Consider the following 50,379-nt stretch of genomic DNA (forward strand, 5'->3'; position numbering starts at 1 on the left):
AAACAGATCGGGCGTTTTTACTGAGAAAAGAGATAGCCGAAAGAGTACAATTGATAAAATATGTGGCGAGAAAACCCAATAAGCAGCGTCTTCATCACGGCCATCAAGCACCGCTAGAGGTATTATCGAGGCGTAAAAAAGCCAGATAACATTCTGCGAAGAAGCTTATCTGGCCGTTTAAATAGACAACTTAGTACAAAGTAATCATCGATAGATTTACTTCATTCCTAAGCCTTTAATAACGAGATGTGTCAAAAATTCAGTAGCACGATCGAAATCATTATCCTCTAGCTTCTCTTTACCAAGAGAGAGGCTTACCTGGGAGGAGAAATCCGCATAGGTCTGGGTCGATGACCAGATCATGAAAAACAGGTGGTAGGGGTCGACTCTATCCATAACGCCCTCCGCAATCCATTTTTCAACCAGCTTCACATCATCATCTAAGGCCGGTGTCAGGTGGGTCTGAAGATATTTTTTCAGATAGGGTGCGCCATTGATAATTTCAATAGCAAATACTTTAGATGCGTTCGGATAGTGCCGCGAAATCTCAATTTTACTCTTGATATAGTTAGTGAGTATTTCTCTGGGAGAGTCGCCTAACTGATCCATCAAAGTCATCTTCTCGATCAAAATATCGAGGATATTTCGCAACACGCGTTGGTATAGTAGCTCTTTAGAAGAGAAGTAATAGATCAAATTTTGCTTCGACATTCCTGCTTTTTCTGCAATCGTTTCGAGCGCAGTGCCATGATAGCCATTTTGCGAGAACAGCTGTTCCGCTGCACGCAAAATTGTATTCTCGTGGGCTTCGCGAATGCGAGAACGACGACGAGGTTTGTTAATAACGATTTCTTCCGATGAATTCGGCATGGTAGCTGGATATCCGGGAATAGAATAAAGTACTGAACGCTTATTTTACCATGTGGTCATGGATGAGAAAAACAAAGTCTAAGATGCATCTCAGCCTAACACTGAAACACATCCTTTTAGGCCGTGATAGCACGCCATAGCAATCCTGTTTTCGGCCTACGGCCGTTAGCCTTAATCAGCGGTTCGCTCAAACATAAGATCCCACACGCCATGTCCTAGCCGTTCTCCGCGCTTCTGGAATTTGGTCACCGGACGCCACTCGGGCTGCGGCGAATAAGCCTGATCACCCGCCACATTCCGATAACCAGGTGCCGCACTCATGATTTCCATCATATGTTCAGCGTAGTTTTCCCAGTCAGTGGCCATGTGCAATTGACCGCCCACTTTAAGTTTCTTGCGAATAGTTTCGGCAAATGAAAGCTGTACGATACGGCGCTTGTGATGCTTTTTCTTATGCCATGGATCAGGAAAGAACAGCTGTAATGTACTCAGGCTTTCATCCGGAATACATTGGGCCAACACTTCAATTGCATCATCACAAAACACCCGGATATTAGTCAGGCCTTCTTTCTCAACATTGCTCAGCAAGCGCCCCACGCCGGGACGGTGCACCTCAATGCCGATATAGTTCTTTTCGGGCTGATCCTTGGCCATCTCGATCAACGAATCACCCATACCAAAGCCGATCTCTAGCACCACAGGAGCCTCGCGACCAAACACTTGATTCAGATCCAGCATCCCCTGACTCAGTTCTAGGCCCATCTGCGGCCATACCGTTTCCATCGCCTTCTGCTGGCCTTCGGTCATGCGACCAGCACGCAGCACAAAGCTCTTAACGGTACGCATATACTTCTCCCCGACGGAATCTTCCGGGGTCTGCTGTTCAGTTTTGTTATCTTCTGACATCGATCTGGACTCTTATTAAAACAAAACAGCCTGATCTGTGGATCAGGCTGCTACAATCGTTGGTTTAATCCGGCGACCCAAAAGGCCACCTTTGCATATAAATCAATACGTTAATAACGCAGGTTAGACTTTATTACTTAGCGACTATGGTACCTTCCATTGGCGAAGATGCGCTGGCGTATTTCTTCCGCGGCATCCGTCCGGCTAGGAATGCCTCACGACCCGCTTCAATCGCTTTACGCATTGCAGACGCCATAAGCATAGGATTACGAGCACCGGCAATCGCCGAGTTCATCAATACGGCTTCACAGCCCATTTCCATGGCAAAGGCCGCTTCAGAAGCGGTACCGACACCAGCATCCACCAACACCGGCACTTTACAGTCTTCCATAATCACATTGATGTTATGGGGGTTAAGAATGCCCAAACCAGAGCCAATCATCGACCCCAACGGCATAATGGATACACAACCCAGCGATTCGAGTTCTTTAGCGACAATTGGGTCATCACTGGTATAAACCATGACCTTAAAACCATCCCGCACTAACACGTCAGCAGCTTTGATCGTTTCGACCACATTAGGGTAGAGGGTTTTCTGATCGCCTAACACTTCCAGCTTCACCAGATCATGGCCATCCATCAACTCGCGGGCCAGCATACAGGTGCGCACGGCGTCTTCAGCATTAAAGCAACCAGCAGTATTCGGCAAAATGGTATATTTATCCGGTGAGATAACATCCAGTAAGTTTGGCTCATCTGGGTTCTGGCCAATATTGGTACGGCGTACCGCTACGGTCACGATTTCAGCACCACTGGCTTCAATCGCCAGACGGGTTTCCTCCAGATCACGATACTTACCCGTGCCAATCAAAAGACGCGACTGGAAGCTACGGCCGGCGATAATCAGTGGATCGTTATGTTGTTCAGACATTGTGTTCTATCCCGTTAAATTCTGTCATGTTATCTCAAGCATACGTCAGAGCAGCGATGACTCAGCCGCCACCAATCGCATGAACCACTTCGACCCGGTCGCCTTGATGCAGCACTGTTTCAGCGTGTCGGCTGCGAGGAACGATCTCCAGATTCAGCTCGACGGCCACCCGGCGCTCTCCCAGTTCTAGCTGCATAATCAGATCAGCCACACTGGCGCCTTCTTGAACGTCTAGATTGTCACCATTTACCTGTATCAACATTGAGCTTGATCCACTTCTATTAACTTAACTGCCGAAATGCAACCCGGCCAAGATTCAACCAGCCGGCCAGAAACAACATCCCACCCACCGGGGTTATTGCGCCTAACCAAGACTGTCCACTCAACGCCAGCGCATAGAGGCTGCCGCTAAAAAACACAATGCCCGCGATAAAGAGTACCGCCGTTTGATTCCAACCTTTATCAGGCTGACGCAGCATCAATAGACCGATACCAAACAGCGCTAGGGTATGGAACATCTGATATTGGATACCGGTGTGCAACACCTCATACAACCGCTCGCTCAATTGCGTGCGCAGCATATGTGAAGCAAAGGCACCGAGACCCACAGTAATAAAACCACTCAGCGCGGTGAAAAAAATAACAAAACGAGCAGACATAAACGGTACCGGGCAATAAGAGTGGCTATTCTAACAAAGCTAAGCGGTCTCGATAAGCAATAAAAAAAGCCGCACTCATTCGAGGGCGGCTTTTTTTATCCGAGCAACAAAAACCTAAAGGGTCAGGCTTCCAGCATCGCAGTTTTAATCTTCTTCATCGCGTTCTTTTCAAGCTGACGAATTCGCTCGGCAGACACTTCATAACGTGCCGCCAGTTCGTGTAGGGTCGCTTTCTCTTCACCCAACCAACGCTGTACCAGAATATCGCGGCTTCGCTCATCCAGCTGTTCCATCGCTTGACTCAGACGCTGATTAGAATCAGCTTCCCAGTTAGAATCTTCCACCTGACTAGCAGGGTCTTGGCTGTGGTCTTCAAGGAAATAAGCCGGTGATTGATAAGCCCGCTCATCGTCATCGCCCACGGGAGCATCAAAAGCCATATCGGCGCTGCTCATCCGGCCTTCCATCTCCCGGACAACATGTTCATCAACACCCAGATCACCCGCCATTGCGGTGACTTCAGCGTTAGTTAACCAACCCAGGTTTTTCTTTTTACTGCGCAGGTTAAAGAACAACTTACGCTGAGCTTTAGTGGTCGCGACTTTCACGATACGCCAGTTACGCAAAATAAATTCATGCATCTCCGCCTTGATCCAATGCACCGCAAAAGATACCAGACGAACCCCCATGGTAGGGTCGAAGCGTTTAACCGCTTTCATCAGGCCCACATTGCCTTCTTGAATCAGGTCGGCCTGAGAAAGGCCATAACCGGAGTAAGACTTAGCAACATGCACCACAAATCGCATATGAGATAATACTAACTGACGCGCCGCTTCGAGATCATTCTCAAAATACAGTCGCTGTGCCAGTCCGCGTTCCTCTTCTACTGTGAGAACAGGAATCGCAGTCACCTGACGTATATATGCCTCCAGATTCTGACCTGGAGATAATACTTCAATGACCCGTAGGCTCTTGCCCATTTCTCAACCTCATTACTTATTCATTTCAAAGAGTATCAATATAAGTTAACGCTATGACACTCTTCAGCCAGATTAGTTCCAGCTATTTACAACCCGCTATCCGGTACCGTTTATAGTCACGTCGATCAACCGGTACCCAGCAGACCCACAAAGATAACCACAACACTAGCAGATGGCAAGTGTAACGCCTTAGTCACTTTACCTATATTTACACTTAATGCAGCACTCGGGTTTGATGCAGCGCAACATTTAACCGCTATCAGCGGAATAGACCATCGAAAATTACTGCGGTTGGATCTCTCGAAGGTGCCGGCCCACTGCCAGCCAAGCACCGGATAAGCCCAGTAGAATACTGATCAATAGTAACAGCAGTGTTTCGACGAAACCTAAACCCGCTAATTCAAATTGACTATTATAGAGCGTTACCAGATGTTCAACCGGGTTACTGAGCAGCAATAGACTCAACTGAATCAGAATCCAAGCACAGACGCCGCCGGCAATACCGAACCAAATGCCATCATAAAGAAATGGCCGGCGAACATAGGCATCCGTCGCCCCTACTAGCTTAGCAATGATGATTTCATCCCGGCGACTCTCGATCGATAGCCGAATAGTATTGCCCACCACCAGTAAGACCGCCATAACAAACAGCGCCGTCAGCACCCAGACTGCCCGCTCAGCCAAGCTTACAAAGCCGGCCAACCGTTGCACCCACTCCATATCCACCACCGCTTCATCAACCTGCGACAGCGCTTGTAATTTAGCCTGTAATAATGGCACCGACGCCACCGATAGGTCACGCGGCATCACCATCACCACGGCCGGTAACGGATTGCTCTCCAGAAAGTCGAATACATCACCAAAACCGGACATCGCCTGAAACTCTAACATCCCCTGCTGGGCGGTGATCAATTCGGTGCCTGCCACATCATCCCGCAGCAATAGCTCGCGGCTTAGGCGCTCGGCATCGTCGTCCGAGACACTCAATTGCAGATAAAGGGCAACCCGTGGATCGCCCTGCCAGCCATCACCTAGCTGTTGTAAGTTTTTTAGCCCTGCATACAGGGCACCAGGCAAGGCTAAAGCAATCGCAAGTACCGCAAGGGTCATGAAGGTGGTTAGCGGTTGTGCCAACAAGGAATAATAGGATTGCCGAGCCACTTCAACGTTATGCCGCACATAACTACGCCCTTTATCACTGATATTGAGCTGATGGTGTTCGGCACCACGGTGTATCTTGGCATCCCGTTTAGGGTTCGGTTCAACCCGAACGGCACCTTTACGACGTTGATTATTTTCCATCACTGACCAACCTACCCCGATTGAGAGTAATCACCCGATGCGGCATCCGCGCAATCAAGCCTAGATCGTGGCTGGCAATCAGCACGGTAGTCCCCACCTGATTAAACTGCTGAAACAGGCGCATCACCTCTTCAGACAGTTTGGGATCAAGGTTGCCGGTCGGCTCATCCGCCAACAGCACCTGAGGTTTATGTACAATCGCTCGAGCAATACCCACTCGCTGTTGCTCACCACCGGACAGCACCACCGGATTAAGTTTCTCTTTTTCCAGCAAGCCAACTTTATCCAGCGCTGCACGCGCCCGACGAGCAGCATCAGCAGGATCGAAGCCACAGATCCGTAGCGGCAAGACAATATTTTCAAATACCGATCGGTCGAATAATAATTGATGATTCTGAAACACCACCCCGACACGACGACGGTGATAGGGAATCTGCCGGTTACTCAAGGTCGCCAGATCCTGATTGCCCACTAACACCCGACCATTCGAGGGTCGTTCCATCAGCATCAGCAGTTTTAGCAGGGTACTCTTGCCCGCGCCAGAATGGCCGGTCAAAAAGGCCATTTCGCCACTGGCAAGGCTAAAGTTAACCTGACTCAGGGCATCATAACCATTGGGGTAACGCTTGGTGACGTTGTCGAAACTGATCATTGATATATTCGATACATGCCGTTAAACCGTTGCTGAAAGTCGACTAGTCAAACAGTGCCGAGACAAATTCCTTTGCCTTGAAGGGGCGTAGATCATCAACCTGTTCACCGACACCAATATAGCGAATCGGCAGATCCAGTTGTTTCGCAATAGCAAAGATAATTCCGCCTTTAGCCGTGCCATCTAGCTTGGTTAAGCTGATACCACTCACGCCCACCGCCTCTTTAAACAGCTTCGCTTGGCTCATTGCATTCTGACCGGTGCCGGCATCCAGCACCAACATCACTTCATGGGGCGCATCCGGGTCGAGTTTCTTCATCACCCGCACGACTTTTTCCAACTCTTGCATCAGATGATCTTTATTCTGAAGACGGCCCGCGGTATCGGCGATCAACACATCCACATTTTTAGCTTGAGCGGATTGCAACGCATCGTAGATCACGGATGCCGAGTCGGCCCCGGTATGCTGCGCGACCACTGGCACATTATTGCGATCGCCCCAAACCTGCAGTTGCTCAACGGCCGCCGCCCGAAACGTATCACCCGCCGCCAGCATCACAGATTTACCTTCCGCCTGATATTTTTTCGCCAACTTGCCAATAGTGGTAGTTTTACCCACCCCATTAACCCCAACCATCAGTAAGACAAAGGGGCCTTTACTCTGGTTGAAGTCGATCGGTTGCTCTACCTGATCCAACAATCCCGCCAGCTCTTCTTTTAACGCGGTATAAAGCGCATCAGCATTAGCTAACTGCTTGCGGCTCACTCGGGCTGTCAGTTTGTCGATGATCTCCGTCGTTGCCTCAACGCCAACATCGGCCAGTAACAGTTGGGTTTCAATCTCTTCAAAGAGATCATCATCGATCTCTTTGGCACCGAGAAATAGATTACCCAAACCTTCGGTCAAGTTACCTTTAGTGCGACTCAAACCCGCTTTAATGCGGCCGAAAAAACCGGTTTTCTGTTTTGGCTCTGGGGTCGGCGCGATGTCTGCAATGGGCTCAGGCTCGGCAATCACTTCCGCTGCAGCCACTTCTGCGACGATAACGGGCTCAACCGTTTCAGCCAGCTCGGCAGGTGCCGGCGCTACAACGTCGGCTTCTGCTGCAGGGCTAAGTAGGGGTTCAGGCTCTACCACGGTTGCTTGTTCAGCGACCGGTGTTTCAGCAGCGTCGGTAGGCGCGTCCGGCGTTACCGGCTGCGTCGGTGCGGCGGCAACCGTCTCCGTTTCAGCCACGTCCGCTGCAACAACCGCTTGATCGGCACTTTCAGCTGGCAGATCGACCGCCTCAACTGAACCTTTCTGAGTATCATCTTTCTCAGACTTGAAAATTGATTTAAGCTTCTTAAACATGCTTGATTACTGTCCGATGTCAGGCGCTAAAGGTGCAAAAAAACAGGGTAATCCCTGTTCCATCCGCGAGTCGTCCTGTATGTTTCATTTAGGCCGGATATCTTACCATAGTAAAGCCCAGCTAGGGCACTGCAAACAGGCCACAAAATGACCAGGAATAACTGATGTCGGATGCTAAATCGCCGCTATTTAACCGCACGTATCTGAAGATTATTGTCTGGATCGTCGCCGTCGCCATCGTCTTACTCACCGCCGGGCAGAACAGCAGCTCAGACTTTATCCGCATCAACAAACACCCAGATCTTCCGCTGTACTATGTCGATCACGACGACACAACGGTGCAACTCAGCTTGCTGTTTCGCACCGGGGCCGCCATTAATAGTGAACAACAACTATTGCAACAACTCCTGCTGCAGCAGGCCGAACAGCAACTAGCCGAGTTAACCAAGCAGCCGCCCTTTAACACACTCAACGCGGCTCTCAGTGCCGGAATTTCCGCCGACAAACTGCAAATATCGATCACCTTACCGGCCAAGCAAGCCAAAGCCGACGCGATAAAAACGATGGCGGAACAACTGCTACAACGATTAAGAGCTTATCACCCCGGCACGGATCTAGAACAGCGATGGACACACTTGGAAGCCGCGCAGTATTTAAACCTAAAAGATCCAGAAAACCGCCTGCTGAGCACCTTTGGCAATCTCATCAGCAGTCCAGCGTCGATACACCCCTTACAACGTTTTGCTGAGTTTTTTCATCACAGCGTTCGCCCGGACGCCGTCACCCTCACCCTGAAAGGGCCTGATACCGCATCACTGGCAGAGCGCCTCAGTTCACTCTTAAGAGCGCCCTCTAGCGACAATCACAGTATCAACCAGCCCCTGAGCCTCAGCCGTCAGCGACTGTCACCGCAGGACAATCAAACCTATCGCCTATTGGGCTTGGCACTTCCTGGACGACAACAGCCTCAATTTGCCACTGAACTGTTAGCGGTTAGCACCCTACAACAGCTGCTGCAACAGCAGTCTCAGATGAACGCTCGATTGGTCTGGAAATCACTGGACAAGCAGGGTTTTGTCGCTATGATTCTGCAGGGCTCGAAAATCAACGCCAATGATGACCTAGGCCCTCTTATGCAAACACTGCTCGCAAAACTCGATGACCGATTGATCAACGACACCCGAGACATGCTGCAGAATAACTACCAGATTCAGATGGAAGCGATCGAACCTCAGCTGAGCCTGCTCAACACCATTGCATTCTATCAATTGCCGCTAGACTACCTGAATAACTTCGAGGAGAAGCTAAATCAGGTTGATAATGCCGAGGTCAAAAAGCAGATCACGCTGTTTCTAACCAGCCCAGGCCGTTATCAGCTCACGCTACCCGCCTATTGATTTAATGCAGCGTTCAACTTTTAAGGAATTAACATGGCCAGACGTCGCCCACAGCGCACCTCTCAAAAAATCAGTTCTGGAAACCAGCAACTGCGAATTATTGGCGGAGACTGGCGCGGCCGCAAGCTAAGCTTTCCTGAAGTTGAAGGGCTAAGACCCACCCCTGACCGGGTAAGAGAGACGCTGTTCAACTGGTTATCGGTTTATATCCCCGGCGGGCGCTGTCTCGACCTATTCAGCGGCAGCGGCGCATTAGGTTTTGAAGCCCTATCCCGGGGTGCGGCCCATGTCACCATGATCGACAACTCATCCGTGGTGATTCGTCAGCTACGGCAAAATATTCAAGATCTAAAAACCCAACATGCGGAACTGATCACCGGCTCCGCTACCGAATGGCTGGAAACCCGCAGTGGCGATTTAGAAGTACAGTTCGATGTGGTCTTTCTCGATCCCCCATTCCACCAAGACCTATCAGCCATCTGCTGCCAATTGCTAGAACAGAACAACCTACTCACAAGCAATGCCATGATCTATCTAGAAACCGAAAAAGAACTCACCAACCCGCTAGTGCCCGACAACTGGCAACTCCATCGCGAAAAAACCGCCGGCCAAGTCACCTATCGGCTTTATAAAAGAACTTGAAAGAGCCTAGGTCAGCTGTGCATCAAAAGTAGTATTCATTATCGAGGGACATACCTTGTCAGACATCGCCAAAACACCGAAGCCACCCTACTATGCCGTTATTTTCACATCGACACGTACTGATGGCGATCATGGATATGCCGAAACCGCCGAGAGAATGGTCGAACTAGCGGAACAACAACCGGGCTTTCTCGGCATAGAATCCGCAAGGGAAGGGGTGGGTATCAGCGTATCCTATTGGGCAGATTTAGACTCAATCAAGCGCTGGAAAGCACATACCGAACATCTAGCAGCGCAACAAAAGGGCCATCAGCACTGGTATTCCTCTTTCAAGGTACGCATTGCAAAAGTTGAACGCGACTACGGCATCTAACCGTATAGCCTGCGTTCTTGCTCAACTACGCTCTTTTCATCGATACGTCGATTGAGCATCGCCCCTAAAAAGGGGCCTCTCTGGGTGCTGACTAATACGGCAACGCATCATCGACGTAATACCGCGCCTTCATCTGCTCGATCTGTTGCAACGATACCCCGTCATTGGTTTTAAAGGTCAGGCTAAAACGCTGACCGGGGCGCACAATGCCCGGCTGGTGAGCCACATAGCGATGTAACTTGCCTGCACTGTCTTGTGCCATAAAGCCCATCACTACGCCTTTCAAGGCCCTATTGCCGCTATAATACCATTGAGTTGTCCAACTCGTATTACTGGCACGGCGCTGCTGCTCCAGTTTCATATAACTTTCCACCGCCTGCACAAATTGTGCATATTGCGCCTGCCGCACCGCCTCCTGCTTAGCTTGTTGATGATCTACATAAGCGCCAAGGGCTGTGGATAAAATGGCCGATACGCCACCGCCTTCTCCGGCGGTTTCTTGATCATTATTATCGCGCTTCTGCCAGAGACTATTATCGTCACGCAACGTCGCTGCATTAGGGTTGATGCGTCCAGCTTGGTAATACTGTTTTACCTTATCCGCCAGCGCTTTAGTTTCGGCGGCGCGTTCGGCATTAACCGGGTGATCATGGGCAAATAAGCTACGCGCATTACCCTGCTGCTGATATTGTCGCTGCCAAATCTGAGTAGCGGCATAAGGGTCATAGCCAGCTAGCGCACTGTAAAGTACACCGATACGGTCGGCTTCCCGTTCTAACTCATGGGTGTACGCCGCTTGATAGCCCTCTTGCCGGGCTGTTTTCGATGCCAGCAAGCTAATTTGCTGGGATGTTTGCCGCTCACCCACATGATTAGCCACGGTGTGGGCAATTTCATGACCGATCACGGCCGCTACCTCGTTATCGTTTAACTGCTGCATTAACCCCTGATGCACCACGATATAGGTGCCGCCGGTGGTAAAGGCATTAAACGAATCCCGATCGATCAATATCGGCTGCCAGCGCTCTTGACTCAGATGACTGACCTGATGAACCCGATCAAAGATACGCACCAAGCGCTGATATTGCTGTCGATCCAACGCCGCATCAACCTTGCGACCGGCTTTTTTCTCGTCCGCCAATAGCTGTTCTACCGCGGCATTACCCTGCTGTATCTGGGCACTACGGTCGGCAGCACTCAGAGTACGCTCGCCTGTGACCCTATCGGTTTCCGTTATCGATTCCGCAACGTTATACAGACCTTTATCGATGCTCTGTAACGTCGAGCAACCACTGAGCAGCGCAACACTAAATATCATAAAAAATGGAGCTAAACGTTGTCTTATCTTCATCCGATCACCTTTTAATCATCCTGGCTAACCTATATATTCTTTATTGTAATAAAAATATTTTTTCTTATAACCACTAAAGATCTATACATTCCATTATTGTATTTGTGATAGCCTAGCAATTCAGCTAATATCGCGCCCTTGCGGATTTGCTAATATTCATTCAAGCAGAGTAGACGTGAACTCATAATGAACATTGCAGTATACCCGGGTACATTTGACCCTATAACAAATGGACACGCCGACCTGGTTGAACGGGCATCTAAGCTGTTTGATAAGGTTGTTGTAGCCATTGCATCTAGCCCTAATAAAGAACCACTGTTGCGGCTGGAAGAGCGGGTTCGCTTGGTGGAAACAGTAACATCGCACCTCGATAATATTGAAGTGGTTGGCTTTGATTGTTTGTTGGCTGATCTGGTTAGCCAGCAAAATGCTAATATTATCCTGCGCGGCCTACGTGCTGTTTCTGACTTTGAGTATGAGTTTCAGCTCGCCAATATGAACCGCAAGCTAGCGCCGAAGACGGAAAGTATTTTTCTGACGCCGGCAGAGCACTTATCTTTTATTTCATCGACCCTGATACGTGAAATTGCGAGTCTTGGTGGTGATGTAGAACAATTTGTGCACCCATCAGTCCATAAAGTGCTGAAAGATCATTTCGGCCACTAATATTTAAGTCAATACGAGTCAGTGAGGTAGCCACCATGGCATTAATTATCACAGATGAATGCATTAACTGTGACGTATGTGAGCCGGAATGTCCTAATGAGGCGATTGCTCCCGGTGATGAAATATACGAGATCGATCCGAACAAATGTACTGAATGTGTCGGTCACTATGACACACCACAGTGTGTCGAAGTATGTCCCGTAGACTGTATTCCTAAGGATCCAGATCACGTTGAAAACGAAGAGCAGCTGATGGAGAAATACCACAAGCTGACCGGTTAATAAGCGCTTACAAGCCGCGCTTATCGACGCTCCAGCGGTTAAGACTCCGTCATAACCAATAAAAGCAGGCACTCGCCTGCTTTTTTTATGCCTGCAATTTACGGCACCTTTTACTTAACTACGCTCACAACGCTAATGGCGTTTGGTCCACCCCATAACGCTGATCCAACAAGCTGCCGATCGCAGTACCTCCTACCGCAAGATGATAGGCATACTGCATATGTAGACAACGCACTTTATCCCAGTGACGAATACCACCGATACCATAGCTATCAAACAGTTCAGTAAAACCCAATTCGGCAATACGCTGTCGATCACTATCCGCCATCATCTGCCAACGTAGATCAACATAACGCTGCTGATCCGCCAAATGCGCAGCCCGCAAGTCATCATCGGTTTCCAGCTGTTGCTCAATACGCTTCACTTCGCCCGAGGTTTCAATCTCAGCGATCGCCTGATAGAGATCTTTCGAGCTAAGCCAATAGAGCGTCGGGAAGGGCTGATCATCCACCAGCGAACGCATTTGTAATACCCCAGGCACGCCCTGAGGGCTCTGCCAAGCGATATCAACCAGTCCACGGGGCTCACGCCCTAGCTGCCGTTCAATGAGTTCAAGCTGCTGTTCAGAGGCGGCCATAGTTGTTCCTGTTCTGCATATTATACTTGTGTGGATTCTAAACGTTCTGCCAGTGTCACCACTTCTTCACCGGCAACTGGCACTCGGGCGGGCATAATCAAGGCACAATTATCAAAGGGGGCGGCAATAAGCTCTTGATCATCGGTGGCGATCAGCTCGCCTTTGCAATACTGCTCAAAGCCTTTAACCGGGATCGCGAAACGAAACTGTTCCGTTTGCGCATTAAGCACCCGGTCAATACGATAATGCCCTGCCGTATCATCCGCAGCATACCCCCATGCGGGTATCTCGACGCAACTATCCAACATGCCATGCTGAGCGATAAATCGCAGGGTCACCGCTAATGCCTGCTGACTGGTCGAGGCAGCAAAATGCTGTCCACACTCCGCCACTAAGGAAACACCTTTGTCGGCGTGACGCTGATGCTCGGAAATCAAAATGCCTTGATGATAACTGCCGGGATCATACAGCAGATGAGGGAAAGGAAACTGCAAGCGGTCGGCAAAGGCGGTATTCCCCGAAGTCTGTGGATAAATCAACATCGGTGCGACCGCAAAGGTGGTGGAGTGCAGATCCAACACACTATCGGCGTTCTCAATATAGGGTAGTAACTCAACGGCGCGGCGGGTTTCGTGACTATCGGGGCAGCTCAACCGATCCGGTAGCCAGATGCGGTTCATATCTTCATCAAGACAGCGGCTGGCAAACGGCCGTTGTAGATCAAATGTCTGATAAGCATCGACATTGGCAAAAATCAGTGTCATCGCGCCACACATTGGGCGGATATTATTTTCCAACAACCACAGTAAGGCATTCGCACCGCAGATTTCGTTACCATGGGTGAGCGCTTGGATCACCAGCTCTGGCCCTTCGCGGCCCGAATCAAAACGATGAACATAATCAACACCACAATTACCCTGCCGCCAGCCGCTCAGGTCGCGGGGTAACAGCTCAATGGGCGCATCAGATGCGGCGATCGAAAATCGGCACGGTGGTACAGTCATAGAGTCATCATAACCTTTTACTAATAGACGATGGCTAACGCCTATGCTGCGCCCGAAACAGCGGGTGATCGGGTCGATAAAAACCGAGATTTAAAGCCGTTTAAACACTGGCATATTGCTCATCACGTCCGAGCCATCGCTGAATAATCGCATCACTCAACTGCGGATCAGCCATAATCTGTCCAGCCACTTGTTTCACTCGAGTCAACAGATCCGCATCCCGTTGTAGATCGGCCACTTTGAAGGACATCATACCGGTCTGACGGGTACCGAGTACTTCTCCCGGCCCACGCAGTTCAAGATCTTTCTCAGCAATCCTAAAACCATCGGTGGTTTCACGCATGACCGCTAGTCGCTCGCGGCCCTGCTGTGACAGGGGCGCATGATACATCAGCAAACAGAAACTCTCGACCGAACCACGGCCCACGCGGCCGCGTAACTGATGTAACTGCGCCAACCCTAACCGCTCGGGATTTTCAATAATCATCACCGAGGCGTTCGGAACATCCACACCCACCTCAATCACGGTGGTAGCCACCAGCAGATCGAGTTCAGCGGCTTTGTAACTGGCCATAATGGCGGCTTTTTCAGCCGGTTTCATGCGGCCGTGAATCAAACCGATGCGCAGCTCCGGCAATGCCTCGCGCAGCGCTTCGGCGGTCACTTCGGCGGCCTGACACTGCAACGCCTCAGATTCTTCAATCAGAGTGCAGACCCAGTAGACTTGCCGCCCCTGACCACAGGCATCACGCACCCGTTCGACAACCTCTGGACGACGCTGATCCGAAATTACCACCGTATTCACCGGTGTGCGTCCCGGCGGCAGCTCATCGATCACAGAGCAATCCAGATCGGCATAGGCGCTCATGGTCAAGGTACGGGGAATCGGTGTAGCCGTCATAATCAATTGATGAGGTGCCCGATGATCAGTTCGACCTTTCTCACGCAAGGCTAGGCGCTGATGCACACCGAAGCGGTGCTGCTCATCAACCACGACCAACCCAAGATTAGCAAAGTGAACCTCATCCTGAAATAGTGCATGGGTGCCCACCACCACCTGTGCCGAACCATCACTGATCACTTCTAGCTGGGCCTGACGTTTTTTACCTTTTAATTTACCCGCCAACCAAGCTACTTTCAGCCCCAACGGCTCGAGCCAATGGGTAAAACTAATAAAGTGCTGCTCGGCCAGAATCTCAGTGGGCGCCATGATCGCCGCCTGAAAGCCACCCTCAACCGCTTGCAGTGCCGCCAAAGCGGCCACCACGGTTTTACCCGAGCCCACATCACCCTGCACCAGCCGCAGCATCGGATAGGGCTGAGCTAGGTCGGCGCTAATCTCTTGGCTGACCCGCTGCTGAGCCCCCGTCAAGGGAAAGGGTAGTTGTTGTAAAAAAGCATCCTGATACTGCCGATTGGCCCGCAGCTCCGGAGCGCCTGATTGCCGGGCGCGCTGACGTAACTTAATCAGTGAAAGATGGTGCGCCAACAGTTCTTCAAATGCCAATCGCCGCTGCGCTGGGTGATAACCATCGAGTAACTGTTCTTGGTCAGCATCCACCGGCGGACGGTGCAGATAGCTGATCGCCTCATTGAGAGAGGGTAAGCGCCACTGCTGTCGCAGATGCTCGGGTATCAACTCGGTCAACGAGCCTTTGGCGAGATAGGCCAGGGCGCCATCGGTTAAGGCGCGCAAACGGGCTTGATTCATCCCTTCGGTGGTAGGATAGATCGGCGTCAAACTCTCTTCTACTGGCGTGATCACCGTATCATCGACCCGTCGGTATTCCGGATGATAGATTTCCAAACCGCTAGCACCAGTACGCACTTCGCCGAAGCAACGCAACCGGGTGCCCGGTTTAAGATTGTTTTTCTGTGCCGCTGAAAAATGGAAAAAACGCAGTGTAATGGTGCCCGTACCATCTTGTAGGCGACACACGAGGCTGCGCCGCCGTCCCATGGCAATATCGGCCCCTTTAACTTCACCTTCAACGACCCCTTCATCGCCGGGCCGCAGGCCGCCAATAGGCATAATGCGAGTGCGATCCTGATAGCGCAGCGGTAAGTGAAACAGCAGATCTTGCAGGGTACGAATATCCAGCTTTTCGAGTTTCTGCTGCAACGCCGCCCCGACGCCTTTCAGCTCTGTCACCGGCAGTTGCGCGAGGGCGGTATGCATATCAGTGTTTATTTTCCGCGACGGCACAGCTATTCAGTGCGTCAATCAATAGATCGATCGCCTGTGGCCGAGGGAAACTAGCCCGCCAAGCAAGCCCTACGGTGCGCACAGGTGGTGGCGACTTAAAGGGTTTAGTCACCACCATATCCGACTGATAATAACCGCCGGTCGCCGACTTAGGAATTACACTGGCTCCTAGCCCTGAAGCCACCATCATACGGATAGTTTCCAACGAACTCCCCTCGGTGATGGTGTGCTTATCAGAGCCATGGGAGAGGGTCGGACAGGCTTCCAAGACCTGGTCGCGAAAGCAATGGCCTTCGCCAAGCAGCAATAGATCTTGCTCATGTAACGTCTGGCTATCGATCTGATCTTTACTGGCTAAAGGGTGATCCTTAGGCAGCAACATCATAAAGGGCTCATCATAGAGCGGCCGGGTGAGGATATCGGGTTCATCAAACGGCAACGCCACGATAATGGCATCCAACTCACCATTACGAATTTTAGGACGCAGGTTTTCGGTGAAATTTTCTTCGATATAGAGCGGCATCTTCGGCGCCCGCTTTTGTAGTTCGGGCACCAGTTGCGGAAATAGGTATGGTCCGATGGTATAGATCGCACCGACCCGCAATGGGCTGGCCAATTGATCCTTACCCTCTTGAGCTAGATCTTTGATCGACTCAGCCTGCTCCAGCACCGTTTGCGCCTGACGCACCACTTTCTGCCCTACCGGTGTTACCCGCACCGCATGCTTACTACGCTCGAACAGTGCGGTGCCCAATTCGTCTTCAAGTTTTTTAACCGCAATACTCAAGGTGGGCTGGCTGACAAAACAGCGCTCGGCGGCACGACCAAAATGTTGTTCTTGGGCCAGGGTAACGATGTAACGTAACTCGGTAAGAGTCATACGCGGCTTTCCTTTGTTATGATACGGACTCAACCTGAGACAGGATAAGTACTGTGAAGCATATGTTAAACAGGGATCAGATTCTAATCGCCGGTTGCGGTGATGTCGGCAGTCAGCTAGGACTGAACCTCGCCGCCCAAGGACATCAAGTGTTCGGCCTGCGCCGTAATATAAACCAGCTGCCCGCGGGTATCCAAGGGATCGCCGCTGATCTAAGTCAGCCTGACACGCTTCAGGGCCTGCCACAACCGCTTGATACACTGTTCTATATCGTTGCTGCTGGCCAGCGGGATGCAACCGTCTATCAACAAGCGTATCCCCAAGGCCTAAGCAATCTACTGAATGCCCTAGAACAACAGTCGATTCGGCCACGACAACTTTTCTTTATCTCCAGTACGGCAGTCTACCATCAACACCATGATGAATGGATAGATGAACAGTCCCCCACCGAGCCGGACAATTTTTCCGGCCAAATCATGCTGGCGGCGGAGGCGATCGCACTTCAAAGCGGCCTAGCGGCGACGGTGGTGCGTTTCAGCGGGATTTACGGGCCCGGACGCAACTATATGCTAGGGCAGGTTAATCGCGGCATAGGCTACCCTGATACGCCGTCACGCTATAGCAATCGGATTCACCGTGACGATTGTGTCGGCGTGCTGGAACACCTTTACCAACTCTCCCATCAACAAGCACTGCCGCCGCTCTATCTAGCCAGCGATGATGCCCCCGCGCCATTACACGAGGTCAGTGACTGGCTGGCTAAACAACTTAAGGTCGAGATAACGGAAAGGTCAGCGCGGCGTACCATTGGCAGCAAGCGCTGCCGTAATACAGTATTAAAAGCATCAGGTTATCAATTCAAATACCCGGACTATCAGAGCGGATATCCTGAATTAATCGAGGCTTTTCGCCAATAATCGCAGGGATTACTTTTGATCGATATGGGGATCGCGCAACAACGGATCCAGATCTTTCGGGGTATCGGTATGATGGTAATATTGATACCGATTAAAGCGATACTCCATAAAACGGAACAGAGCAATAATCACCGCACTGATCGCTAGATACACCATACCTGCGGCTAAGAACATCTCCAGCGGTGTATAGGTGCGGGCAATAATGGTCCGCGCCATACCGGTCAGATCGAGCAGCGTAATGGTACTGGCTAGCGCACTCCCCTTAAGCATCAGAATTACTTCGTTGCCATACGCAGGCAAAGCGATACCGAAGGCGCGGGGAATAATAATCCGGCGAATCTGCACCGGCTTACTCATACCCATCGCTTCTGCCGCTTCGATTTCACCATTCGGAATGGCCTGAATCGCACTACGGAACAGCTCGGCACTGTAGGCCGCGGTATTCAAACTGAAGGCGATAATCGCGCACCAATAGGGCTGTTTAAGAATCGGCCAAAGGAACGAATCACGCACATATTCAAACTGCGATGCGCCATAGTAGACTAGGAAAATCTGCACCAGCAGCGGCGTCCCACGGAAAAAATAGATATAGATAAAGGGCAACACCCGCACCCAAGGTCGGCTAGAGGCCCGCATCAAGGCGAGCGGTATCGCCATCGCAATACCAATCAGGCCCGAGATCAAGACTAACTCCATGGTTAGCCAAGCGCCTTCCAACAAGCGAGGCAAATACTGCCAGATAACACCCCATTCCCAGGTCATCCTCGATTCTCCCGGCCCGCAGGGTTAGCCACCCGTTCCATAAACATGGTAAATCCTGTGGTCGCGGCCGTCAGCAGTAAATAGATGCAAGCGGCAACCATAAAGAAGGTAAAGGGCTCTTTCGTGGCGCTGATAGCCACCTGTGACTGACGCATAATATCGTTCAGTCCCACCACCGAGACCAACGCAGTATCCTTGAGCAACACCTGAAACAGATTACCCAAACCGGGAATCGCCAGACGCCACACCTGCGGCAGGATAATCCGGAAGAAGGTTCGCCGAGGACTCATGCCACAGGCAAGCCCCGACTCCCACTGGCCGTCCGGAATTTCCATCATCGCCATCCGAAACACTTCGGTCGCATAGGCGCCAAACGCAATCGACAAGGCGGCAACACCGGCCACAAAAGGGCCGATCTCGATATACTCGTCGTAGCCAAAGCCACTGGCGATCCACATTAGCAATTGCGAGCCACCGAAATAGATCGTTAGCACTAACAACAGTTCCGGCAAGCCACGCACCAGCGTGGTATAGCCGGTTGCGAACCAGCGAGCGAAACGGTTTTTCGACAGTTTTGCCGCTGCGCCTGCCAAACCAAACACCAGCCCCACCAATAAACTAGACAGTGCTAGCTGAATGGTGACCCAAGTACCGGATATGAGGAGTTGACCAAAGCCTTGCAGGTCCATGAAATACCCTAAAAAACGGGCCGGTCAACGCCGGCCTCAGTGATAAAAATGGTTATTCACACCATTAATAGATGGAGAATGGGAAATACTTTTTGTTGATTTTATCGTAGGTACCATCGGCAACAATCGCCTTGATCGCAGCGCTAAACTTATCTTTCAGCGCATCGCCCTTACGAACAGCTATACCGATCTTATCGTTAATATCGATATCTTCACCTTGGAAATCAAAGCCCTTACCTTCTTCTGAACGCAACCAGTCATAAGCAGGAAATTTATCCGACAACAATGCATCCAGACGACCCGAAGTCAGATCCAAGTAGGCGTTATCCTGAGTGTCATACAGTTTTACATCAACGACATCACCGAGGTTATCTTCCAGATACTGACCGGCAATGGTCGCTCGCTGTGCGCCAACGGTTTTACCCTTCAGACCCGCTTTTGTCACTTCAATATCGCTACCTTCAGATGTAACGAAGGCCAACACATTGGAATAATATTTTTCTGAGAAGTCGACAACCCGCATACGCTCTTCGGTAATCGACATAGAGGCGATAATGGCATCATATTTCTTTGACCGCAGGCCGGGAATAATACCATCCCAATCCTGTGCCACGATCTCGCAATCAGCCTGCATCTGAGCACACAGTGCTTTAGCAATTTCAACATCAAAGCCAATCAGCTCACCGCTAGAATCAACCATATTAAAAGGCGAATAGGCGCCTTCGGTAGCGATACGGATAGTATCCCCTGCCGTCGCTGTCTGAGCGGCCACAAGACCTCCGGCAACTAATGCTACGGTGGCAAACAATTTACGTATATTCATCATCAACATCCTTCTAATCTTAATTTTCTTATTCAAAAAAGCCTAACTGTGACTGGCCATGAATTCCTGCACACGCTTAGATTTTGGACTATTAAACACTTGCTCTGGTGGCCCGATCTCTTCGATCTGACCCTCATGTAAAAAGACCACTTGGCTGGACACGTCTTTTGCAAAGCGCATCTCATGGGTCACGATCAACATCGTTCTGCCCTCTTCCGCCAACTCTTTCATGACCGCTAACACTTCATTGACTAATTCAGGGTCGAGCGCTGACGTCGGCTCATCAAACAGTAGCACCTGTGGATCCATTGCCAATGTACGCGCTATTGCCACTCGCTGCTTTTGTCCACCGGACAGATTATCGGGGTAAGCATTGCGTTTATCCGCAAGACCGACTTTTTCCAATAACTGCTCGGCCCGCACGGTGGCCTCTGCTTTCGACTGTTTCAACACCTGAGTCGGTGCTTCGATAATATTTTCGAGGATGGTTTTATGTGGCCAGAGGTTAAAGCTTTGAAACACAAAACCAATGCGCGCACGCATCTGTTCCAGCTGTTTGCGATTGGCCGCCACCAGATTGCCATCTTTACCCGGTTTCAACTCCAGTCGCTCATTACCCACGGTAATTTCGCCCTGGCTCGGGTTTTCCAGCAGATTAATACAACGCAGCAGGGTACTTTTACCGGAGCCACTGGAACCCAGAATAGAGATAACATCACCATCATAAGCGGTGAGTGAGACACCTTTGAGGACGGCAAGGTCACCGTAGGACTTATGAATATCGTTCAGCAGCAGGGCTGTTGGGGCATTCGCCATGATCAGGCTTCCATCTGGTATTTATTATTCCGCTGATAACGGCTAAATAACGTGAAGGATAGCGCCTATTGCGTCAAGCACAGTAACGTATAGGCCGGCAGGATCGTCTGCTGCTATCCAGATGTTTCTTATCAGAAACTTCTACAATCAGACAATTTTCCACAAAACGCCCTCGGAAGCAAACAAAAATAGAACACAGGGCCGCAGACAACGGGTAAAAACAGGGCTAAAAACGAAAAATGGCCCCGAAAGGCCACTTTTAATCCACATTTATCGACAATATTTTAACTACTGAACTGACTGAGCAGCGCTTCCTGAGCGCTCACCGGTTCTTCCCCTTCTAGGGGTTTATTAAGCGTATAACTACCATCAGAATGCATCGCCCAACTACGGCAATTATCCGCTAAGTAGAGATCCAAATCACTCTTCACTCGATCGGCTAACTTGCCGGTCAACGGAAAGCCCGTTTCGACACGATTAAGCATATTGCGCTCCATCCAGTCGGCACTGGAACAGAGCACTTCCGACTTACCCTTATTACCGAAATAATAGACCCGGGTATGTTCAAGAAAACGGCCGATGATCGAGCGCACCGAGATATTTTCTGAAATCCCGACAATGCCCGGCCTCAGACGACACATGCCGCGCACAATCAACTCAATTTTAACCCCACGCTGAGACGCCTGATATAGCGCGCGGATCAATTGCGGTTCGGTTAAACCGTTAATCTTAACGATAATATGACCCTGCTTGCCATGCTTTGCTTCTCGCTCGATCATTTCCAGCATGCGCGCGTGCAGTGTAAAAGGCGCATTATGCAGCTTTTTCAAGCGTAGAATTTTGCCCATACCGGTTAACTGATGGAAAATTTTGTGCACATCTTCACCAACATCGGCATCACTGGTCATATAGCTGTAGTCGGTATAAAGCCGTGCCGTACCGGAATGGTAGTTACCAGTGCCAAGGTGGGCATAGCGCACTAGTTTGCCATCTTCACGGCGTACCACCAGCATCATTTTGGCGTGGGTTTTAAAATCAACCACGCCATACACCACCAGCGCGCCCGCTTCTTGCAATCGCCCTGCGAGCTGTAAGTTCGATTCTTCATCGAAACGTGCCCGCAGCTCGATCACCACGGTCACCTCTTTACCACTGCGGGCAGCATCCACTAACGCATCGACAATATCGGAGTTTACCCCGGTACGGTAAAGCGTCTGCTTGATCGCCAGCACCTTAGGGTCTTTCGCCGCTTGTCGCAGTAGGTCGACTACCGGTGAAAACGACTGAAATGGATGATGTAGCAGCTGATCTTTATGACGCAACACATCAAAAATATTTTTCTGTTTGTAGCGCCCTGACATACCCGGCGTAAAGGGCTTCCAGCACAACTGTTTGCAATCAACCAGATCGCGCAAGGCCATCATACGAGTCAGGTTAACCGGGCCATCGACCCGATAGGTATGCGCTTCGTCGAGATTAAATTCGCGCAGTAGGAAGCGGATCAACACCTCAGGGGTACGCTGATCTACCTCAAGCCGCACCGCCGCGCCATATTTACGGGAATGCAGCTCACCCAACAGAGTACGGGCCAGATCTTCCACTTCTTCAGAATCAAAGGTTAAATCGGCATTCCGGGTGATACGGAACTGATAACACCCTTCAACTGTCATTCCAGGAAACAGCTCATCAGCAAATTCATGGATGATCGACGACAAGAAAATCAGATTATCGCCACCATCACAGAGATTATCCGGCAGACGAATCAAGCGCGGCAGTGAGCGAGGCGCGGGAATGATTGCCAAGCCACTTTCCCGACCGAAGGCATCTTTACCATCCAACTCAACGATAAAGTTAAGGCTTTTATTCACCAAACGGGGAAATGGATGAGAGGGATCCAGCCCAATAGGACTCACTACCGGCTGCACTTTCTCTTCAAAAAAGATACGAATCCACTCTTTCTGCTCATCGCTCCAGTCACGCCGACGTTGAAAGTGGATGTTCTCTTTTTCTAGCTGTGGAAAGATGGTCTCATTAAGAATTTTGTACTGCCGTTCAACCTGCGCACTACAGATCTCGCCGATGCGGTTCATCACGACCTGAGGATGCATCGCATCGGGACCCACCGATTCACGGCCATACTTCAACTGTGCCATCAACTCAGCGACTCGAATTTCGAAGAATTCGTCGAGGTTGCTGGAGAATATCAGCAAAAACATCAACCGCTCCATCAGCGGATGGGTCTCATCCAAGGCCTGCTCCAGCACCCGGATATTAAACTGTAGATGACTCAGTTCACGGTTGATATAGAGTTCGGGGGCTTTCAGATCCAGCGGCAGCTCTTCAACCGGTTCAGTAACCGCGATCGCTTCCCGGCTTTCCACCAATGCGATAGAGGCCTCATTGGCCGCCTCGCTTTGATCCGCTAGTTCCACCTGTTCGGCATCTGACAACGCTACCTGTTCATCAGTCAGCTCGTCGACCTGCTCAGTCGCCGGCTCGTTAATCTGCTCGCTCATGTATGCCCCTCTGTTTTTGTATTGTTCCCGTTACCCCGGGATATTACTCATTCAGTACTTGTGCAGCCCGTTTAGCGAAGTAGGTCAAAATACCATCGCAACCGGCTCGTTTAATACAGGTCAGCGATTCCATCATCACACTTCGCTCATCCAACCAACCATTCTGGAAGGCCGCCATATGCATCGCATATTCACCACTCACCTGATAGACAAAGGTGGGGACTTTTAATTCATCTTTAACTCGACGCACAATATCCAGATAAGGCATACCAGGCTTCACCATGACCATATCGGCACCCTCAGCCAGATCCAGTGCCACCTCATGCAAGGCTTCATTACTGTTGGCGGGATCCATCTGGTAATTAAACTTATTACCCTTACCTAGGTTAGCAGATGAGCCGACAGCATCACGGAAAGGACCGTAGTAGGCACTCGCATACTTAGCAGAATAAGCCATAATACGGGTGTTCACTCGGGTATTCAGTTCCAGCTCTTCACGGATGCAGCCAATACGCCCATCCATCATATCGCTAGGCGCAACAATATCGGCCCCCGCTTCAGCATGGGACAGTGCCTGACGTACCAGTGTATCCACTGTACGATCATTTAAAACATAGCCATTGGTATCGATAATGCCATCTTGGCCATGGGTCGTGAACGGGTCCAGCGCCACATCAGTAATCACACCCAACTCTGGGCAGGCATCTTTCAGCGCTTTGACTGCACGCTGAGCCAAACCATCGGGATTATAAGCTTCTTCAGCCAATTCCGATTTAGCACTCGCAGGCGTTACCGGGAAAAGCGCCACCGCAGGCACCCCTAAAGACACCAGTTCACGGGCCTCTTTAACCAATAGATCGATACTCATCCGCTCGATACCCGGCATTGAGGCAATCGCTTCACGCTGGTTCGTGCCTTCGATAACAAACACGGGATAGATCAGATCATCGGGCGTCAAAACGTTTTCACGCATCAGACGACGGGAAAAATCATCAGCACGCATACGACGCATGCGGGTTTCAGGGAAAAAACGCTGACTATTAGTAAATGACACAGAAAACTCCTTTTAGAAGCGGGTATTTGACCGGAAAACAATGACATTATTATGACAGAAGCCACGGAGTGACGACTATAGATAAAGCATTATACTTAGTGACCTAGATTATAAATGGCTGAAATAATGAATGATTAACACTCTCAGCTCCGTCGTTATGATACTCAACGGCAAATCTAAGTATTTTAAACACCACGAAACATCGAGGGGAATCGCTGGTCCAACCGCTGTGCGGTAAGGTTCAGCCGCTTTCAATCTTCACCTTAAAGGGAGTACCCATAATGAAAAAAGTAGCCGTGATATTGTCAGGATGCGGTGTCTATGATGGTTCAGAGATCTATGAATCCGTATTGACCTTGCTAGCGATTGAGCAGGGCGGTGCCAGCTACCAGTGCATGGCCCCTAATATTGATCAGATGCATGTCATCAACCATCGTAGCGGTGAAGAGATGGCCGGCGAGCAGCGTAATGTCCTAACCGAAGCCGCACGTCTTGCCCGCGGAGAGATTATCGATCTCGCCGACGCAAACCCAGCCGACTATGACGCTCTGATCATCCCCGGCGGCTTTGGCGCAGCCAAAAACCTCAGCGATTTCGCCGTTGCGGGTGCCGCAGCAACAGTTAACCCCGCTCTACTGGCCTTCACCCAAGCGATCCACGCCAGCGGCAAACCGGTAGGCTTGATCTGCATCGCCCCAGCCATGACCCCGCTGCTATTTGGCGAAGGCGCCACCTGCACCATTGGTAATGACCAAGCAACTGCCACAGCGATTGAAGCGATGGGAGGTCAACATCAGGACTGCGAGGTTGGCAACATCGTCTTTGATGAGAAATTCAACCTAGTGACAACCCCAGCCTATATGCTCGCCGGTAGTATTAGTGAAGCCGCCAGCGGTATCAACAAGCTAGTAAATAAGGTGCTGCAACTTTCTTGATCGCTGTTATGATTGGCGCCCAAAATACGTTAGCGGGTAGTGAGTAAGGTTATGTTGTCAGTCAAATGGGCCTATTGCCTCAGTTTAATCTTGGCAGTTCAGAGCGACTAATGGCTCACTCACTCTCTCGCCGTATCGGCCTTATCATTACATTTCTGTCTCTTGTGCTAACCATCAGCCTGTTGTTGCTTGGTGGTTATCTGCTTAACGTCGTGCATCACGTCTCCATTGTTGAGCTTTGGCTACACAGCGATAACCCATTAAACCTGTTAGGCCTGTGGCTAGCGGGTTTTCTCCTTCTGCTCATGCCGACGCTGATACTTGCTAAACAACTGAGCAAAAAGCTGCTGCAACCGCTGCATCAGCTCACCGAAAAAACCCGGACTTACAACCGCCAAGGCCCACCAGTGGACTTTGAACTACACAGCGATACCGAATTTAGTGAACTCAGTACAGCCCTGCAAGTGATGCAGGAACACCTCAGTGACAGTGATATTCAGTTGCAACGGATGACCTACCGGGACACCTTAACTGGCCTCAACAACCGCTTCGGGCTGCATCAGGAATTAAGTAAACTGATTCGCTGGGCGCGTAAACAGGAGAGCCGGATGGCGCTGCTGTATATCGACCTCGATCACTTCAAACAGATCAATGCGTCATCCAGCCATGCCTATGGCGATCAAGTGCTGCAAATCATCGCCCAACGGCTGCTCGATGTGATCAAAGTGCAAACCCAGAAGCAGCAGCTTCCTTTCCCTGAGGAGCTACTGATCTCACGCCCCGGTGGCGATCAGTTTGCGGTGATGCTTCCCGATATTCTGCATGTCGATGAAACCGAGCAACTCAGTGGCCGAATTATCGAAGCCCTGCAACAGCCCTATCATGTCAACGACAAAACGTTCAACCTGTCCTGCAGTATTGGTATCACTCTCTACCCAGATGATGCTAATAGCGCCGAACGGATGCTAAAACACGCTGATATCGCCATGTACGAGGCCAAACACGCAGGCCGTAATCGGGCCCGCTATTTCCTCCCGGCGATGCACCGTGAGGTGGAAGAACGGGTCATGATTCAGCAGGGCATCAGCACCGCTATTGCCACTAACCAGCTCTTTCTTGAGTATCAACCCATTGTCGATCTACAACTGCATAAGCTGATTGGGGCAGAGACATTGATACGTTGGAACCACCCGCAACGGGGCCGATTAGGGCCTGAAACCTTTATTCCCATTATTGAAGAATCCGACCAAATCGGCGCACTAACCGTGTGGCTGATCGAAACGGCCGCCGCCGAACTCGCTGCGCTCCCGCGCCAGCAAAGTGCCAAGCTGTCGATCAATATCTCGTCCGCCATACTCAACAAGCCAGAACTGGCTCGGTTGGTAAATGAAGCTCTACTCAGAGTCAGTCACAGCCCGCACCAGCTCTGCTTAGAGATCACTGAAACCAGCTTAATGAAGGATATCGATAACACCCTGCCGCTGCTCATGCAGTGGAAAGCCGCGGGTTACCGTATCTGGATCGATGACTTTGGAACCGGCTACTCATCTCTCAGCTACCTCGCCCGACTACCCATCGATGGGGTGAAAATCGATCGCAGTTTTATTCGGGATTTGGATCATTCAAAGCCGGTAATCGAAGCGATTCTCGCGCTGGCTGAAACCATGGATCTCTTAACCGTATGTGAGGGTATCGAAACGATCGAACAGCAGTACGCAATGACCAGCCTCGGCTGTGATTTTGCCCAGGGCTTTCTCTTCTCTGAACCCTTATTGATTGACCAACTCAAAGAACAGTTAGCCTAATCTGTACCATTACGGCCATAACAGCGCCCGATAACCAGCTCGGTGCTAACTTCAGCGTTAGCGTTCACACATGGCCTGCCCAACACTAAAACAGTCTCGACAGGCAAAGACTGCTGTAAATTTTTTGACCTATATCAGCTCAGCAACAGTTATTTAAAAGAAGTCGTGATTCCTGACGATACACCTATATTGTTCAAGCTGATCTGTGATCAAAACCGGAAGCAACAGGATGAAGTACTTAAGCGCTATGTATATCTCATTAAGTGAATCGCTGGGCATTTATACACCGGACCAGCTCTATGAGCTGTTCACTAACAAACAGCACAGTATGCCGATCTCCCGTCATCGGGCCGCGATCATGCAGAGTCGAATTTTCTTCTTCTGTGCTATTTTTGCCGTTTTAGTGCCAACCTGGTCATTGATCGATCTACTCTTTTTACCCAGCGCACTGTGGGGCGAACTGCTATTAATCCGCGTGCTCTCGGCCGCCGCATTTACGTTACTGGCTTGGCAAGCCCGCAAAGAGCCGGATTTACAGCGCGCCCGCTGGCTACTCGCAGGGATGCTATCGATCACGCCGCTGTTTTATCTGGTTTCCGATCACTGGTTACAAGCCTATGAGTTGAGCGGCACCGAACAGGTCATCGCCGAACTCTACGCCCTGCTGCCCTTTGTTATGATTGCTGGATTAACCCTGTTTCCACTAACCCTAAAAGAGCTACTGCTATTCGCCACACCGATGTTGGCCGTGGTGGTGATCTCATCGTTGCCTCAAGTTAACAGTGACATTCCCCAGGCGGTTTCCACTATCTGGCTCTTCTCTTTGATTCTCGGTGTCGCTATGTTCGCCTCCCTGAATCAACTGCGTTATATGCTCTCGCAGGTCAACCGCGCCAGTTATGATGTGTTAACAGGCTTGCTGATCCGTCGAGCAGGCATCGAAATGCTGGATCTGCAATTTCGCTTATCTGCCATGAGTGGCGCCAATCTATCGATTCTTTATCTTGATCTCGACCACTTTAAAACCGTCAACGATGTGTATGGGCATGATGCCGGCGATGTTGTACTCAGAACCGCCGCACAACAACTCAACACTCTGGTACGTAAAGGAGATAGCGTGATTCGTTGGGGCGGCGAAGAGTTCATCATCATTCTACCCACCGCAGAATCCGGTGAAGCCGATGATGTCATTAGACGCTTGATGCATGCCGGACTCGGGCTACGTCCTGATGGTGCGCCTGTGACTGCCAGCATTGGTGTCGCAGAAGTTCAGGCAGATGCCGTTAATGATTGGAAAGCCTTGATCGAACTGGCAGATCACCGGATGTATACCGCGAAAACACAAGGGCGCGCCCGTAGCCTTGGGGTCAACCAAACCGAACTATTGTGGCCTGCAGATTTCGCAGCCTCAGACAGTCCCCTTGAAAAGCGAGTCGCCGACGTGAGCTGTTAACAGCATGATCAATACATCCATATATCAACACACTTAATTGGTGGGAAAAGGGATCTGTGCTTTCACCACATCACGACATAAATTACGCAGCCAGATACTGCCCGAATCTTGATCGACCGCTTTTGGCCAAACTAAATAATAGTCGATATCTTTTGATTCAAAGGGAAGCGGCTTAATCGTTAAGCCAAACCGTTCGGCATAGCGGGATGCCAGCAAACCGCTGGAACTAAACAACAACTGTGTTCGCCCTACCGCCTCTAAAGCCGCCATAAAATAGGGGGTTCGCAGCGCAAAATGTTTTTCTCTCGCCAGCTTACCCAAAGGGTCATTACCGGGCAATTTTGCCCGCCCGCCCAAATTAACCAACACATGAGAGTAAGCCAGATAATCCTTGATGGATACCTCCGGCTGTGCCGCCAAAGGGTGATTTTTGGCCATAATCAGGACATATTTCTCTCGTCCAAGCAATAACCGCTCAAAGTGATGAGGCACCCGGATAAAGCTACTACATAGCGTCATATCACAGACCTGATCAAGCTCCTCCAATAAACTGATTTCCGTCACTGTCGTTGTATCTAGGGACGCATTCGGTGCTTCTCGATAAAAACGTTCGGCGATACTCGGCACATATACCTGAGCCTGATAATGGGTTGTTTGCAAACGGAAAGTCCGATCGCTCAGCTGTGGTTCAAACGGTGGCGCCGACATAACATTGGCGATCTGCTCCAACATTTGCCGCACGGGGTTTTCCAGCGCCAGCGCCTTTGAGGTCGGAATCATTCCTCTGGCCGTACGGACAAATAATGGATCATCAAAGGCTTGACGCAAACGCTGCAAGACTCGACTCATAGCCGACTGACTAATAAACAGGCGGTCTGCGGCCCGCCCGACATTACGCTCCTCAAGCAGATAGAGCAGCCCCGTGAGGCTCTTAATATCTAACTGTTGAAACTGCCCTGGTAAGACCAAACTATTCATCCGCGCCTCCTCATTCGATCCACCCCAACTAATCCCTTAAGTCTTACCCGATTTCTGCATAATGATATGAACTATTATGCATTGGTAACGAAATAGAATAAACGCCATGCTAGAGGCTCTGCTTTTTCACTAACGAGCACTCATATGACACTGGATCGTAGCCGCTTTTTATATGGACTGTTTTTTTGCTGCATCACGCTGATGTTCTGGGGCATGTTACCAATTGCGCTAAAGCTTTCGACAGGATTTATCGACCCAATCACCCTCACCTGGTTACGGTTTACCTTTGCCGGTATCGTGATGCTCTTATGGCAGCTAAATAGAGGCAAGCTGGCCGAATTTCGCCACCTATCCAGAAGCCACATCATCAGCCTGCTCATCGCTGGCACCATGTTGATAGTAAACTACACCTTTATGGTCTGGGGATTAAGCTATCTTCACCCCGGTGCGGCACAACTTAGCTTTCAGTTAGCGCCACTGTTTCTAACGCTGGGCGGTTGGTGGTTTCTTAAAGAGCGGGTGTTTTGGCAACACTGGGCCTGCTTTGCACTAATGGCGAGCGGCATGCTGCTGTTTTTTCACCCCGCGATTGAAAGCAGTACCGGACTCACCGGTATCGGCTTTTTAATTGTTCAGGTCTCGGCCCTCGGCTGGACCGCCTACGCACTGATCCAAAAATCATTATTTAAAGTGCTCTCGCCCTCTAACATTCTGTTGAGCATCTACCTTTATGCGCTGATCATCATGCTGCCTTTTGCCCACCCCACAAGTTTATTAGAACTGAATAGCCAAGATTACTGGGTGGCGCTGTTTTGCTGTGTTAACACCGTTGTCGCCTACGGCGCATTCGCTCAAGCAATGCGCTACTGGCAAACGGTACAGGTGAGCGCCTGCGTAGCCATGACACCGGTGGTTACCTTTATACTCTCGGAGGTCTGTGTCGCCTATGGGCTCTTCAGTGAGGTGATATTTTCGGCCGAGGCCGATCAGTTGAGCTTGCTAGGGATGGCCTTAGTTATCGCGGCGGCGATCACCGTTCAGCTGCTTAGCCCGATGCTGACAAAGCGCCATCAATCAAGGCTGGAACAAGCTTCAGTCCTAAAAACCCCCTTAACTAACGACTGAAATAAAAAATCCGCTACCAGAAGCTGATAGCGGATTCATAAGGCCAGCCGCAAATACGGCTCAAATGTAAAAGATAACGCCTTAAAGGCGAACTTCAATGCCCCGTTCTTTCATATACTGCTTCGCTTCGGGGATACTGTATTCATTAAAGTGGAAGATAGACGCCGCCAACACCGCATCCGCCTTACCTTCAATGCAGCCCGCCACTAAATGATCCAAATTACCCACGCCACCTGAGGCAATCACCGGCACATTCACCGCATCACTGATCGCCCGAGTAACACCAAGATCGTAGCCGTTTTTAACCCCGTCTTGATCCATTGAGGTCAGCAAAATTTCACCGGCTCCCAACTGCACCATCTTTTTCGCCCACTCAACCGCATCCAGCCCGGTTGGCTTACGTCCACCGTGGGTGAAAATTTCCCAACGATCGGTTTCGCCTGGCTGAGAGACTTTTTTGGCATCGATAGCCACCACGATACACTGAGAGCCAAACTTATCGGCCGCTTCGCGAACAAAGTCCGGATTAAACACCGCTGCACTGTTAATCGACACTTTATCCGCACCGGCATTCAGCATAGTGCGAATATCATCCACCGTACGAATACCACCACCCACCGTCAGTGGAATAAACACCTGAGAGGCCATTCGCTCAACCGTATGCACCATAGTATCCCGCCCCTCATGGGTCGCGGTAATATCAAGAAAGGTGATCTCATCGGCACCCTGTTCGTCGTAGCGCTTGGCCACTTCAACCGGGTCACCGGCGTCGCGGATATCGACAAACTGCACCCCTTTTACAACGCGGCCGTTCTCTACATCCAGACAGGGGATAATACGTTTTGCCAGTGCCATGATTTTTACCTATAAGAACTCATATACGACTATTAAACAGATTAGCGTTTGCCATCCCAGTTAAGGAAGTTTTTCAGCAGCTGCAGCCCCACCGTATGACTCTTCTCGGGGTGAAACTGTGTAGCAAAAACATTATCTCGGGCAATGGCCACATCGATATCAACACCGTAGTGGCAACCGGCCGCGACCAACGGCTTATCCACCGCATCCACGTAATAACTGTGGACAAAGTAGAACCGGCTAGCATCATCAATACCGTGCCAAAGCGGGTGATCGAAGCGCTGATGCACCTCGTTCCAGCCCATGTGTGGCACTTTAAGGCGCTCGCCATCGGTCTCTTTAAGGTCATCGCCAAAGAAGCGCACGGTGCCGTCGAAATGCCCAAGGCAATCAACGCCACCATTTTCTTCAGAACGCTGCATTAAAGCCTGATAACCCACACAGATACCCAAGAAAGGCTTACCCGAACTGATCGCTTCTGCCACTTCACGGTCAACCCCCAGCCGGCGAATCTCAGCCATACAGTCGCGAATCGCGCCCACACCCGGCAACAATACCCGGTCGGCATTACGCACCTGCTCAGGATCGGCGGTGACCAACACCTCAACATCGGGCATTACATGTTCTAATGCTTTAGCAACCGAGTGCAGGTTGCCCATACCATAATCAATGACTGCCACACTACTCATTTACAGCGACCCTTTAGTCGATGGCATCTGATCTGCAGCCCGTTGATCAATCGTCAACGCGCCCCGCACCGCCCGACCGAAAGCTTTAAAGATAGTCTCGGCTTGGTGGTGGGCATTAAAGCCTTTCAGGTTGTCGATATGCAGCGTCACGCCCGCATGATTGACAAATCCTTGGAAAAACTCCCAAAACAGCTGAGTATCAAATCGGCCAATATTGCCACGGGTAAATTCAACATTCATATCCAACCCTGGGCGACCGGAAAAGTCGATCACCACACGAGACAACGCCTCATCCAGTGGGCAATAGGCATGGCCATAACGCAAAATACCTTTTTTATCCCCAACCGCCTGCGCAAATGCTTGGCCGAGCGTGATACCGATATCTTCGACCGTATGGTGATCATCGATGTGATTGTCGCCCTTGGCAACAATGTCCAAATCAATCAGGCCATGACGAGCAATCTGATCAAGCATGTGCTCAAGAAAAGGGACGCCGGTGTCAGCATTCAGCTTACCGCTGCCATCCAGATTCACAGAAACAGTAATCTGGGTTTCCAGGGTATTACGGGTGACGGTGGCTTTCCGTTCGGCCATGATCTTCTCCGCGATGAGTTAACAGAACTGTTTGTAAAAACATTCGTAAAAATAAGCCGCTATTATACAACCAATAACACCTTAATGCGTAGCACTCGGGCCGATTAGCAGCGTAAAAAGCCCCGGCCAACTTGCTGTTTTCATTTACGGTTAATCTAGGGTCTGTAAAATCGATCTGCTACTATGCTGTTAATAATCAACTTTACAAAAACATGTGACACAAATGGCATGTTTTACTAACAGATCTGCTGTATTGATATATCTGTTACCGATGCATGATCCAAGGAGAAGACATGAAAACGCTGTTAAAGATTTTTGGTGGCCTGATTGCACTACTACTGGTGGTAGTGGTTGCAGGCGGAGTCCTACTGGGGATGTTCTTTGATCCCAACGAATACAAACCTGAAATCCAAAAACTAGCCCTTGAAAAAGGCGGTGTTCAGTTACAGATCAACGGTGATCTAGGCTGGTCAGTCTTCCCATGGCTCGGCATCGAAATCAATCAGATTAAAGTGAACTATCCCGGCAAACCTCAACTGGCTGAGCTTAATCAAGCACAGGTCTCGGTTGAACTCCCTGCACTGCTTTCCGGCAATGTGAAAATGAGCAGCATTTTGTTGGATGGCCTGACGCTAAACCTTGAACAAAGCAAACAGGGTAGTAACTGGGCTGTCGCTGGCACAGCGCAACCATCCACCGAAAGTACCCCAGAGACTGCCGCCGAAAGCAGTGGTGGCGCCGCCATTGCGCTGGATATCGAAAGCATCGCGATCACCAACGGTAATATCAGCTATAACGATACGACTACCGGTAGCAAAGTGCTGTTGAAAAACTTCTCCATGACCTCGGGCAAAGTCACCACCGGAGCCTACTTCCCTGCCGAACTCAGCTTTCAAGCGGAACAATATCAAGCAGATCAAAAACAGCTAACCGTCGACGCAGCCCTAACCGCTGAATTTTTCCTCGATTTAGCTAACCAACAATACAATATCAAGGGGCTAGCAAGCACCTTAGGTCTCAGTGGTGTAGCCTTCAACGACAAAACCGTACAGGTAAAGCTGAACAGTGACATCGAAGCTAACTTGGCCAACGAAACCGCCACGCTGAAAGGTATGAGCTTGAGCGCCGCCAACGTGGCTGCTAAAGGCGATGTCTCAGTCGCTAGCTTCAGCAAGCCCGTTATCAGCGGCAATCTCAATGTTGCTCAATTTAGCTTGCAAGAGTTACTAGCAGCACTGGGTCAACCGGCAATCGAAACCACCGATCCCGATGTACTCAAAGCCATCAGTTTCAATGCTCAACTCGGCGGTGCCGCCAACACCCTCGGGCTGAATAAAATGAGTCTGAAATTGGATGACACCAACTTCAATGGCAGCTTCGCGATGAATCTGGCCACCGGCTCAATCGCCTTCAATATGAAAGGCGATGAACTGAATGCCGACCGCTACCTGCCCCCCGCATCAGAACAACCCGCACAAGCATCATCCGACAGCAAAGCAAAATCTACAGGGTACTCTAAAGAACCTATCATTCCTGTTGAGCTACTCAAAGGGCTGAATATGGATGTTGATTTGGGGCTGAAAAAATTATTAATCAACAAACTGACTCTGACCAACCTCGAACTTGCCACCAGTGCCCACGGCGGTTTAGTGAATATAAGCAAGCTCAACGCGGATATGTACAGCGGTACGCTGCGTAACTCAGTGATTATCGATGTACGCAAATCACCGACTAAACTGACGGTTAATAAAAACATCAGTAATATCCAGATCGGCGACCTGCTGATGGATATGGCTGAGGTTGATCGCCTAACCGGTACCTTTAACACCCAAACTAAAATCACCGCTCAAGGCGACTCAGTGCATGCCATCGTTAACAGCCTCAACGGTAACTCTAAAATCACCATGCCCGATGGCGCGGTCAAAGGGATCGATATTGCCCAGACAATCTGCCAAGGCTTCAACAATGTAACCTCCTTGGGCATCGATACCGAACAGGTCGATCGCTCCACCCCCTTTGCCGATCTTAGCAGTAACTTTAAATTCACCAACGGCGTCGTTAGCAATCAGGATTTAATCACTAAACTCGATGCCATCACGTTGCGCGGCAAAGGCAGTGTTAGCCTGCCGGCGCAAAACTTAGATTACCGCCTCGGCTTAACCATTGAAGAAAACCTGTTTAAGAAAACCTGCTCTGTCAATAACAGCCTCGAAGGGGTTGAGTGGCCAGTCAACTGTAAGGGCAGCTTCGACACCGAGCCGGCTAAACTCTGTCGCCCCGATGCCAGCGTGCTCAAAGAGCTGTTAAAACAGAAAGCGAAAAAACAGCTGGAAGGCAAACTGATGGAAAAACTGGGTGGCGAAGAAGGCAGCAAGGCCGAAGGCGCTAAGAAACTACTCAAAGGATTGTTTGGAAGCTAATGACAGCCGATCAGTTCTCCACCGCCGTGCTGGATTGGTTTGACCAGCACGGTCGTCACGACCTGCCTTGGCAGGCCGACAAAACAGCCTATTTCACCTGGCTATCTGAGATCATGCTACAACAAACTCAGGTCAGCACAGTGATCCCCTATTTCGAGCGTTTTCGAGAGCAGTTTCCCACGGTGGAGGATCTTGCGGCAGCAGAGCAAGATGAAGTACTGCACCTGTGGACCGGCCTTGGCTACTATGCCCGCGCCCGTAATCTGCATAAAACCGCTAAGATCATCAGTGATGATTTTGGCGGTCAGTTTCCCGATAGCATCGAAGCGCTCGAGCAACTCCCCGGCATAGGACGCTCGACCGCTGGGGCGATTCTATCGATCTCTACCGGCAAGCGAGCTGCAATTCTCGATGGCAACGTCAAACGGGTATTGGCCCGTTACTACGCCATTGAAGGCTGGCCCGGCACCACCGAAAACATAAAGCAACTGTGGCAATTTGCCGAACACAACACCCCTCACCAGCGAGTTGCCGATTACACCCAAGCAATGATGGATATGGGCGCAACCCTTTGTACGCGCAGCAAACCAGCCTGTCTTCTCTGCCCACTGGTAACAGGCTGTCAGGCCCATCAACAGGGGCGCGAGAATCAGCTTCCTATCGCTAAGCCAAAAAAAACCATTCCGATTAAACAGACCATGATGCTGTTGATTCGGAATGAAGAGGGACAGATATTGCTCCGCCAGCGTCCCCCTAGCGGCATCTGGGGCGGTCTATGGAGCCTTCCTGAAACATCTGACCTACGTGATGCCGAACAGGAAACTGGCCTGCCTATCGATGCTGATAGCGCCTCAGCCCTGTCGCCTGTGCGTCACACCTTTAGCCATTTCCATCTCGATATCACCCCGGTGCACATTGAACTGCGGGATAATGACCTTACAAACAGTGTCATGGAACAGCCCGCCACTCTCTGGTATAACTTACGCCAGCCACAAAAGATCGGTCTGGCCGCCCCGGTAAAGAAGCTACTGGGCAAACTAAAAACCAGCTAAACACCGGTCTCAGAGTAAACGATCAGACTAACCTTGGAGAACACCATGACCCGCACCGTAATGTGCCGCAAATACAAAGAGGAACTGGAAGGACTCGATAAGCCCCCTTATCCGGGTGCCAAGGGCCAATTGATCTTCGATACCGTATCGAAAAAAGCCTGGACCGAGTGGACCAACCACCAGACCATGCTGATCAACGAAAAACACCTCAGCTTAATGGACCCATCAACCCGTGAATTCCTGCAACAAGAGATGCAGAAGTTTATGGATGGCGATGACTACGAAAAGGCCGAAGGCTACGTTCCACCGTCGAAATAAGTACAGAAAACAACCAATCACACTAAAACTGCAAAAATAACCACTTTTATGCTGCAGGATGATTGACAGCGCAGCCTGAAATCAGTTTAATACGCACCTCTTGTTTGCCCGGATAGCTCAGTCGGTAGAGCAGAGGATTGAAAATCCTCGTGTCCTTGGTTCGATTCCGAGTCCGGGCACCAATTACTTCAAGCCTTGCAGTCAAATGCAGGGCTTTGTTGTTTCTGGGCTCTGGTCCATATCTGGTCAGAGCAGCAGCTAAATTCAAGTAGCTACATCCACTCCCCTGCAAGTCACCTCAATCTTCTAATTTTTTGACATAACCTAATCACCACATCAAATCTTATTAAGTTTAAGACTTTATTCTATGTACCCTGACGTTTTGTTTAATTAGTTTTATCTAGATAAGAAGCGCAGTCTTCTCGCGAATTTAGTTTTATATAAGGTAAGGTAAAGTAAGGTGAATGGATCACTTTGGGGCTTTCAGCCGGCTTCGCGAGTAACTTAATGAGGCAATTCTGATCGATTCAAAATGCCTATCTTCGCTATATGGAATGAGTTTTAAATCTAAAACATCGATGATATAAAGGGCAGTCATTACAACTGCCCAGTTAGTTTAGCCTTGATCAGAAGGCCCCCAGAAACCATCGTCCGCGATAACTCCCTTGGGTTTCGACCCAGTCAGTTTGTTATAAAGCTCTGCAGCCTCATAGTATAAACTTCCCAAATCTCCAGAACCTTCTTCGGACTTTAACCAACCCACACTACCAAGAACTAGCGCGGTAACGATATCCTCATCTTCTGGACGTTTACAGATCAGATAATCTAGAGCTTGAAGCGCAGATGGCGGTAACTCATTCCGTGCTTTATATTCAGACTGAAACTCAACTACAGTTTCACGCCCTGTATGCTCAGCACTTTGTACAGTAATTTTGCAACCACCGTTCTTAGTAATACTCGCATGAATAGAGATATCGATAAGATAACCAACCACGTTAAATCCTGGAGTTAACATGAGAGTTCCATCCGGCCCCGTCGATATCCATTTCCCATCGACCATATAAGTGCGCTTAGATTCTCGACATGCAGATAGCTCAGGGGGACGTAAAGGAACATTTACAGTCCGTTCCGACGCTCCCTTGGTATAAAGATCATCGAGATAGGTCCTTACATCTGTATCTTTACGTACAAAAGACAACTCAGATGTCAGATCAATAAGTAGAGAATGAAGTTCATCCTGGCAACAAGGAATCGTCATCCTTAAAAACTCTTCACAATCAAAAAAGCTATCTGGAACTGATTTCTCTAAATCATAAACAGAAGTAAAAGAAATAGAATTGCCTTTCCAGTAAGGCCCAGCTAGAAGCGTTACTTCATAGGATATTTCCGGCCCTTTAAAGCGACAAAGAACTTGTATCGGAGCATGAATAGCTACGCGTCCCTCTCGGATGATTGTGATTCCCCCCTGATAAACACGACCTACTTGCTTCACAAGCGTTTCTCGTCCAAAAGGAATATTAGTGGGAGTAATCTCTTGAGCTGGAATTTCAGTCCTAACCTGATTAGGAACCAAAGAAGTAGAAGAATCATTCATAATAAACACCTCATTAAGAAATACGGAGAGAACTATTGCTCTGTATTACGTACCTTTAGGCGGTATTGCCTGGGGTATTTACATTGAATAACAGCAAGGAATCAGATTCTATCGAAGCTATGGGGCTTTGCTCTGTTATTCCTCAATGAGAAAAATACCTAGTGTTTTAGGGGCCACACAGGTATCTAATGACGAAAAGCTAACTCAAGAGTTCACTTTTACCCCGTTTTCCCCGCTAGATTTTTCGGAGATAGGACTGACATAAGCAATACTAATTGTTGACCGTAAATAGATCTCTCTTAATAATATTTACTGGGGTAAACGGGGTTAATTAGATAGCTGATATCACATTGCACTGACGACCTTGCCCCCTGAAGCAGGTAACCGCAAAAACCTACCCTACAAACATATATTACAACCTTGCATAGCAGCGCTCGCTGCATTCTGTTTGATATCCATTGCAAGGAGTTCACATGTTTGCCTTAGCCAAATGCTCAATGACCGATGATTCCATCACGGTAGAACCAAGTATCACGGGGGCGGTAGCCGGAGCAATAGCCGGAGCCCGCGTCGGTGTCATTATTCCTGTCGTCGGCCCTGCTGTCGGAGGTGCGGTTGGGGGCGTTATAGGTCTTATTTTCGGCCCTTCTGATAACTAATGAGGGGGTGATACCTGTGATTATTATAAATAGCCCTTCTCAGGTCATTCAGCTACCACTGGATAATGACCTCATTAACGCCTTGATCCTAGAGATTGAACAACCTTTCGAATCAGTTGTAGCAGTTACAGTATTTTGGCAACAGACCAACACACGATTACTACTAATCGAGCCAGATGATGACCTAGATAACTTATCTAAGTCTGATCCTGTATTGGCCTTTGCGCTTGAATACCCCGAGTGGGTTATTCACCTTCCGCAGGACCACCAACTCAGCCTAGCCGTTACAACTGATGACGGTGGTGGATGCTATCTCCTCTGTCCTACTCAATTGATTAAATCATCGAAGGATTAAACAACATGGTCACTAACAAAACTGACACTGTAACCTCCACTCAGGAAGTTACAGCTATTGAATTCATACTTCTAAAGCAAGCTACCGCTCCCAAACTCTCACCTAAAACCCCAGGTTCTCTGACCTATCAGATCGGTAAGCATCCTGAATCAAATGCTTTGGCATTACGGATGCTCGAAAGTGACTCTGGGGGCTACTTCAGTAAAGAGTGGGTTGAGCTGGAATCTATCAAGTCACTGCTCGATACCTTAGAAGCTGATAAGCCCTTTAAGTCGTCAGCACTGCGTAACCTCTTCAGTGGAGGCTCAAGTAACAATGCAGGATTTTGTGCTGCGGTATGCAGGGCCGAAGGAGTGCTTGCTGCTGTGCCTGACAAAGCATTCCTACATTTAAAGGGGCATCCGATCGATGATTGGATAGCTGAAGTTGGCAAACTAAAACCAATGAAGACTCCGCCCAAATCCAGTAAGCCAAAGCTGGATTCTTCAACCAAAGCTAAGTCTGCACAGGCTAAAACTGAAAGCCTCTTTACTGATTCTGACTCACCAAAATCTACCGATACCAAACCTGAAAACGGTATTTAAGGAGGTAAGACTATGCTCCAGTTACCAAGGAACTACTCAGTACCGGTATCTCCGGAACTTACCCAGCTGCTTGTTGATGCTACAGAAACACACTTACGGGTCCGGGGAAAAGACCGGGTCATTAACGCCGTTACGATTAACTTCCGTGACCCTGATTACTCCGCTGAGGCAGGAGGCTATCACCCTGTTGAGATGCGTATTGAGATCACAGAGGGTAAGGGTGTTCTAAGTTACATTACGGACTTTTGTTATGTCGGTCAGGGTTGGTGCAGTGAGCTTGCGAAAGAGCTGGATTTCGATTTTGAATCCGGTGTTTTCTATGCGCTTGATCTACCTCGTCAGGACCTAGCTAACTGCGCTGAATTCTATGCTTTGTGGCAAGACAACTTTCTGGCCTATAACCAGATGGGCGTTTTCGATGTCACTGTGACTGTCGACGATTAACCCATCAATCTCAATTCCATTTTCTCGCCCAATACACACTCAAGAGGTTAAACCCTCTGTAATTCAGCCTGAATGACCGGTAATAGACCGGGCGGCAGGTAATTCCTCTTTTGCTCTCAGCACCTAGAATCCTATTGGCAGCATTGCCAAGGCTTCGCTGTGTCTGCTGCGGGGGAAAGTGTGTGTTGGACCGAGGATTACAACTCCCTGAAACACTGTGGAGCATCTTATGGCCCCGTCTTCACCCAATCGAATGCGATTAACTAACCGATTAATCGAAAAGTTTCTGCCTCATGATGCCGATTCCCGGTCCACAGAAAGAGAGATCAGTGATACTGATGTCGTTGGATTAAAGCTGTTGATCGGAAAAAATGGTTCGAAGAAGTTTTTGCTTCGGTATACGTACCGTAGTCACAAGCGCTCCATTGCTATTGGTCCCTTTGGCCCACTGTCCATTACTGAAGCCAGAGAGATGGCAAACCAGTACAAAGGCATGGTGGCAAAAGGCACCGACCCAAAACAGGAAAAACTTAAGAAGCAACGGGCGCTGACTCTAGACGAGTTCTTCTACCAGCAGTATGCACCGCTTGTCGCGGCTAAAAAGCGAAGCGAACGCAGTGATTTAGGTCGCTACAAACACCATGTGCATAACGCCTTAGGCGGCCTACTGCTAGATGAGGTCACTACTCAGAACCTGCTGGCCTTGCAGAACTCGCTGACCGTCAAGCTGGCCCCTGCCAGCAACAACCGGGTCTTAGCGCTCTGTAGGCACATCTTTAATACAGCGGAACAATGGGGGTTGATTGATCGTAGTCCAGCTAAGTCTCGTTCAGTTCGATTACTTAGAGAGGATAATCAACGTACCCGGCTCCTGACGGACAATCAGCTGCGTGCGCTGTTTAAATCCTGCGACGAAGACGACAATTACTTTGCGGGTCAGTACTTTAAGTTTTTGCTGCTTACAGGAGCAAGGCGATCTGAAGCTGCTCAAGCCAAATGGGAACACATCAACTTAAACCTTGCCCGCCCTACTTGGAGGGTGCCAACCTCCAAGACTGGAGGATACACAGCATACCTGAACCGGTTAGCCGTTGAATTGCTAAGACATCTACGGCGCATACAAGGCCACCCTTTTATCTTTCCTGGAGGATATCCAAACCACAAAGGCTATGACGGCCCAATAACCTCACCTTCTAAAGCCTTTAAACGAATCTTGTGTAGAGCAGGGATTACAGGAGAATATTGCATCCATCAGCTTAGGCATCAACATGCGTCTATTATAGCCAATAATGGAGGTAACGTCGCTGATATAATGCTAGCTCTGCAGCACTCTTCTCCGGCTATGGCTAGCCGTTATACGCATCTCAGCCCGAATCGTATTGCACAGACCGGCCATAAAATTGCAGATACCGTTGAGCAAGCGCTGGCTTACCAGTCGTGTCCGAAATAATAACAACTATAGTGACTTCTTTATAATGCCACTACAGCTACCTCGATAAGAAACAAGGATAGATAGATTTAAAGGTGCTTTTAGAATGTAGAAGCTGCTACAACGACTTTCCTCTAGCAACTAGCGGGGGAAAGCGGTTTTTTTTTTTGATTTAGTGGGAGAGTCTTTTAACTCGTATGATGAAGAATCATACGTGCATCAATCAATAACAGGATTGTTTCGCCACAGAGAGGTGGTAATTTCGTCCCAGTCAATAAGTGATTCTTTTTCAATCTCGCTTCATCATATAATATAGGTATGTTAATGATGATTAACGTAGCTTTGATTTCCTCTTCTACGTTTTACAAAGAGACCCAGTCAGTTTATAGGCGTTACGAAAATGTGCGTATAAGGGCGCACCGAACAATAACTTGGTTTTCAAAGAGAAATCGTGATGCCACACGGCCTCAACCTCTTGTATTGGATACTAGTGTTTGGAATATGGGACTTAAACACTACTCGATATTAGGGCAATTAGCCTGCTAGATATAGAGAGAAGAGAGAGGTAATGCTCAGAAAAAATCACATATTTCATCAACATGTCGAGTAATAGGTTGGATAAAATCCTCCGATAACCCTAAGTGTTGGCAAGCTTGACCAAATATTTTCATATATCCATCCATGATAGAGCGCTCTTGGGACACATACGCATCAATCTGACCAAAGAGTAAGCCTATGAGTAGTGCTTTGACAATGTATTCGTTGTGAGCAGTTAGAATCTCGTATTTCATTGATGAAAAATTAATCGAGGAAAGGTACGAAATTAAACTTTCACGTCTATCAAACGGCAGAGATCTCTCTACACTTAGGATATACTCTTCAATGCCTTTGGCACTTAACCTTAAGGCTCTTCGTAATTCATTTTGATTCAAGATATTCACCCAAAAGCTTTGTTGGTGTTTAAGAATGATGGACTCTTAGCCAGTCATCTACAAACAGAGAAAGTTTACCACCAACTTCGCGCTGACAAAAGGAAGCGACATCCTCTTTATCTTTGTAAGAACGGTAGCTCTGGAACAACCAGCGCAAACTTGGACTTTCTATACGATCCCAGTCCATTGAAGAGATAAATTGGCTATTTGAGATCAGTTCATCAAAAATATTGAATTCGAGAGGCTCATTATTACTAAAAGGTTCATGACTACATTCTAAAATAGATTGAACCGTCTTATTATTGGATTCATAAAGATGTAAAGAGTCTGTAATATGCCTATGCCAGCCGATCTTTCTTGATAACTTTTTAGCTACATAATACTGCAAGAATCTAAATATAAAAAAATTATACGGAATGCCTTTAAATACATCATTGGAGCGGTTAAAAACTGTAATATCTACACATTCATTTCTGACTTTAAATAAGACAGATATATTACAAGGTATGTCCAATGAGTCAAGATTCTTCAAATCTAGAGCACTAAATAAGCTAATTACAGCCCGCCTAGAATCTGGTTTTTTCTTTAGCTCCGATATGACTTTATCTAGCTGATTTAGTCCAAACTTTTCAAATATTCTATAGCCATAGGCTCCATATAGAGTTTCTGAGTCGTCTGAATATTGACCATAATTATCTATAAAATATTCTAACGGAGCAAGTTTATTATTACCTTCTAAAACCCATGCTATTTCAGCTAGGGCAAAGAAAACATTTATCCCTCTCCCTCTAATAAAAGGCAAGCCTACACCTTCACCATTAACTTCAAAGCAAACAGGACCTAAATCAAGAGTTTTCCCAGCCCTTGACCCTCTTTTTTCACCTTCTTCATAACAACAAAGAAGTGCCTTATAATAGATAAGGGAGTAATCATTACCCGAAAAAACTCGCATTCAATTCTCTCCAAAACGTCTTTTGTTTTTGTCGACTTTCTTCAAAAACTCTTTTTCTAAATCAACATTGAATTGATTTGATATTTTTATAAGATAAATAAAAGTATCCACCAGTTCTTCATTCAGAGAGATTTTTGCTTCAGATAATGAATTATCTCCGCGAACAACCTTTTTAAGAATATTCGAAAATTCACCAAGCTCGCCCATCAAACAAACCACTAGATGCTCTAGCTCGTGAAGATTACTTTCATTAATGTCAACATAAAAGCTCTTTCCTGAAACGGAATGTTTCTGATCGAACTCCCTTTGGATTTTACAAATATCTGAAAGTGATTTACTCATTACTAAATCTCTTAGCTAGTGCCTGCAATATTTCCCTGAGTTCATTATTCAATTCCGATACTCTCTCTGCATGTGAATGCTCTTCTCTGGCCTTTTGTAGTTTTTTACTAAGTTTGATGGCTTTATCGAGATCTGAAATCATGAGGTGATTGCCAACACCAGCTTGATTCAAGGATTCTTTAAGATGTTCTAATGACTCATAACTTATAACTGTCTGAGTATTTGCTTTCTCTGATAGAAGAGGTTCAAAATTTGATAAGTTTTCCGTCACCATGACAAATATTTTTATTGCAGTAAGTGTATCAATTTTTGGACGTTTTAACGGTATGAATTCTGGTGAGTGGTAAGCTCTGCCAACAACTATTAATAGTTTAATTTGGTGATAATCTACTCCTTCCTCATAAATATTCAGAAGGTTTTGTCTTATCTCTTCAAGGTTTATTCTCAAGAAGCTACTTACTTCTAATGCGCGAAAGTAAACAGTGCAATTCATTGTCTTTTCATGTTCATCGAATAAGCATTGAAAAATCATAAAAGATGGTATTGGCTCGTCACCGGAGTTTGATATATCATCCTGATTTATTAATGAATATAAAGCTCTATTGCTTGTAGGCTTTTTTTTCAGCTCTTGACTAATATATTTTAGCCCACCTTTTCTAAATTCTCCATGATTGAAAAACAAGTGCTTTGGCCTATCTTCAGATGCCCAATCCTTAGCTTCTTCTGCTACATCTATCATGGGATTTTTTTGAAGATTTTCTCTATCTATTTTATATGCAATAATGTAATTAGTACAATGCTCATTAGCCGGGATTTCCACACGAACATCACTTGCTATGGTTTCAAACGATTCAACTTCCTTGTAGTCTATGATCATTTTAAAGACTCAACTTTTTCAACGATTTTATGATGTATAGTATCGATATTATTAGTAGCATTTAAGCTTAAAAAAGCCCCTTCATACTCAGAAAAAATCTTGCTATAGTTATCGCTAACCTGCTTCAATTTCCTTTCATTCTCATATTCATCAGCAAAAGCTCTTGTACTCATCCTCTTAATAGATTCACCTACTGGGTTATCCATATAGATCACTAAGTCCGGGTCTGGGAATTTTGAGTTTAAGGTCTTTACCAAAGTAAAATCTTCTTTAGAAGAGCAGTGATATGCAAAGGATGAGAAGAAATATCGAGTACTAATTACAACCGCACCACTATTTACTTGATTAATGACACCATCTACAGGATTGTATAAATGGTCATGTCTATCAGCAGCGAATAAGTAAGCCATTTGTTCATCAAATAAATCTCCTTTCTCTAATACTGGATTTTCTCCTTTTGAAAAAATAACTCTTCCTTTCATACCTTGTCGAATCATATTTCCAATAGGCCCTGATGAGGGTTCACAAGTTAGGTAGCAAACCTGCCCTTTTCTCCGGAAATACTGAACAAGAAGATCTGCTTGAGTTGAAGTTCCAGAGCCATCAATACCTTCAAATACAATAAATTTACCAGTCATTACAATTCTATCTCTATACACTTAATACCGTTAGATGAGCTCTCGAAAATCAATGAGATACCCTTAAGCTCCATCTTGTCCAGGCGGTAAATATTAATTGAATTTAGATACCCTTTCTGTCTAAAATTCCCCGATCTTGCAGAAATAACACGCATAGGCTTTTTTCCAAGGTAATAGCTTTGCTCTGCGTGTTGATGCCCATGAAAAACATAGCTGAAACCTTCACTATCAAGATATGTAAGAAAGTCATAGGAGTTTCGAATAGCAGATGTATCCTTTTTGAACATATTCAGCAAGTGATGGTGTGTAACAGCCAACTTGACTCCTTCGTGACATCTGAGCTCTTCTTCAAAAGAACTCTCATCTATTAAGCCATAGGTATGATCCATATGGTATGAGCTGTTGAATAATTTAAAAAGTACCCCTTCAAGTAAGATCGTAGCATGGTGATTTGTGCCAAAGGAACACTTACTATCTCGCCTGAGGTGATAAGCAAAACTATTAAAGTCGTTAAAAGACCCGTCTACAATATCATGGTTACCTGGACAGACTAAGATATGAGATCGATTGACCGCTTCCTGCTTAATAAGGCTGTCGAAAAACACCTGAGCCTTAGCATACCCTTCTTTCCTTCCTTGGAAGGTGATATCCCCGCTAATGACCATTACAGGATTACTGCAGTTTCTCTTAAGCCATCCAGCTAAAGTGCCAACTAGAGATTGATTACTGAAAACAGCATCCTCACTACCAAAGTGAAAGTCCGTAAACTGAACTATATCCATACAACGAATTTCCTTGATCTTATCAAGTTCGAGCAGTTGCTCTGTTATAAGTGCACAAAGAATAACGATCTTATTGGGATTGTGGCAAGGTCCAATCTAAGCAAGACAGTCAATACGGCATAAAACTACTATTCTACCCCCTAAAACCCTTAACTATTAATTAGCGGATGGTCTTCACCGTCCATAAATTCATTCAGTTAGGTATATGTTATGATCATCCTTTTTACCTCTTTCAAAGGCGGGGTAGGCAAGAGCTCGCTAGCCTTTAATCTTGCTACGTATATCAACAGCATCTATATCACGAACGATATCATTGCTATTGATGATAAAGCTGTCATTCAGATCGAACCGAAGAAGAAGCGAATACCTATTCAACTCTTATCAGAGACCAACGCCGTCTTAGATTTCGGTGCCATGTCCACTCAGGTAGACCCCAAGGTATCACATGCTCTCAGCATTTGTGACGTGGTTATAATTCCCACCATGACAGATGCTCGTAGCCTCCAAGCTACTATCGATACGGTTAATTTGGTTAAAGCAGCGAATAAGCCCATCGCTATCATTATTAACAACTTCACGAATCAGAAGAAATTTAATCAAGCTGCCCAACGCCTGATCAACGCTCTTGGCCATCTACCTATATTATCCATTCGTTCAACAACACTCTTTGAACGAGTTAGCCGTGATGGCCAAGACTGGCTTCAGAATATTCATAACGATCATGGTGAGCACCAGCTCAATAAAACTCGGGTAGCTCATGAAGCTGTCTACAATGCCATCTTGAAACTAGGGGGTGGCGAATGAAGCTACAAACTATGGCTGAAATAGAGCACGCGATTGGTGGTCGCCCTAAGTTAAAGAACTCAAAGGTAAGAATAGATTTTTACGTGTCAGAGAATGATGCTGACACCTTAAAATCTCTAGCAGAACGCAAGGGCTCGTCGCTAAGCCAGCTAATACGCTCAATAACACGTGAATATATTGAACAAACAAGATGACAAGTACTGCGGAAGACTTAACTTAACTTCAAAGATACGTGGACCTAATGAGTGACTAGGTCAGATAATGATGAAAAGTAAGATCAGAGAAGGGGCTAATGGCCTCTTCTCACTTTTCTAACCCCGTTGACCCCGGTCATAATTTAATAGAGATAATTCATAAAGGTTTTTTCATACTTAAGATAAATCATTAAATACACATCCTCTCTCTGGAAAATCTAATGGGGTAAACGGGGAGATTAGCATTGGTCAGAAATCATCCAGCTGACTCATCGCCGTAGTCGGCTGGCGGCTAAACGGTTCGTACTCACCTTGCAAACAAGGTTATCCCCGGTATCGACTACCGGGAGAATGGAAATAAGACGAAGTGGCCTAGATGCCTTAGGCATATGGGTGTCTTGAAAAATATGGCCACATCACTATTAGAACTGAATGTTTGGATCTAACTCTTCTGAGAAGGCTTTTAATGCATCCTCACCCAACTCATCATTAGCTTGAGCCTCTGCCGTAATTGACGCCTCAGTGGCATCTATAGAGCCTAAGTCGCCGAAGAAGCTTTTATTCACCGCAAAAACACGCAATATAGCCAAGCCTGGTAGTTTTTTCTTTATCTTGTTCCGGCTATCATTGGTGTGCAAACACCCTAGAGCCTTCAAATGCTTACCCAGCTGTGTTGGTGAAACACGATCTGTGATTTCCTGAATATGTTCGTCTGATAGGTAAATGTAATGATCATCAGTAAACGCCAATGGTGGTTGATTAGCGACTATATCCTGATCATCTACAGGATATAATCGATGCCCGTTCATGATCACAGCCTGACGTAGTTCTTGAGCGGCCAATTCTACATCTGAACGCGCCTCAAACGCTTCCAACCAAACTTCTATAGCAATCAATACTGCTTCTTCAACCTCATCCTCCGTAAACGGTAAAATCTCAAACTTCACCGCTAGTACGCCCGTCATATAGATCAGAGCGAATCGTGGTAATACACGCTGTACTGCGTTTCCTTCTGGGAAGTGGCCCTTAAGTTCATCAAGAGCCTCATAAAACCACTCCTGCATCTCAGATACAAACTCTTCATAGCTGTTAAAATTCGCCAGTAACCTTTTTATGAATTCAGGTCCAGCAAAACCGTAATCATCACCTAATGAACGACGAAACGAATCAGCCTCTTCGCTGGATAAAGTAAAATCTGACCGAGAGATAAAGCCTTCTATAGGAAAATCTAATAATCGGATCTGGGCACCCGTGAACACATCGCCATCAGTTTTTTTGGTCATGGAAGTCGTAGATAGCTCACCTGTACTAAGTAAGTTCAATACCCAGCTCTTGGTCTCAGCCTGCTGCAGGTTACCGTCCATACGCACCTTACCGACCCCATCTAGGATCATATATGCCACAGCTTCAAACGGTCCCTTGAATTGCCTAATTTCATCTAGCAACAAGATCAACCCTGATCGTGCATGGCATAATAGTTCGATGGCGTTCGGTGTCACCCCCCACTTCCCAGCATATACTGTCCCAGATAAGGCACTTACTCCCCAGATACTGGCAACCGCACGTAGAGCATTTGTCTTTCCAGAACTAGAAGCCCCATACACGTGCAAACCCATAGGCTCGACGTTTAACACATCGATGAACACATTACTCAGCCCAAAACATAACAAAAACTTGTTCAGAACCGTTCCCGCCGATCCCATACGTTCTTTCCATGCATCGAAAGAGCCTTTATCTCTGATTACATTTCGTAGCTGTGATAGTTCTGCATTTACCTGCGGCACAACTCCCTTATACCAATCCGGAACGATCGTATTGCCAGGAAGAACAAAGACTCCGGTATTACCGAAAAACCCAAATCGATTCACAACTGGTAACGGAGCTTCAGTCAGAGTTGATGTAAGTAGATCAACAAATAGTCCTTTTGCTGCTGAGCTCCCACAAACAAATAGTCCTTTCCCGGCAGCCCTAGCAATAACACCTGTCTGATCACGATACAGATCTTTCAGGGAAATTCTCAACTCTCTTCGAGTGTTAGCTTTATCTACAAAAGCGATAACAGCATGCCAACTTTCATTATCTTGCGGATCATATAAATGACCCAAAACATGAACCTCCTGCTGAGCTATCTTAACTAAATCGGGCCGACCATCGCGGTTAGAACTCCTCACATAATATGTGCCCGTTTCATTGCTTAAAAAGCCTCCCGATTCGGGGTTACCTTCTGCTATAGCTATCGTCGCCATCTCAAACGCCCTCCTGCATATTATCCATGATCCAGCTTTCCACTGTCTCTGGGTCATAGCGTACAGCGCGTCCGATACGCACAGCCTTAGGTAGCTTATGAGGGTGATAGGCTCTCAACTTCTGTATTGTCGACAAGCTCACACCTAATCGTTCAGCTAACCAAGTACTATCCATTAATCTGTTTTTGTTCATTACGCATCCTCTTCTTGTTCTGTTACTGGCTGCCGCTCAGCAAACTCTTCAGTCAGTACAAGCTTCCCATCCAGCCATAATTGCTCTTCAGCACTTAATAAATGCTGCTTTGATTGGCTGTACTGCTCATCTAATTGCTCCATTTATTCATCCCTTACTAACTTCAAATTTTCAGCTAGATTCTGTAGTCAGAATCAGCTCTATAACGAGCCTCTAGGGCAACGAAACGTATTGAACTAGTTACGCTTCAAACTGCTTGAGGTAGATACTACGGATGTTATTTTGAAGTTCGAGCAGAGGAGTGAGGGTTTGCTCTGATATTCTTCAGACAGATTATTTTGATGAGGAAAACGTATTTTTAATGTCTTTTGTCAGCGCAATAAATGTAAGCGTAGACTGCTCACACCCTAGATCGCTTCGGTTACCTGAGAGTCATTGAGATTGATATTCCAAGGCAGCAGA

At 48.1% G+C, this 50,379-nt stretch carries 54 protein-coding genes and 1 tRNA gene; 21 read left to right on the plus strand and 34 right to left on the minus strand.

Annotated features, from left to right (window positions below; genetic code table 11):
* Positions 1 to 216: 216 nt before the first annotated feature.
* From ACN0T0_RS18470 to ftsY, 9 genes are all read right to left on the minus strand, one after another.
* A complete protein-coding gene (locus ACN0T0_RS18470; protein WP_126157054.1) occupies positions 217 to 870 on the minus strand; it encodes a TetR family transcriptional regulator C-terminal domain-containing protein in 654 nt (217 codons plus the stop codon).
* 171 nt (positions 871 to 1,041) lie between these two features.
* Positions 1,042 to 1,776: a tRNA (guanosine(46)-N7)-methyltransferase TrmB gene (trmB, locus tag ACN0T0_RS18475; protein WP_417228211.1), complete on the minus strand. Its 735-nt coding sequence runs from the start codon at positions 1,774 to 1,776 to the stop codon at positions 1,042 to 1,044.
* A 133-nt stretch (positions 1,777 to 1,909) separates the two neighbouring features.
* Positions 1,910 to 2,707: a thiazole synthase gene (locus ACN0T0_RS18480; protein WP_417228212.1), complete on the minus strand. Its 798-nt coding sequence runs from the start codon at positions 2,705 to 2,707 to the stop codon at positions 1,910 to 1,912.
* 61 nt (positions 2,708 to 2,768) lie between these two features.
* A complete protein-coding gene (gene thiS, locus ACN0T0_RS18485; protein ID WP_417228213.1) occupies positions 2,769 to 2,969 on the minus strand; it encodes a sulfur carrier protein ThiS in 201 nt (66 codons plus the stop codon).
* 19 nt (positions 2,970 to 2,988) lie between these two features.
* Entirely contained in the window at positions 2,989 to 3,366 is a 378-nt protein-coding gene (locus tag ACN0T0_RS18490; RefSeq protein WP_417228214.1) for a DUF423 domain-containing protein, read from the minus strand.
* Between the two features lie 122 nt (positions 3,367 to 3,488).
* Positions 3,489 to 4,346 carry an RNA polymerase sigma factor RpoH gene (rpoH, locus tag ACN0T0_RS18495; protein ID WP_417228215.1) on the minus strand — a complete coding sequence of 286 codons (858 nt, stop codon included), beginning with the start codon at positions 4,344 to 4,346 and terminating at the stop codon, positions 3,489 to 3,491.
* Positions 4,347 to 4,628: 282 nt separating this feature from the next.
* Positions 4,629 to 5,648, minus strand: coding sequence for a permease-like cell division protein FtsX (gene ftsX / locus ACN0T0_RS18500; protein WP_417228216.1), 1,020 nt, complete (start codon positions 5,646 to 5,648; stop codon positions 4,629 to 4,631).
* Positions 5,638 to 6,300: a cell division ATP-binding protein FtsE gene (gene ftsE, locus ACN0T0_RS18505; protein ID WP_417228217.1), complete on the minus strand. Its 663-nt coding sequence runs from the start codon at positions 6,298 to 6,300 to the stop codon at positions 5,638 to 5,640. The genes ftsX and ftsE overlap by 11 nt, the downstream gene beginning before the upstream one ends.
* Before the next feature lie 43 nt (positions 6,301 to 6,343).
* Positions 6,344 to 7,654: a signal recognition particle-docking protein FtsY gene (ftsY, locus tag ACN0T0_RS18510; protein ID WP_417228218.1), complete on the minus strand. Its 1,311-nt coding sequence runs from the start codon at positions 7,652 to 7,654 to the stop codon at positions 6,344 to 6,346.
* Positions 7,655 to 7,818: 164 nt separating this feature from the next.
* Here ftsY and ACN0T0_RS18515 point away from each other — a divergent pair, with 164 nt between their 5' ends.
* The 3 genes from ACN0T0_RS18515 to ACN0T0_RS18525 are packed head-to-tail and all read left to right on the plus strand — an operon-like array spanning position 7,819 to position 10,066.
* A complete protein-coding gene (locus ACN0T0_RS18515) occupies positions 7,819 to 9,051 on the plus strand; it encodes a hypothetical protein (RefSeq protein WP_417228219.1) in 1,233 nt (410 codons plus the stop codon).
* A gap of 33 nt (positions 9,052 to 9,084) precedes the next feature.
* Positions 9,085 to 9,693, plus strand: a complete 609-nt coding sequence (rsmD, locus tag ACN0T0_RS18520) for a 16S rRNA (guanine(966)-N(2))-methyltransferase RsmD (protein WP_417228220.1) — start codon at positions 9,085 to 9,087, stop codon at positions 9,691 to 9,693.
* Between the two features lie 55 nt (positions 9,694 to 9,748).
* Entirely contained in the window at positions 9,749 to 10,066 is a 318-nt protein-coding gene (locus tag ACN0T0_RS18525; protein WP_417228221.1) for an antibiotic biosynthesis monooxygenase family protein, read from the plus strand.
* A gap of 91 nt (positions 10,067 to 10,157) precedes the next feature.
* Here ACN0T0_RS18525 and ACN0T0_RS18530 read toward each other — a convergent pair whose 3' ends face one another.
* Entirely contained in the window at positions 10,158 to 11,417 is a 1,260-nt protein-coding gene (locus tag ACN0T0_RS18530; RefSeq protein ID WP_417228222.1) for a M48 family metallopeptidase, read from the minus strand.
* Positions 11,418 to 11,603: 186 nt separating this feature from the next.
* On the opposite strand from ACN0T0_RS18530, the gene coaD reads away from it, so the two are divergent.
* The gene (gene coaD, locus ACN0T0_RS18535; RefSeq protein ID WP_417228223.1) at positions 11,604 to 12,083 is read left to right on the plus strand and encodes a pantetheine-phosphate adenylyltransferase; all 480 of its coding nucleotides are present in this window, start codon (positions 11,604 to 11,606) and stop codon (positions 12,081 to 12,083) included.
* A gap of 35 nt (positions 12,084 to 12,118) precedes the next feature.
* On the plus strand, positions 12,119 to 12,364 hold the full coding sequence (locus tag ACN0T0_RS18540; protein WP_417228224.1) for a YfhL family 4Fe-4S dicluster ferredoxin: 246 nt from the start codon (positions 12,119 to 12,121) through the stop codon (positions 12,362 to 12,364).
* 124 nt (positions 12,365 to 12,488) lie between these two features.
* Here the strand turns inward: ACN0T0_RS18540 and ACN0T0_RS18545 are convergent, their stop codons facing one another.
* The 4 genes from ACN0T0_RS18545 to ACN0T0_RS18560 all read right to left on the minus strand — a co-directional run bounded on the left by ACN0T0_RS18545 (position 12,489) and on the right by ACN0T0_RS18560 (position 17,091).
* A complete protein-coding gene (locus ACN0T0_RS18545) occupies positions 12,489 to 13,001 on the minus strand; it encodes a DUF501 domain-containing protein (protein WP_417228225.1) in 513 nt (170 codons plus the stop codon).
* A gap of 20 nt (positions 13,002 to 13,021) precedes the next feature.
* Entirely contained in the window at positions 13,022 to 14,005 is a 984-nt protein-coding gene (locus ACN0T0_RS18550; RefSeq protein WP_417228226.1) for a succinylglutamate desuccinylase/aspartoacylase domain-containing protein, read from the minus strand.
* 100 nt (positions 14,006 to 14,105) lie between these two features.
* Positions 14,106 to 16,184, minus strand: a complete 2,079-nt coding sequence (gene recG / locus ACN0T0_RS18555) for an ATP-dependent DNA helicase RecG (protein ID WP_417228227.1) — start codon at positions 16,182 to 16,184, stop codon at positions 14,106 to 14,108.
* A 1-nt stretch (position 16,185) separates the two neighbouring features.
* The gene (locus ACN0T0_RS18560; RefSeq protein ID WP_417228228.1) at positions 16,186 to 17,091 is read right to left on the minus strand and encodes a hydrogen peroxide-inducible genes activator; all 906 of its coding nucleotides are present in this window, start codon (positions 17,089 to 17,091) and stop codon (positions 16,186 to 16,188) included.
* 62 nt (positions 17,092 to 17,153) lie between these two features.
* Here ACN0T0_RS18560 and ACN0T0_RS18565 point away from each other — a divergent pair, with 62 nt between their 5' ends.
* Entirely contained in the window at positions 17,154 to 18,008 is an 855-nt protein-coding gene (locus ACN0T0_RS18565; protein WP_417228260.1) for an SDR family oxidoreductase, read from the plus strand.
* 9 nt (positions 18,009 to 18,017) lie between these two features.
* On the opposite strand, the gene ACN0T0_RS18570 is transcribed toward ACN0T0_RS18565, so the two are convergent.
* The 6 genes from ACN0T0_RS18570 to hemB form a co-directional block, all read right to left on the minus strand.
* Entirely contained in the window at positions 18,018 to 18,770 is a 753-nt protein-coding gene (locus ACN0T0_RS18570) for an ABC transporter permease (protein ID WP_417228229.1), read from the minus strand.
* Positions 18,767 to 19,459 (minus strand): ABC transporter permease, encoded by a 693-nt coding sequence (locus tag ACN0T0_RS18575; protein ID WP_417228230.1) that lies wholly within the window; start codon positions 19,457 to 19,459, stop codon positions 18,767 to 18,769. The genes ACN0T0_RS18570 and ACN0T0_RS18575 overlap by 4 nt, the downstream gene beginning before the upstream one ends.
* A gap of 64 nt (positions 19,460 to 19,523) precedes the next feature.
* Positions 19,524 to 20,282 carry an ABC transporter substrate-binding protein gene (locus ACN0T0_RS18580; protein WP_417228231.1) on the minus strand — a complete coding sequence of 253 codons (759 nt, stop codon included), beginning with the start codon at positions 20,280 to 20,282 and terminating at the stop codon, positions 19,524 to 19,526.
* A gap of 42 nt (positions 20,283 to 20,324) precedes the next feature.
* Complete coding sequence (locus ACN0T0_RS18585; protein ID WP_417228232.1) at positions 20,325 to 21,098, minus strand: ABC transporter ATP-binding protein; 774 nt, start codon at positions 21,096 to 21,098, stop codon at positions 20,325 to 20,327.
* A gap of 284 nt (positions 21,099 to 21,382) precedes the next feature.
* Positions 21,383 to 23,614: a polyphosphate kinase 1 gene (gene ppk1, locus ACN0T0_RS18590; protein WP_417228233.1), complete on the minus strand. Its 2,232-nt coding sequence runs from the start codon at positions 23,612 to 23,614 to the stop codon at positions 21,383 to 21,385.
* Between the two features lie 43 nt (positions 23,615 to 23,657).
* Entirely contained in the window at positions 23,658 to 24,668 is a 1,011-nt protein-coding gene (hemB, locus tag ACN0T0_RS18595) for a porphobilinogen synthase (protein WP_417228234.1), read from the minus strand.
* A 281-nt stretch (positions 24,669 to 24,949) separates the two neighbouring features.
* Here hemB and elbB point away from each other — a divergent pair, with 281 nt between their 5' ends.
* The 3 genes from elbB to ACN0T0_RS18610 all read left to right on the plus strand — a co-directional run bounded on the left by elbB (position 24,950) and on the right by ACN0T0_RS18610 (position 28,861).
* On the plus strand, positions 24,950 to 25,603 hold the full coding sequence (gene elbB / locus ACN0T0_RS18600; protein WP_417228235.1) for an isoprenoid biosynthesis glyoxalase ElbB: 654 nt from the start codon (positions 24,950 to 24,952) through the stop codon (positions 25,601 to 25,603).
* Between the two features lie 110 nt (positions 25,604 to 25,713).
* Positions 25,714 to 27,408 (plus strand): putative bifunctional diguanylate cyclase/phosphodiesterase, encoded by a 1,695-nt coding sequence (locus tag ACN0T0_RS18605; protein ID WP_417228236.1) that lies wholly within the window; start codon positions 25,714 to 25,716, stop codon positions 27,406 to 27,408.
* A 229-nt stretch (positions 27,409 to 27,637) separates the two neighbouring features.
* A complete protein-coding gene (locus ACN0T0_RS18610; protein WP_417228237.1) occupies positions 27,638 to 28,861 on the plus strand; it encodes a diguanylate cyclase in 1,224 nt (407 codons plus the stop codon).
* Between the two features lie 33 nt (positions 28,862 to 28,894).
* On the opposite strand, the gene ACN0T0_RS18615 is transcribed toward ACN0T0_RS18610, so the two are convergent.
* On the minus strand, positions 28,895 to 29,839 hold the full coding sequence (locus ACN0T0_RS18615; protein WP_417228238.1) for a LysR family transcriptional regulator: 945 nt from the start codon (positions 29,837 to 29,839) through the stop codon (positions 28,895 to 28,897).
* Between the two features lie 144 nt (positions 29,840 to 29,983).
* On the opposite strand from ACN0T0_RS18615, the gene ACN0T0_RS18620 reads away from it, so the two are divergent.
* Positions 29,984 to 30,964: a DMT family transporter gene (locus ACN0T0_RS18620; protein WP_417228239.1), complete on the plus strand. Its 981-nt coding sequence runs from the start codon at positions 29,984 to 29,986 to the stop codon at positions 30,962 to 30,964.
* Between the two features lie 81 nt (positions 30,965 to 31,045).
* Here ACN0T0_RS18620 and hisF read toward each other — a convergent pair whose 3' ends face one another.
* From hisF to hisB, 3 genes are read right to left on the minus strand one after another with little or no spacing between them, the layout of a single operon-like run.
* The gene (hisF, locus tag ACN0T0_RS18625) at positions 31,046 to 31,819 is read right to left on the minus strand and encodes an imidazole glycerol phosphate synthase subunit HisF (RefSeq protein WP_417228240.1); all 774 of its coding nucleotides are present in this window, start codon (positions 31,817 to 31,819) and stop codon (positions 31,046 to 31,048) included.
* Positions 31,820 to 31,860: 41 nt separating this feature from the next.
* A complete protein-coding gene (hisH, locus tag ACN0T0_RS18630) occupies positions 31,861 to 32,508 on the minus strand; it encodes an imidazole glycerol phosphate synthase subunit HisH (RefSeq protein WP_417228241.1) in 648 nt (215 codons plus the stop codon).
* Positions 32,509 to 33,102 (minus strand): imidazoleglycerol-phosphate dehydratase HisB, encoded by a 594-nt coding sequence (gene hisB / locus ACN0T0_RS18635; protein WP_215951142.1) that lies wholly within the window; start codon positions 33,100 to 33,102, stop codon positions 32,509 to 32,511.
* Positions 33,103 to 33,395: 293 nt separating this feature from the next.
* Between hisB and ACN0T0_RS18640 the strand changes: the two genes are divergently transcribed.
* The 4 genes from ACN0T0_RS18640 (at position 33,396) to ACN0T0_RS18655 (ending at position 37,074) form a co-directional block, all read left to right on the plus strand.
* Positions 33,396 to 35,522: an AsmA family protein gene (locus ACN0T0_RS18640; RefSeq protein ID WP_417228242.1), complete on the plus strand. Its 2,127-nt coding sequence runs from the start codon at positions 33,396 to 33,398 to the stop codon at positions 35,520 to 35,522.
* A complete protein-coding gene (mutY, locus tag ACN0T0_RS18645; protein ID WP_417228243.1) occupies positions 35,522 to 36,574 on the plus strand; it encodes an A/G-specific adenine glycosylase in 1,053 nt (350 codons plus the stop codon). Before ACN0T0_RS18640 ends, mutY begins: the two co-directional genes overlap by 1 nt.
* A 45-nt stretch (positions 36,575 to 36,619) precedes the next feature.
* The gene (locus tag ACN0T0_RS18650) at positions 36,620 to 36,892 is read left to right on the plus strand and encodes an oxidative damage protection protein (protein ID WP_126157021.1); all 273 of its coding nucleotides are present in this window, start codon (positions 36,620 to 36,622) and stop codon (positions 36,890 to 36,892) included.
* Positions 36,893 to 36,998: 106 nt separating this feature from the next.
* Positions 36,999 to 37,074 (plus strand) — tRNA-Phe (locus tag ACN0T0_RS18655).
* Between the two features lie 434 nt (positions 37,075 to 37,508).
* On the opposite strand, the gene ACN0T0_RS18660 is transcribed toward ACN0T0_RS18655, so the two are convergent.
* Positions 37,509 to 38,486 carry a hypothetical protein gene (locus ACN0T0_RS18660; RefSeq protein WP_417228244.1) on the minus strand — a complete coding sequence of 326 codons (978 nt, stop codon included), beginning with the start codon at positions 38,484 to 38,486 and terminating at the stop codon, positions 37,509 to 37,511.
* A 473-nt stretch (positions 38,487 to 38,959) separates the two neighbouring features.
* On the opposite strand from ACN0T0_RS18660, the gene ACN0T0_RS18665 reads away from it, so the two are divergent.
* The 5 genes from ACN0T0_RS18665 (at position 38,960) to ACN0T0_RS18685 (ending at position 41,978) form a co-directional block, all read left to right on the plus strand.
* Positions 38,960 to 39,145 (plus strand): hypothetical protein, encoded by a 186-nt coding sequence (locus tag ACN0T0_RS18665; RefSeq protein ID WP_417228245.1) that lies wholly within the window; start codon positions 38,960 to 38,962, stop codon positions 39,143 to 39,145.
* 16 nt (positions 39,146 to 39,161) lie between these two features.
* Positions 39,162 to 39,500: a hypothetical protein gene (locus ACN0T0_RS18670; RefSeq protein WP_417228246.1), complete on the plus strand. Its 339-nt coding sequence runs from the start codon at positions 39,162 to 39,164 to the stop codon at positions 39,498 to 39,500.
* A gap of 5 nt (positions 39,501 to 39,505) precedes the next feature.
* On the plus strand, positions 39,506 to 40,084 hold the full coding sequence (locus ACN0T0_RS18675) for a hypothetical protein (protein ID WP_417228247.1): 579 nt from the start codon (positions 39,506 to 39,508) through the stop codon (positions 40,082 to 40,084).
* A gap of 12 nt (positions 40,085 to 40,096) precedes the next feature.
* Complete coding sequence (locus tag ACN0T0_RS18680) at positions 40,097 to 40,528, plus strand: DUF2787 family protein (protein WP_417228248.1); 432 nt, start codon at positions 40,097 to 40,099, stop codon at positions 40,526 to 40,528.
* Between the two features lie 229 nt (positions 40,529 to 40,757).
* The gene (locus ACN0T0_RS18685; protein WP_417228249.1) at positions 40,758 to 41,978 is read left to right on the plus strand and encodes a tyrosine-type recombinase/integrase; all 1,221 of its coding nucleotides are present in this window, start codon (positions 40,758 to 40,760) and stop codon (positions 41,976 to 41,978) included.
* A 551-nt stretch (positions 41,979 to 42,529) separates the two neighbouring features.
* Here ACN0T0_RS18685 and ACN0T0_RS18690 read toward each other — a convergent pair.
* The 6 genes from ACN0T0_RS18690 to ACN0T0_RS18715 are packed head-to-tail and all read right to left on the minus strand — an operon-like array spanning position 42,530 to position 46,480.
* Complete coding sequence (locus tag ACN0T0_RS18690; RefSeq protein WP_417228250.1) at positions 42,530 to 42,889, minus strand: hypothetical protein; 360 nt, start codon at positions 42,887 to 42,889, stop codon at positions 42,530 to 42,532.
* Positions 42,890 to 42,917: 28 nt separating this feature from the next.
* Entirely contained in the window at positions 42,918 to 43,841 is a 924-nt protein-coding gene (locus tag ACN0T0_RS18695; protein WP_417228251.1) for a thymidylate synthase, read from the minus strand.
* Positions 43,842 to 44,183, minus strand: a complete 342-nt coding sequence (locus ACN0T0_RS18700; RefSeq protein WP_417228252.1) for a hypothetical protein — start codon at positions 44,181 to 44,183, stop codon at positions 43,842 to 43,844.
* A complete protein-coding gene (locus ACN0T0_RS18705; RefSeq protein ID WP_417228253.1) occupies positions 44,176 to 45,060 on the minus strand; it encodes a hypothetical protein in 885 nt (294 codons plus the stop codon). Before ACN0T0_RS18705 ends, ACN0T0_RS18700 begins: the two co-directional genes overlap by 8 nt.
* Positions 45,057 to 45,698 (minus strand): dTMP kinase, encoded by a 642-nt coding sequence (tmk, locus tag ACN0T0_RS18710; RefSeq protein ID WP_417228254.1) that lies wholly within the window; start codon positions 45,696 to 45,698, stop codon positions 45,057 to 45,059. Before tmk ends, ACN0T0_RS18705 begins: the two co-directional genes overlap by 4 nt.
* Positions 45,698 to 46,480, minus strand: a complete 783-nt coding sequence (locus ACN0T0_RS18715) for a metallophosphoesterase family protein (protein ID WP_417228255.1) — start codon at positions 46,478 to 46,480, stop codon at positions 45,698 to 45,700. The genes tmk and ACN0T0_RS18715 overlap by 1 nt, the downstream gene beginning before the upstream one ends.
* 210 nt (positions 46,481 to 46,690) lie before the next feature.
* On the opposite strand from ACN0T0_RS18715, the gene ACN0T0_RS18720 reads away from it, so the two are divergent.
* Together ACN0T0_RS18720 and ACN0T0_RS18725 are read left to right on the plus strand one after the other, a co-directional pair.
* On the plus strand, positions 46,691 to 47,284 hold the full coding sequence (locus tag ACN0T0_RS18720) for a ParA family protein (RefSeq protein ID WP_417228256.1): 594 nt from the start codon (positions 46,691 to 46,693) through the stop codon (positions 47,282 to 47,284).
* A gap of 11 nt (positions 47,285 to 47,295) precedes the next feature.
* Positions 47,296 to 47,478, plus strand: coding sequence for a ribbon-helix-helix domain-containing protein (locus ACN0T0_RS18725; RefSeq protein WP_417228261.1), 183 nt, complete (start codon positions 47,296 to 47,298; stop codon positions 47,476 to 47,478).
* Between the two features lie 422 nt (positions 47,479 to 47,900).
* Here ACN0T0_RS18725 and ACN0T0_RS18730 read toward each other — a convergent pair whose 3' ends face one another.
* Genes ACN0T0_RS18730 through ACN0T0_RS18740 form a run of 3 tightly spaced genes read right to left on the minus strand, consistent with a single transcriptional unit; the run spans position 47,901 to position 50,060 of the window.
* Complete coding sequence (locus ACN0T0_RS18730; protein WP_417228257.1) at positions 47,901 to 49,724, minus strand: DUF927 domain-containing protein; 1,824 nt, start codon at positions 49,722 to 49,724, stop codon at positions 47,901 to 47,903.
* 1 nt (position 49,725) lies between these two features.
* The gene (locus ACN0T0_RS18735) at positions 49,726 to 49,917 is read right to left on the minus strand and encodes a helix-turn-helix transcriptional regulator (RefSeq protein WP_417228258.1); all 192 of its coding nucleotides are present in this window, start codon (positions 49,915 to 49,917) and stop codon (positions 49,726 to 49,728) included.
* Entirely contained in the window at positions 49,917 to 50,060 is a 144-nt protein-coding gene (locus tag ACN0T0_RS18740) for a hypothetical protein (protein ID WP_417228259.1), read from the minus strand. Before ACN0T0_RS18740 ends, ACN0T0_RS18735 begins: the two co-directional genes overlap by 1 nt.
* Positions 50,061 to 50,379: the final 319 nt, after the last annotated feature.

This window comes from Amphritea sp. (assembly GCF_048266285.1).
Lineage (GTDB): Bacteria > Pseudomonadota > Gammaproteobacteria > Pseudomonadales > Balneatricaceae > Amphritea.

What these genes read in the sequence shown, in the direction of transcription:
- ACN0T0_RS18470 (WP_126157054.1), bottom strand. Translation starts at nt 870, where the DNA reads ATGCCGAATTCATCGGAAGAAATCGTTATTAACAAACCTCGTCGTCGT.
- trmB (WP_417228211.1), bottom strand. Translation starts at nt 1,776, where the DNA reads ATGTCAGAAGATAACAAAACTGAACAGCAGACCCCGGAAGATTCCGTC.
- ACN0T0_RS18480 (WP_417228212.1), bottom strand. Translation starts at nt 2,707, where the DNA reads ATGTCTGAACAACATAACGATCCACTGATTATCGCCGGCCGTAGCTTC.
- thiS (WP_417228213.1), bottom strand. Translation starts at nt 2,969, where the DNA reads ATGTTGATACAGGTAAATGGTGACAATCTAGACGTTCAAGAAGGCGCC.
- ACN0T0_RS18490 (WP_417228214.1), bottom strand. Translation starts at nt 3,366, where the DNA reads ATGTCTGCTCGTTTTGTTATTTTTTTCACCGCGCTGAGTGGTTTTATT.
- rpoH (WP_417228215.1), bottom strand. Translation starts at nt 4,346, where the DNA reads ATGGGCAAGAGCCTACGGGTCATTGAAGTATTATCTCCAGGTCAGAAT.
- ftsX (WP_417228216.1), bottom strand. Translation starts at nt 5,648, where the DNA reads ATGGAAAATAATCAACGTCGTAAAGGTGCCGTTCGGGTTGAACCGAAC.
- ftsE (WP_417228217.1), bottom strand. Translation starts at nt 6,300, where the DNA reads ATGATCAGTTTCGACAACGTCACCAAGCGTTACCCCAATGGTTATGAT.
- ftsY (WP_417228218.1), bottom strand. Translation starts at nt 7,654, where the DNA reads ATGTTTAAGAAGCTTAAATCAATTTTCAAGTCTGAGAAAGATGATACT.
- ACN0T0_RS18515 (WP_417228219.1), top strand. Translation starts at nt 7,819, where the DNA reads ATGTCGGATGCTAAATCGCCGCTATTTAACCGCACGTATCTGAAGATT.
- rsmD (WP_417228220.1), top strand. Translation starts at nt 9,085, where the DNA reads ATGGCCAGACGTCGCCCACAGCGCACCTCTCAAAAAATCAGTTCTGGA.
- ACN0T0_RS18530 (WP_417228222.1), bottom strand. Translation starts at nt 11,417, where the DNA reads ATGAAGATAAGACAACGTTTAGCTCCATTTTTTATGATATTTAGTGTT.
- coaD (WP_417228223.1), top strand. Translation starts at nt 11,604, where the DNA reads ATGAACATTGCAGTATACCCGGGTACATTTGACCCTATAACAAATGGA.
- ACN0T0_RS18540 (WP_417228224.1), top strand. Translation starts at nt 12,119, where the DNA reads ATGGCATTAATTATCACAGATGAATGCATTAACTGTGACGTATGTGAG.
- ACN0T0_RS18545 (WP_417228225.1), bottom strand. Translation starts at nt 13,001, where the DNA reads ATGGCCGCCTCTGAACAGCAGCTTGAACTCATTGAACGGCAGCTAGGG.
- ACN0T0_RS18550 (WP_417228226.1), bottom strand. Translation starts at nt 14,005, where the DNA reads ATGACTGTACCACCGTGCCGATTTTCGATCGCCGCATCTGATGCGCCC.
- recG (WP_417228227.1), bottom strand. Translation starts at nt 16,184, where the DNA reads ATGCATACCGCCCTCGCGCAACTGCCGGTGACAGAGCTGAAAGGCGTC.
- ACN0T0_RS18560 (WP_417228228.1), bottom strand. Translation starts at nt 17,091, where the DNA reads ATGACTCTTACCGAGTTACGTTACATCGTTACCCTGGCCCAAGAACAA.
- ACN0T0_RS18565 (WP_417228260.1), top strand. Translation starts at nt 17,154, where the DNA reads ATGTTAAACAGGGATCAGATTCTAATCGCCGGTTGCGGTGATGTCGGC.
- ACN0T0_RS18570 (WP_417228229.1), bottom strand. Translation starts at nt 18,770, where the DNA reads ATGACCTGGGAATGGGGTGTTATCTGGCAGTATTTGCCTCGCTTGTTG.
- ACN0T0_RS18575 (WP_417228230.1), bottom strand. Translation starts at nt 19,459, where the DNA reads ATGGACCTGCAAGGCTTTGGTCAACTCCTCATATCCGGTACTTGGGTC.
- ACN0T0_RS18580 (WP_417228231.1), bottom strand. Translation starts at nt 20,282, where the DNA reads ATGAATATACGTAAATTGTTTGCCACCGTAGCATTAGTTGCCGGAGGT.
- ACN0T0_RS18585 (WP_417228232.1), bottom strand. Translation starts at nt 21,098, where the DNA reads ATGGCGAATGCCCCAACAGCCCTGCTGCTGAACGATATTCATAAGTCC.
- ppk1 (WP_417228233.1), bottom strand. Translation starts at nt 23,614, where the DNA reads ATGAGCGAGCAGATTAACGAGCCGGCGACTGAGCAGGTCGACGAGCTG.
- elbB (WP_417228235.1), top strand. Translation starts at nt 24,950, where the DNA reads ATGAAAAAAGTAGCCGTGATATTGTCAGGATGCGGTGTCTATGATGGT.
- ACN0T0_RS18605 (WP_417228236.1), top strand. Translation starts at nt 25,714, where the DNA reads ATGGCTCACTCACTCTCTCGCCGTATCGGCCTTATCATTACATTTCTG.
- ACN0T0_RS18610 (WP_417228237.1), top strand. Translation starts at nt 27,638, where the DNA reads ATGAAGTACTTAAGCGCTATGTATATCTCATTAAGTGAATCGCTGGGC.
- ACN0T0_RS18615 (WP_417228238.1), bottom strand. Translation starts at nt 29,839, where the DNA reads ATGAATAGTTTGGTCTTACCAGGGCAGTTTCAACAGTTAGATATTAAG.
- ACN0T0_RS18620 (WP_417228239.1), top strand. Translation starts at nt 29,984, where the DNA reads ATGACACTGGATCGTAGCCGCTTTTTATATGGACTGTTTTTTTGCTGC.
- hisF (WP_417228240.1), bottom strand. Translation starts at nt 31,819, where the DNA reads ATGGCACTGGCAAAACGTATTATCCCCTGTCTGGATGTAGAGAACGGC.
- hisH (WP_417228241.1), bottom strand. Translation starts at nt 32,508, where the DNA reads ATGAGTAGTGTGGCAGTCATTGATTATGGTATGGGCAACCTGCACTCG.
- hisB (WP_215951142.1), bottom strand. Translation starts at nt 33,102, where the DNA reads ATGGCCGAACGGAAAGCCACCGTCACCCGTAATACCCTGGAAACCCAG.
- ACN0T0_RS18640 (WP_417228242.1), top strand. Translation starts at nt 33,396, where the DNA reads ATGAAAACGCTGTTAAAGATTTTTGGTGGCCTGATTGCACTACTACTG.
- mutY (WP_417228243.1), top strand. Translation starts at nt 35,522, where the DNA reads ATGACAGCCGATCAGTTCTCCACCGCCGTGCTGGATTGGTTTGACCAG.
- ACN0T0_RS18650 (WP_126157021.1), top strand. Translation starts at nt 36,620, where the DNA reads ATGACCCGCACCGTAATGTGCCGCAAATACAAAGAGGAACTGGAAGGA.
- ACN0T0_RS18660 (WP_417228244.1), bottom strand. Translation starts at nt 38,486, where the DNA reads ATGAATGATTCTTCTACTTCTTTGGTTCCTAATCAGGTTAGGACTGAA.
- ACN0T0_RS18665 (WP_417228245.1), top strand. Translation starts at nt 38,960, where the DNA reads ATGTTTGCCTTAGCCAAATGCTCAATGACCGATGATTCCATCACGGTA.
- ACN0T0_RS18675 (WP_417228247.1), top strand. Translation starts at nt 39,506, where the DNA reads ATGGTCACTAACAAAACTGACACTGTAACCTCCACTCAGGAAGTTACA.
- ACN0T0_RS18680 (WP_417228248.1), top strand. Translation starts at nt 40,097, where the DNA reads ATGCTCCAGTTACCAAGGAACTACTCAGTACCGGTATCTCCGGAACTT.
- ACN0T0_RS18685 (WP_417228249.1), top strand. Translation starts at nt 40,758, where the DNA reads ATGGCCCCGTCTTCACCCAATCGAATGCGATTAACTAACCGATTAATC.
- ACN0T0_RS18695 (WP_417228251.1), bottom strand. Translation starts at nt 43,841, where the DNA reads ATGCGAGTTTTTTCGGGTAATGATTACTCCCTTATCTATTATAAGGCA.
- ACN0T0_RS18700 (WP_417228252.1), bottom strand. Translation starts at nt 44,183, where the DNA reads ATGAGTAAATCACTTTCAGATATTTGTAAAATCCAAAGGGAGTTCGAT.
- ACN0T0_RS18705 (WP_417228253.1), bottom strand. Translation starts at nt 45,060, where the DNA reads ATGATCATAGACTACAAGGAAGTTGAATCGTTTGAAACCATAGCAAGT.
- tmk (WP_417228254.1), bottom strand. Translation starts at nt 45,698, where the DNA reads ATGACTGGTAAATTTATTGTATTTGAAGGTATTGATGGCTCTGGAACT.
- ACN0T0_RS18715 (WP_417228255.1), bottom strand. Translation starts at nt 46,480, where the DNA reads ATGGATATAGTTCAGTTTACGGACTTTCACTTTGGTAGTGAGGATGCT.
- ACN0T0_RS18720 (WP_417228256.1), top strand. Translation starts at nt 46,691, where the DNA reads ATGATCATCCTTTTTACCTCTTTCAAAGGCGGGGTAGGCAAGAGCTCG.
- ACN0T0_RS18725 (WP_417228261.1), top strand. Translation starts at nt 47,296, where the DNA reads ATGGCTGAAATAGAGCACGCGATTGGTGGTCGCCCTAAGTTAAAGAAC.
- ACN0T0_RS18730 (WP_417228257.1), bottom strand. Translation starts at nt 49,724, where the DNA reads ATGGCGACGATAGCTATAGCAGAAGGTAACCCCGAATCGGGAGGCTTT.
- ACN0T0_RS18735 (WP_417228258.1), bottom strand. Translation starts at nt 49,917, where the DNA reads ATGAACAAAAACAGATTAATGGATAGTACTTGGTTAGCTGAACGATTA.
- ACN0T0_RS18740 (WP_417228259.1), bottom strand. Translation starts at nt 50,060, where the DNA reads ATGGAGCAATTAGATGAGCAGTACAGCCAATCAAAGCAGCATTTATTA.